This window comes from Mesorhizobium sp. WSM4310 (assembly GCF_007003935.1).
Lineage (GTDB): Bacteria > Pseudomonadota > Alphaproteobacteria > Rhizobiales > Rhizobiaceae > Mesorhizobium.
The window spans coordinates 57,302-114,972 of the sequence record NZ_VFTA01000020.1; the positions used below are offsets into that span (position 1 = coordinate 57,302).

The 57,671-nt window shown below is 63.4% G+C and carries 47 protein-coding genes, 1 tRNA gene and 2 pseudogenes; 13 read left to right on the forward strand and 37 right to left on the reverse strand.

Annotated elements, in window-relative coordinates; translation table 11 throughout:
* The first annotated feature begins 121 nt into the window (after nt 1–121).
* The 6 genes from FJV80_RS21080 (at nt 122) to FJV80_RS21105 (ending at nt 7,135) form a co-directional block, all read left to right on the forward strand.
* Nucleotides 122–1,576, forward strand: a complete 1,455-nt coding sequence (locus tag FJV80_RS21080) for an XRE family transcriptional regulator (RefSeq protein ID WP_142877320.1) — start codon at nt 122–124, stop codon at nt 1,574–1,576.
* Between the two features lie 142 nt (nt 1,577–1,718).
* Nucleotides 1,719–2,672, forward strand: coding sequence for a DMT family transporter (locus tag FJV80_RS21085; RefSeq protein ID WP_142877321.1), 954 nt, complete (start codon nt 1,719–1,721; stop codon nt 2,670–2,672).
* Nucleotides 2,673–3,021: 349 nt separating this feature from the next.
* Complete coding sequence (locus tag FJV80_RS21090) at nt 3,022–4,119, forward strand: polyamine ABC transporter substrate-binding protein (protein ID WP_095775495.1); 1,098 nt, start codon at nt 3,022–3,024, stop codon at nt 4,117–4,119.
* 80 nt (nt 4,120–4,199) lie between these two features.
* On the forward strand, nt 4,200–5,342 hold the full coding sequence (locus FJV80_RS21095; protein WP_142877322.1) for an ABC transporter ATP-binding protein: 1,143 nt from the start codon (nt 4,200–4,202) through the stop codon (nt 5,340–5,342).
* A 9-nt stretch (nt 5,343–5,351) separates the two neighbouring features.
* Nucleotides 5,352–6,320 (forward strand): ABC transporter permease subunit, encoded by a 969-nt coding sequence (locus FJV80_RS21100; RefSeq protein WP_095790162.1) that lies wholly within the window; start codon nt 5,352–5,354, stop codon nt 6,318–6,320.
* Complete coding sequence (locus FJV80_RS21105) at nt 6,317–7,135, forward strand: ABC transporter permease subunit (protein WP_095775498.1); 819 nt, start codon at nt 6,317–6,319, stop codon at nt 7,133–7,135. The genes FJV80_RS21100 and FJV80_RS21105 overlap by 4 nt, the downstream gene beginning before the upstream one ends.
* A 198-nt stretch (nt 7,136–7,333) precedes the next feature.
* On the opposite strand, the gene FJV80_RS21110 is transcribed toward FJV80_RS21105, so the two are convergent.
* Nucleotides 7,334–9,187, reverse strand: a complete 1,854-nt coding sequence (locus FJV80_RS21110; RefSeq protein WP_095775499.1) for an AsmA family protein — start codon at nt 9,185–9,187, stop codon at nt 7,334–7,336.
* Between the two features lie 197 nt (nt 9,188–9,384).
* On the opposite strand from FJV80_RS21110, the gene FJV80_RS21115 reads away from it, so the two are divergent.
* On the forward strand, nt 9,385–11,343 hold the full coding sequence (locus FJV80_RS21115) for an acetoacetate--CoA ligase (RefSeq protein WP_142877323.1): 1,959 nt from the start codon (nt 9,385–9,387) through the stop codon (nt 11,341–11,343).
* 246 nt (nt 11,344–11,589) lie between these two features.
* Here FJV80_RS21115 and FJV80_RS21120 read toward each other — a convergent pair whose 3' ends face one another.
* Nucleotides 11,590–15,582 carry a PAS domain S-box protein gene (locus FJV80_RS21120; RefSeq protein WP_142877324.1) on the reverse strand — a complete coding sequence of 1,331 codons (3,993 nt, stop codon included), beginning with the start codon at nt 15,580–15,582 and terminating at the stop codon, nt 11,590–11,592.
* Nucleotides 15,583–15,832: 250 nt separating this feature from the next.
* On the opposite strand from FJV80_RS21120, the gene FJV80_RS21125 reads away from it, so the two are divergent.
* A complete protein-coding gene (locus FJV80_RS21125; protein ID WP_095775501.1) occupies nt 15,833–16,291 on the forward strand; it encodes a phasin in 459 nt (152 codons plus the stop codon).
* A gap of 355 nt (nt 16,292–16,646) precedes the next feature.
* Nucleotides 16,647–16,723 (forward strand) — tRNA-His (locus tag FJV80_RS21130).
* Nucleotides 16,724–16,786: 63 nt separating this feature from the next.
* Here FJV80_RS21130 and FJV80_RS21135 read toward each other — a convergent pair.
* From FJV80_RS21135 to FJV80_RS21165, 7 genes are all read right to left on the reverse strand, one after another.
* The gene (locus FJV80_RS21135; protein WP_095775502.1) at nt 16,787–17,599 is read right to left on the reverse strand and encodes an SDR family oxidoreductase; all 813 of its coding nucleotides are present in this window, start codon (nt 17,597–17,599) and stop codon (nt 16,787–16,789) included.
* Complete coding sequence (locus tag FJV80_RS21140) at nt 17,599–18,597, reverse strand: sugar phosphate isomerase/epimerase (RefSeq protein WP_142877325.1); 999 nt, start codon at nt 18,595–18,597, stop codon at nt 17,599–17,601. The genes FJV80_RS21135 and FJV80_RS21140 overlap by 1 nt, the downstream gene beginning before the upstream one ends.
* Before the next feature lie 29 nt (nt 18,598–18,626).
* Nucleotides 18,627–19,394 (reverse strand): SDR family oxidoreductase, encoded by a 768-nt coding sequence (locus tag FJV80_RS21145; RefSeq protein WP_142877326.1) that lies wholly within the window; start codon nt 19,392–19,394, stop codon nt 18,627–18,629.
* 14 nt (nt 19,395–19,408) lie between these two features.
* A complete protein-coding gene (gene ugpC, locus FJV80_RS21150; RefSeq protein WP_142877327.1) occupies nt 19,409–20,515 on the reverse strand; it encodes a sn-glycerol-3-phosphate ABC transporter ATP-binding protein UgpC in 1,107 nt (368 codons plus the stop codon).
* Nucleotides 20,516–20,582: 67 nt separating this feature from the next.
* A complete protein-coding gene (locus tag FJV80_RS21155; RefSeq protein ID WP_095790156.1) occupies nt 20,583–21,488 on the reverse strand; it encodes a carbohydrate ABC transporter permease in 906 nt (301 codons plus the stop codon).
* Complete coding sequence (locus FJV80_RS21160; protein WP_142877328.1) at nt 21,481–22,416, reverse strand: sugar ABC transporter permease; 936 nt, start codon at nt 22,414–22,416, stop codon at nt 21,481–21,483. The genes FJV80_RS21155 and FJV80_RS21160 overlap by 8 nt, the downstream gene beginning before the upstream one ends.
* 65 nt (nt 22,417–22,481) lie before the next feature.
* Nucleotides 22,482–23,735: an ABC transporter substrate-binding protein gene (locus FJV80_RS21165; RefSeq protein ID WP_245318340.1), complete on the reverse strand. Its 1,254-nt coding sequence runs from the start codon at nt 23,733–23,735 to the stop codon at nt 22,482–22,484.
* A gap of 217 nt (nt 23,736–23,952) precedes the next feature.
* On the opposite strand from FJV80_RS21165, the gene FJV80_RS21170 reads away from it, so the two are divergent.
* Nucleotides 23,953–25,098, forward strand: a complete 1,146-nt coding sequence (locus FJV80_RS21170) for an ROK family transcriptional regulator (RefSeq protein ID WP_179296117.1) — start codon at nt 23,953–23,955, stop codon at nt 25,096–25,098.
* Between the two features lie 51 nt (nt 25,099–25,149).
* On the opposite strand, the gene FJV80_RS21175 is transcribed toward FJV80_RS21170, so the two are convergent.
* From FJV80_RS21175 to oiaX, 3 genes are all read right to left on the reverse strand, one after another.
* Nucleotides 25,150–25,581, reverse strand: coding sequence for an SgcJ/EcaC family oxidoreductase (locus FJV80_RS21175; RefSeq protein WP_142877329.1), 432 nt, complete (start codon nt 25,579–25,581; stop codon nt 25,150–25,152).
* A 128-nt stretch (nt 25,582–25,709) separates the two neighbouring features.
* Nucleotides 25,710–27,044, reverse strand: coding sequence for a four-carbon acid sugar kinase family protein (locus FJV80_RS21180; protein ID WP_142877330.1), 1,335 nt, complete (start codon nt 27,042–27,044; stop codon nt 25,710–25,712).
* 4 nt (nt 27,045–27,048) lie between these two features.
* Nucleotides 27,049–28,299: a 3-oxo-isoapionate-4-phosphate decarboxylase OiaX gene (oiaX, locus tag FJV80_RS21185; RefSeq protein ID WP_142877331.1), complete on the reverse strand. Its 1,251-nt coding sequence runs from the start codon at nt 28,297–28,299 to the stop codon at nt 27,049–27,051.
* Between the two features lie 187 nt (nt 28,300–28,486).
* Here oiaX and FJV80_RS21190 point away from each other — a divergent pair, with 187 nt between their 5' ends.
* Nucleotides 28,487–29,200 (forward strand): transcriptional regulator NanR, encoded by a 714-nt coding sequence (locus FJV80_RS21190; RefSeq protein ID WP_142877332.1) that lies wholly within the window; start codon nt 28,487–28,489, stop codon nt 29,198–29,200.
* A gap of 6 nt (nt 29,201–29,206) precedes the next feature.
* Here the strand turns inward: FJV80_RS21190 and FJV80_RS21195 are convergent, their stop codons facing one another.
* The 17 genes from FJV80_RS21195 to dgoD form a co-directional block, all read right to left on the reverse strand.
* Nucleotides 29,207–31,045: a hypothetical protein gene (locus FJV80_RS21195; protein ID WP_142877333.1), complete on the reverse strand. Its 1,839-nt coding sequence runs from the start codon at nt 31,043–31,045 to the stop codon at nt 29,207–29,209.
* Complete coding sequence (locus tag FJV80_RS21200) at nt 31,042–32,076, reverse strand: Gfo/Idh/MocA family oxidoreductase (protein WP_095790493.1); 1,035 nt, start codon at nt 32,074–32,076, stop codon at nt 31,042–31,044. Before FJV80_RS21200 ends, FJV80_RS21195 begins: the two co-directional genes overlap by 4 nt.
* A 2-nt stretch (nt 32,077–32,078) precedes the next feature.
* On the reverse strand, nt 32,079–33,143 hold the full coding sequence (locus tag FJV80_RS21205) for an ABC transporter permease (protein ID WP_095790494.1): 1,065 nt from the start codon (nt 33,141–33,143) through the stop codon (nt 32,079–32,081).
* On the reverse strand, nt 33,136–34,707 hold the full coding sequence (locus tag FJV80_RS21210; RefSeq protein ID WP_095775515.1) for a sugar ABC transporter ATP-binding protein: 1,572 nt from the start codon (nt 34,705–34,707) through the stop codon (nt 33,136–33,138). Before FJV80_RS21210 ends, FJV80_RS21205 begins: the two co-directional genes overlap by 8 nt.
* Nucleotides 34,704–35,369, reverse strand: a complete 666-nt coding sequence (locus FJV80_RS21215) for a DUF2291 family protein (RefSeq protein ID WP_095790495.1) — start codon at nt 35,367–35,369, stop codon at nt 34,704–34,706. The genes FJV80_RS21210 and FJV80_RS21215 overlap by 4 nt, the downstream gene beginning before the upstream one ends.
* Before the next feature lie 77 nt (nt 35,370–35,446).
* Nucleotides 35,447–36,388, reverse strand: a complete 942-nt coding sequence (locus tag FJV80_RS21220; RefSeq protein WP_095775517.1) for a D-ribose ABC transporter substrate-binding protein — start codon at nt 36,386–36,388, stop codon at nt 35,447–35,449.
* Between the two features lie 303 nt (nt 36,389–36,691).
* Nucleotides 36,692–37,519, reverse strand: a complete 828-nt coding sequence (locus FJV80_RS21225) for a phosphogluconate dehydrogenase C-terminal domain-containing protein (RefSeq protein ID WP_095790496.1) — start codon at nt 37,517–37,519, stop codon at nt 36,692–36,694.
* Nucleotides 37,520–37,621: 102 nt separating this feature from the next.
* Complete coding sequence (locus FJV80_RS21230) at nt 37,622–38,653, reverse strand: ABC transporter permease (RefSeq protein WP_142877334.1); 1,032 nt, start codon at nt 38,651–38,653, stop codon at nt 37,622–37,624.
* Nucleotides 38,650–41,133 carry an ATP-binding cassette domain-containing protein gene (locus FJV80_RS21235; protein ID WP_142877335.1) on the reverse strand — a complete coding sequence of 828 codons (2,484 nt, stop codon included), beginning with the start codon at nt 41,131–41,133 and terminating at the stop codon, nt 38,650–38,652. The genes FJV80_RS21230 and FJV80_RS21235 overlap by 4 nt, the downstream gene beginning before the upstream one ends.
* A gap of 67 nt (nt 41,134–41,200) precedes the next feature.
* Nucleotides 41,201–42,223 (reverse strand): ABC transporter substrate-binding protein, encoded by a 1,023-nt coding sequence (locus FJV80_RS21240; protein WP_142877336.1) that lies wholly within the window; start codon nt 42,221–42,223, stop codon nt 41,201–41,203.
* Between the two features lie 196 nt (nt 42,224–42,419).
* A complete protein-coding gene (locus tag FJV80_RS21245; RefSeq protein ID WP_142877337.1) occupies nt 42,420–42,605 on the reverse strand; it encodes a hypothetical protein in 186 nt (61 codons plus the stop codon).
* A 2-nt stretch (nt 42,606–42,607) separates the two neighbouring features.
* Nucleotides 42,608–43,408: a FadR/GntR family transcriptional regulator gene (locus tag FJV80_RS21250; RefSeq protein WP_245318342.1), complete on the reverse strand. Its 801-nt coding sequence runs from the start codon at nt 43,406–43,408 to the stop codon at nt 42,608–42,610.
* 2 nt (nt 43,409–43,410) lie between these two features.
* Nucleotides 43,411–44,412: an ABC transporter permease gene (locus FJV80_RS21255; RefSeq protein WP_140892288.1), complete on the reverse strand. Its 1,002-nt coding sequence runs from the start codon at nt 44,410–44,412 to the stop codon at nt 43,411–43,413.
* Entirely contained in the window at nt 44,409–45,932 is a 1,524-nt protein-coding gene (locus tag FJV80_RS21260) for a sugar ABC transporter ATP-binding protein (RefSeq protein WP_142877338.1), read from the reverse strand. The genes FJV80_RS21255 and FJV80_RS21260 overlap by 4 nt, the downstream gene beginning before the upstream one ends.
* A gap of 102 nt (nt 45,933–46,034) precedes the next feature.
* Nucleotides 46,035–47,018: a substrate-binding domain-containing protein gene (locus FJV80_RS21265; protein WP_095790503.1), complete on the reverse strand. Its 984-nt coding sequence runs from the start codon at nt 47,016–47,018 to the stop codon at nt 46,035–46,037.
* 22 nt (nt 47,019–47,040) lie between these two features.
* Nucleotides 47,041–47,817, reverse strand: coding sequence for an SDR family oxidoreductase (locus FJV80_RS21270; RefSeq protein ID WP_142877339.1), 777 nt, complete (start codon nt 47,815–47,817; stop codon nt 47,041–47,043).
* 5 nt (nt 47,818–47,822) lie between these two features.
* Entirely contained in the window at nt 47,823–48,995 is a 1,173-nt protein-coding gene (gene dgoD, locus FJV80_RS21275; protein WP_095775527.1) for a galactonate dehydratase, read from the reverse strand.
* A gap of 85 nt (nt 48,996–49,080) precedes the next feature.
* Here dgoD and FJV80_RS34605 point away from each other — a divergent pair.
* Both FJV80_RS34605 and FJV80_RS21280 read left to right on the forward strand, forming a co-directional pair.
* A pseudogene (locus tag FJV80_RS34605) lies at nt 49,081–49,218 on the forward strand (glycerol-3-phosphate ABC transporter ATP-binding protein); the annotation flags it as partial.
* Complete coding sequence (locus tag FJV80_RS21280; protein ID WP_142877340.1) at nt 49,207–49,545, forward strand: hypothetical protein; 339 nt, start codon at nt 49,207–49,209, stop codon at nt 49,543–49,545. The pseudogene FJV80_RS34605 and the gene FJV80_RS21280, both read left to right, overlap by 12 nt.
* Before the next feature lie 58 nt (nt 49,546–49,603).
* On the opposite strand, the pseudogene ccoS reads toward FJV80_RS21280, so the two are convergent.
* The 8 genes and pseudogenes from ccoS to ccoN form a co-directional block, all read right to left on the reverse strand.
* Nucleotides 49,604–49,744: pseudogene (gene ccoS, locus FJV80_RS21285) on the reverse strand (cbb3-type cytochrome oxidase assembly protein CcoS); the annotation flags it as partial.
* Nucleotides 49,741–52,032: a cation-translocating P-type ATPase gene (locus FJV80_RS21290; protein ID WP_142877341.1), complete on the reverse strand. Its 2,292-nt coding sequence runs from the start codon at nt 52,030–52,032 to the stop codon at nt 49,741–49,743. The pseudogene ccoS and the gene FJV80_RS21290, both read right to left, overlap by 4 nt.
* On the reverse strand, nt 52,029–52,526 hold the full coding sequence (locus FJV80_RS21295; protein ID WP_095775531.1) for a FixH family protein: 498 nt from the start codon (nt 52,524–52,526) through the stop codon (nt 52,029–52,031). Before FJV80_RS21295 ends, FJV80_RS21290 begins: the two co-directional genes overlap by 4 nt.
* Nucleotides 52,523–54,082, reverse strand: coding sequence for a cytochrome c oxidase accessory protein CcoG (gene ccoG, locus FJV80_RS21300; protein WP_142877342.1), 1,560 nt, complete (start codon nt 54,080–54,082; stop codon nt 52,523–52,525). Before ccoG ends, FJV80_RS21295 begins: the two co-directional genes overlap by 4 nt.
* Nucleotides 54,083–54,275: 193 nt before the next feature.
* Nucleotides 54,276–55,139 (reverse strand): cytochrome-c oxidase, cbb3-type subunit III, encoded by an 864-nt coding sequence (ccoP, locus tag FJV80_RS21305; protein WP_142877343.1) that lies wholly within the window; start codon nt 55,137–55,139, stop codon nt 54,276–54,278.
* A 2-nt stretch (nt 55,140–55,141) separates the two neighbouring features.
* Entirely contained in the window at nt 55,142–55,291 is a 150-nt protein-coding gene (locus FJV80_RS21310) for a CcoQ/FixQ family Cbb3-type cytochrome c oxidase assembly chaperone (protein WP_019860163.1), read from the reverse strand.
* A gap of 12 nt (nt 55,292–55,303) precedes the next feature.
* The gene (ccoO, locus tag FJV80_RS21315; protein ID WP_095775534.1) at nt 55,304–56,035 is read right to left on the reverse strand and encodes a cytochrome-c oxidase, cbb3-type subunit II; all 732 of its coding nucleotides are present in this window, start codon (nt 56,033–56,035) and stop codon (nt 55,304–55,306) included.
* 9 nt (nt 56,036–56,044) lie between these two features.
* Nucleotides 56,045–57,655, reverse strand: a complete 1,611-nt coding sequence (gene ccoN / locus FJV80_RS21320) for a cytochrome-c oxidase, cbb3-type subunit I (protein ID WP_095775535.1) — start codon at nt 57,653–57,655, stop codon at nt 56,045–56,047.
* Nucleotides 57,656–57,671: the final 16 nt, after the last annotated feature.

Here is a 57,671-nt window from a genome sequence, read left to right on the forward strand (position 1 = left end):
GAATTAGGGAAAACCTGTGTTGTGTTTGACAGGGGGGTGATGTAAATCTGTCATAATTGTAAAAACTCACCGGCAATGGGATTGCCGCGAACGTCGTGTAAATTCCTGTCAAGGGCAGTCGATGGCTGAGCAGAAGATTTTCGCCGGGCCGCGCATCCGCCGCATCCGCAACGCCAAGGGCGTGACCCAGACGGCGATGGCCGAGGGGCTCGGCATTTCGCCGTCCTACCTCAACCTGATCGAGCGCAACCAGCGGCCGCTGACGGTGCAGCTGATCCTCAAGCTGGCATCCGTCTACAAGGTCGACCCGCATGAGCTGCAGGGCGAGGCGAGGGGATCGGTCGCGGCCTTGAAGGAGGTGTTCACCGATCCGCTGCTGGTCGGCGAATTGCCGGGAGACCAGGAGTTGATCGAACTTGCCGAGGCGGCGCCCAATGCGTCCGCGGCGGTGATAAAACTGTTTCGTGCCTATCGCGAGCAGGCCGATCGGCTGTCAGACCTCAACGAACTCCTGGCGCGCGAGGGGCGGGCGACCGCGCTGTCCGGCGCTCGCCTGCCGATCGACGAGGTGCATGAGACCTTCGAGCGGCGGCCAAACCATTTTACGGCACTTGAGGAAGAAGCCGAGGCGTTCACCGCGGTGCTCGATCCCGGCGACGATCTGTTCGGTGCGTTGAAGGCATGGCTGAAGCGCGAATACGGCATCGTGGTCAAGGTGCTGCCGGTCGCCACCATGCCGAACTGGCGCCGCCGCTATGACCGCCATTCGCAGCGCCTGTTCCTGTCCGAGCGCCTGTCACCGTTCGACCAACTGCGCGAGGTGGCGATGGAGGCCTGCCTGATCCGCATGACGGTCGCGGTCGCCGGCGAGATCCAGGCGCTCAAGCTGACCACGGACGAGGCCCGCCGCCTCGCCCGTTTCGAGCTCGGCCGCTATGCCGCGCATGCGCTGATGATGCCCTACCAGACCTTTCATGCCGCCGCCGTCCGCGCCCGCTACGACATCGACGTCCTGCGTTCGCGCTTCGGCGTCTCCTTCGAGCAGGCGGCGAACCGGCTGACCATGCTGCAGCGGCAGCGCGCACTCGGAGTGCCGTTCTTCATGCTGGAGGTCGACAATGCGGGAAACCGCTTTCGCAGGGCCGGCAGCCAGGGCTTTCCGCACAGCCGCTTCGGTGGCGGTTGCCCCAAGCTGCCCGTCCATGCCGCCTTCACCCAGCCGGGCCAGGTTTTCGTCGAAGCGGTGGAAATGCCTGACGGCGCCGAGTTCCTGTGCATCGCCCGCACGCTTGAGGGGCCGCAGGGCGCGTTCGCGGAGCGTCCGCGCCGCACAGCACTGCTGCTCGGTTGCGAGATCGGCTTTCGCGACGACATCGTCTATGGCGCGGCACTGCCCGGCGCCGCGGTCGGCGCAAGGGCTGGACAAGGCGCCGTCGCGGTCGCGGCGACGCCGGTCGGACCCGCCTGCCGGCTTTGCGAGCGCGTCGGCTGTCTGGCGCGGGCCGAACCGCCGGTGACGCGTCCGCTTGGCCTCGACGAGATGGTGACGGGCCTGAGCGCCTTCGACTTCCAGTAATGCGGCAGCAGCAGTAAAGGTGCCACAATCGTCGCCGGTTTCTGGATCACTCGCGGCGTAGCTCTTTGCGTTACGCGAACAGAGCAGTTTTTTGTCGCCCCTTGCGCATCGCCCCGTCCACAAAAGCTCGACAGTCGCGGCCATGACAGACGCAGCATCATCGCCGGGCCTTGTTGCATCGACTTCCTCGCCGCGCGAGGAACGTGTCGGCATGCTTCTGGTCTTCCTGTCGGCGCTGATGTGGAGTTTCGGCGGCACCATCGCCCGCTTCATCACTGTCGGCGACAGCTGGACGGTTATTTTCTGGCGCTCCGTCTGGGCCGCCGCCTTCCTGCTCTCTTTTATGACCTGGCGTGACGGCTGGCGCGGCATGCTGAAATCGTTTCGCGACATGGGACTGCCTGGCCTTGCCGTCGGGTTCTGTTTCGCCATCGCATCGACCGCCTTCGTCGTGGCACTCGCCTACACCACCGTCGCCAACATCCTCTTGATGCAGGCCGGCGTGCCGCTTCTGGCGGCGCTGTTGGCCTGGGCCTTGTTTCGCGAACGTGTCAGTGCCGTGACCTGGGTGGCGATTGCCGCCGTCATTGCCGGCGTTGCCATCATGGTGTCTGAATCGCTTGATGGCGCCGTCTCGCCCATAGGCGACGGGCTGGCGCTGCTGATCGCTTTGATGTTCTCGGTCGCCACCGTCATCACAAGGCGGTTCGCCAGCGTGCGCATGACGCCGGCGACCTGTCTCGGCACGATCCTGGCCGCGGGCTTTGCCGCCTCGCAGGCGTCTACCTTCACAGTGTCAGCCGCCGACATGGGCTTTCTCTTCGCCTTCGGCGTGGTCAATCTCGGCATTGGTCTTGCCTTCTTTGCCACCGGCGCGCGATTGATCCCGGCGGCCATCGCGGCACTGCTCGGCACCTTCGAGCCGATCCTTGGGCCGATATGGGTCTGGCTCATCCATTCCGAGGTGCCGTCCGGGCGCACCATCATCGGCGGCGCCGTGGTGGTCACCGCGCTGCTCGTCCATATCGGGCTCGAGTTCAAGCGCCAGGCACGGCCCGAGCGCGCGGGGGTCACCGGGGTGCCGTCGCCTAATTGATGCGGCGTGCAGCTTTGCCATTGACAAATTCGCTGCCGCGCGGGCAGGCTGAGACTACGGCAACAACAAGACAGGCGTATCTTGCCAAGTCTCCCTGCCGGTCAGATTGAGACCGGACCACATCGTCGTATCTCTGCCCGCGCCACGGCGAAAGCCTTTGACGGCATCGGCACGCCACCCGGGCCGCTGCAGAGACACAGAGCCATCACCTGCCGCTCATCGAACCGCCTGCATGGTGTCGGCGGTTCGCGCTTGTCGCTTTCTGGAAAGCTCAATAGTCTGAAACAAATGCCCGGTCGCGCGGGTTCGCGACGAGCCGGCGAAGGAACACTCACCAAAGGAGAATAGCATGATCCGCAAAGCGCTCTGGCTTTCGGCGACCTCGGTATTTCTGACATTGTTCACGCCCGCCGGGCATGCCGAGGACCGCGTCGTCAACGTCTTCAACTGGTCCGATTATATCGACCCGACGATCATCGACGACTTCACCAAGAAGACCGGCATCAAGGTCGTCTACGACACGTTCGATTCCAACGAGATCCTGGAAACCAAATTGCTGGCCGGTGGCAGCGGCTATGATGTGGTCGTGCCGAGCGGCAATTTCCTGGCCCGCCAGATCCAGGCCGGCGTTTTCCAGAAGCTCGACAAGTCGAAACTGCCGAACCTCTCCAACATGTGGGATACGGTTTCGCAAAGAACCGCCAAATACGACCCCGGCAATGAGTATTCGATCAACTACATGTGGGGCACGGTCGGCATCGGCTACAACATCAAGAAGGTGCAGGCAGCGCTCGGCACCGACAAGATCGACAGCTGGGACGTGTTCTTCAATCCCGAAAGTCTCGCCAAGCTGAAGGATTGCGGTGTCTATGTGCTGGATTCGCCGGCCGACATCATTCCGGCGGCGCTGAAATATGTCGGCCTCGACCCGAACAGCACCTCGCCCGACGACATCGCCAAGGCCGAGGAAGCCCTGATGAAGGTCCGCCCCTTCATCAGGAAGTTCCACTCGTCGGAGTACATCAATGCGCTCGCCAATGGCGACATCTGCCTGGCGGTCGGCTGGTCGGGTGACGTCTTCCAGGCGCGCAACCGCGCGGTCGAGGCCAAGCAGGGCGTGGAGATCGGCTATTCCGTGCCTAAGGAAGGCGCCCAGATGTGGTTCGACCAGATGGCGATCCCCGCCGATGCGCCGCATGTCGCCGAAGCGCATGAATTCCTCGACTACATGATGACGCCGGAAGTGATCGCCAAATCGTCGAACGCCGTGCTCTACGCGAACGGCAACAAGGCCTCGCAGCAGTTCGTCGACAAGGCACTGCTGAGCGACCCGGCCGTCTATCCCGACGACGCGACCTTGCAGAAGCTCTACACGGTCTCCCCTTATGATCCCAAGACCCAGCGCGTCATCACGCGCACCTGGACCAAGATCGTTACCGGCCAATAAGCATCTGAAGCGGCCTCGGCAGACAACTGCCGGGGTCGCGTTTTTGGGGCACGAAGCAGGAAGCAAAACGGAGTGGGGATATGAAATCGCTTGGCAGCATCCGCAGGGATTTCGCGCCATGGAACGACCCGAACGCCAAGCCATACATCCAGTTCGACAACGTCACCAAGAAGTTCGGTGACTTCACCGCCGTCAACAATTTGTCGCTGACCATTTTCGAGCGCGAGTTCTTCGCCCTGCTCGGCGCCTCGGGTTGCGGAAAGTCGACGCTGCTGCGGATGCTTGCTGGTTTCGAGGAACCGACGGCCGGCCGCATCCTGCTCGATGGCCAGGATCTGCGCGGCATCCCGCCCTATCGCCGGCCGGTCAACATGATGTTCCAGTCCTATGCGCTGTTCCCGCATATGACGGTGGAGAACAACATCGCCTTCGGCCTCAAGCAGGAAGGCATGCCCAAGCCCGATATCGAAAAGCGCGTTGCCGAGATGCTGAAGCTGGTCAAGCTCGAGCAGTTCGCCAAGCGCAAGCCGCACCAGCTCTCCGGTGGTCAGCGCCAGCGCGTCGCTCTCGCCCGCTCGGTCGCCAAGCGGCCGAAGGTGCTGCTGCTCGACGAGCCGCTCGGCGCGCTCGACAAGAAGCTGCGCGAGGAAACCCAGTTCGAACTGATGGACTTGCAGCAGGAGCTCGGTCTCACCTTCGTGGTCGTCACCCACGACCAGGAAGAGGCGATGACCATGGCCGATCGCATCGCCATCATGGACAAGGGCGAGGTCATGCAGGTGGCGACACCCGCGGAAGTCTATGAAGCCCCGGCCTCGCGCTTCGTCGCCCATTTCGTCGGCAATGTGAACATGTTCGAGGGCAAGGTCGCCGAGCGGTCGGCCAACACCACCCGCATCACCGGACTGAGCGGTGCCCAGATCGTCGTCCAGAATGGCGGTGCCGCGGCCGCGGCCAATGCCGATATCGTCTTCGCCATCAGGCCTGAAAAGATCAAGGTCTCGTCGAAGAAGCCGGCCGATGCGGTCAACGCGCTGGAAGGCGAGGTCTATGACGTTGCCTATCTCGGTGACATGACCGTCTACCACATCAGGCTCGACGATGGGCAGATCGTGCGGGCAAGCGCCTTGAACGCGGCGCGCGTGACCGAGGATCCGCTGACCTGGAACGACCGCGCCTGGGTATCCTTCCGGCCCGATGCCGGCGTCGTGCTGGCGCGGTAGGGGGCTGATATGTCCAACATCGCCGTCGCCGATGCCGCCGCGCCACCGGCCGCCGCCAAGCCGTTCCTGACGCGGCTGGGTGCCGGTTTCATCAACCGGCTCGTCATCATCGTCCCCTACCTCTGGCTGCTGTTCTTCTTCCTCATCCCCTTCGTCATCGTCTTCAAGATTTCATTGTCGCAGACGGCGATCGCCATGCCGCCCTACACGCCGGTGCTCGACTTCAGCGACGGCGTCTCCGGCTTCTTCGCCGGGTTCCGCGACCTCAACTTCGACAACTATGTCTGGCTGACGCAGGACGCGCTCTATTTCAAGGCCTACATCACCAGCCTGATCATCGCCGCCATTTCGACCGTGCTGACGCTGCTGGTGGGCTACCCGATAGCCTATGGAATGGCGCGCGCGCCGGCTACCATCCGCCCGACCTTGCTGATGCTGGTCATCCTGCCGTTCTGGACGTCGTTCCTGATCCGCGTCTATGCCTGGATCGGCATTCTGAAGCCCGAGGGCCTGCTCAACCAGCTGCTCTTGTCGCTGCATATCATCAACCAGCCGCTGGTCATCCTCAACACCTATACGGCGATCTTCATCGGCATCGTCTATTCCTACCTGCCCTTCATGGTCCTGCCGCTCTATTCGTCGCTGGAAAAGATGGATTACTCGCTGATCGAGGCGGCCAAGGATCTGGGCTGCCCGCCGACCGCGGCTTTCTGGAAGATCACCTTCCCGCTGTCGCTGCCGGGCGTCATAGCCGGCTGCCTGCTGGTGTTCATCCCGGCCGTCGGCGAATTCGTCATCCCCGACCTGCTCGGCGGATCGCAGACGCTGATGATCGGCAAGACGCTGTGGAACGAGTTCTTCGCCAACCGCGACTGGCCGGTCTCGTCGGCCGTCGCCGTCATCCTGCTTTTGCTGCTCACCGTGCCGATCATGCTTTTCCAGCAGGCACAGGCGCGTGCCCAGGAGCAGGGCAAATGAACACCACCTGGAGCCGCTTCAACGTCACCTCGATCGTGCTTGGCTTTGCCTTCCTGTACCTGCCGATCGTGCTGCTCATCGTCTTCTCCTTCAACGAATCCAAGCTCGTCACCGTCTGGGGCGGCTTCTCGACCAAATGGTACGTCTCGCTGTTCCACAATCAGGGCCTGATGGACGCCACCTGGGTGACGGCGCGTGTCGGCGTCATTTCGGCCACCGTGGCAACCGTGCTCGGCACGCTGGCGGCACTCACCCTGACGCGCTACACACGGTTCAACGGCAGGGTGCTGTTTTCCGGCATGGTCTTCGCCCCGCTCGTCATGCCGGAAGTCATCACCGGCCTGTCGCTGCTGCTGCTCTTCGTTGCCGTCGGGCTTGACCGCGGTTTCTTCACGGTGACGCTCGCCCACATCACGCTGACGATGTGCTTCGTGGCGGTCGTCGTGCAGTCGCGCCTGGTTTCCTTCGACCGGTCGTTGGAGGAGGCGGCGATGGATCTTGGCGCAACGCCGGCCAAGACCTTCTTCCAGATCACGCTGCCGGTGATCCTGCCGGCGATCGTATCCGGCTGGATGCTGGCCTTCACGCTGTCGCTCGACGATCTGGTCATCGCCAGCTTCACCTCTGGACCGGGCGCCACGACGCTGCCGATGAAGATCTACAGCCAGGTCCGTCTCGGCGTGACGCCGGAGATCAATGCCGCCTGCACCATCCTGATCGCCGTCGTCGCGGTCGGCGTCATCATCGCTTCGATCGCCAACAAGCGTCGTGAGGTGCAACGCCAGCTCGACGAACAGGCGGCGCAACGCGGCTGAGCATGATCCCGAAAAGTGGAAGCCGGTTTTCGGGCAAGATCATGCTCAACTGAACGGAAGCATGATCCCGAAAAGTGGAAGCCGGTTTTCGGGCAAGATCATGCTCAACTGAACGGAAACGTGATCGCGAAAAGCATGACCTGGGGCCTGACCCGAGGACGAAGCCGGTTTGATGCTCAACGAAACGTAAGCGCGCTTCTATTCGCCCGAAACCCCACGGCTTATCGGCGAAATGAACGGCGTGCTCCAGGTTCCGCCGACGAAGAAGGACGACTGGTTGGGGCCTTGCTGGCCGGTCTTCTGCGCTGCCGCCTGGTCCGGCTGGATGACGCCGCCGGACAGCGCCAGTCCGCGCCCCGCATAGGATGCGATGCCGGTAAGCCAGATCTTGTATTTCGCCGAATTGGCCTCGGCCTTGTCCAGCCGCGCCACGCCTCGCGAAATGGTCGCCTTCACTTCGGCGCCGTCGATCGGCAGCGTGCCGTCCGAGACGTCGTCGAGCGCGAAGAAGCCGCCCTGTTCGGTATGCTTGAGAAAGGCCGGCAGGTTGAACTTGCTGAGCGCGCCGGGGCCGAAGGTCGCCGAGACCGAACCGTCGGCGTTTTCAAAGATCGAATCCCAGGTCCTGCCCGGTCCCTTGAGGATGACCGAAACGGTGCCCGTGCCGACCGGCACCAGTCGGGTCATGCCCGCCGCCGTGCCGAACGCGCCGCCATCGACATCGGACGCAAGCAGCCGGATCTCGACCTGTGTGCCCTCGGGCTTGCGGTCGAATCGGAGGCTGGTCTGGATATTGCCGCCAAAGGCCGAGGCGTCGGAGATATCGAAGACGGAAAGTCCGTCCTTGACCTGGGCGGTTGCGGCGACATCGGCAAGCTGGATCGTTCCGGCCGTGGCATGCGCCGCCGACAGCCTCAAATCGAGATTGACCCGGTCGGCGAAACTTGCCTCAACGTCACCTGGGCCGGCCCCGCTCGCCGGTCCCAGCGGGGTGAAGGCGGACAGAAACGATCTGAGGTCGAGCGTGTCGAAGGCGAGCGTGCCCGAGATCACGGGTTGGGCGTCGCCAAGCGACAGGTCGAGCGCGCCCATGCCCGGATTGTTGTCCAGCGTCAGCGCGGTGTTCTCGAACTTGACGCGTCCGGCCGACGCCGTGACCTTGCTCGAAATGCTGACCGAGCCGATCGCGGCACTTGGCGCGATACCGGCCTGCGACCATTCCAGCACACGGCGCAATGAGGGTGCCGCGAACTTCACCTGGCCGTCGAAATAGGCGTTGTCGGACATGCTGGCCGTGCCGTCGAAGGAGAAGGTGGCGGGTGCTGCCTTGAAAGACAGAGTGAGCGGCGCCACACCGCCGGCAAACAGCACCAGCGGCTTCTGTGAGGCAGCGTCGAGGGCGACGCTTTCGCCGCGCCAGATTCCGGTTGCCGACAGCGTCGCATTGCTGTTCATCGCCGCCCAGGTCGCCTGACCGCTCAGGCTGCTCAGGATCTCCACGTCCTTTCCGTTGACGGAAGTCACCATGCGGCCGTCCCTGAATTCAACCGTGCCGAAGGCATCTGTCGGCAGCTTGTCGAGGTCGGGCTTGGCTGGATCGGCACTGACCACGCCGCGTGCCGTGTCGATGGAGCGCGCGATACGCCCACCGGTCGGCGCAGTGGGCAGGAACAGGCCGTCCGCCGTGCGCTGGACCCGGATCGTCGGCCGCACCAGCCGCGCCGTGGAAAACGCCACGTCGCCCTGCAACGCCGCCATGGCCGATAGGTCGATTTCGACGCGTTCGGCTTCGACGACCGGCGGCGCGTCGGTGTCCGTCCATTTCGAAAGCGTGACATCGGTCAGGATCGCCCGGAATTTCGGCCAGACCTCGATGCGCGGCGAGCCTTCGATGGCGACCCGGAAGCCGCTCCAGGCGCTCATTTCCCAGGCGATGCGATCGCGCACGATGCGCGTCGAGGCGATCAGCGGCAGGGCTGCGACCACCAGAGCGATGACGATCACGGCAGCGCCGATCGCCCATACTCCGCGGCGGATCAAGGATGATGGCATCTCGCCCTATATGCTTCCGTTCCGATTAATCGCCTGACGCAAAACCCCAGTCGTCACTACGACTTAGGACTGAGGCATTTCAAGTCTTTATGGCCCGGCGATGGCATTTGCGCACACCTGAGCGCTTCGGCCCAACAAAATCTTGCTCTGCCGCGCTGCGATATGCATAAGCGATGACGACCGTGGGAGGACCGATCATGGCTGCCGAAGTACCGCTCTGGACCCCGACGCAAGACCGGATCGACGCTTCGCCACTGACAGCTTTCCAGAAGGTCGCGGAGGCGAAAGCCGGCACCACATTCGCCTCCTATGGCGACCTTCACCGCTGGTCGGTCGAGGATCGCGAGACCTTCTGGAGCCTGGTCTGGGACTTTTCCGGCATTGTCGGCGAAAAGGGCGAGCGCCTGCTGGCCGACGGCGACAAGATGCCCGGTGCCTCCTTCTTTCCCGACGCGACGTTGAATTTCGCCGAGAACCTGTTGAAGAAGACCGGCGCGGGCGAGGCGATCGTCTTTCGCGGCGAGGACAAGGTCGAGCGGCGGCTGTCCTGGAACCAACTGCATGGCCTGGTCTCGCGCCTGCAGCAGCTCTTCCTGTCGCTCAAGGTCAAGAAGGGCGACCGCATCGCGGCGATGATGCCGAACATGCCCGAGACCGTCGCCGCCATGCTGGCTGCGGCCTCCATCGGCGCGGTGTGGTCATCCTGCTCTCCCGATTTCGGCGAACAGGGCGTGCTCGACCGGTTCGGCCAGATCGAGCCTGTCATCTTCATCGCGCCCGACGGTTATTGGTACAATGGCAAGGCGATCGAGGTCGCCGACAAGGTCGCCGTGGTTGCAGCCAAGCTCGGCAGTGTCCGCAAGGTGCTGCTTGTCGACTATCTCGGCACTTCGGCCGATGTGGCGGCAACCATCGACAAGGCGGTGGCGATGGAAGAGGCGCTGTCGCCCTTCGCCGCCAGGCCAGTCAGCTTCGAACCTCTGCCGTTTTCGCATCCGCTCTACATCCTGTTTTCATCAGGAACCACCGGCATCCCCAAATGCATTGTCCACTCGGCCGGTGGGACGCTGATCCAGCATGTCAAGGAACACCGGCTGCATGCCGGCCTCGTCGACGGCGACCGCTTCTTCTATTTCACCACCTGCGGCTGGATGATGTGGAACTGGCTGGTGTCGGGCCTGGCTTCGGGGGCGACGCTGCTGCTCTATGACGGTTCGCCCTTCTACCCCGACGGCAATGTGCTGTTCGACTTCGCCGATGCCGAGAAGATGACCTTCTTCGGCACCTCGGCCAAGTTCATCGATTCCGTGCGCAAGGCCGGCCTCAAGCCGATCCGCAGCCATGATTTGTCGACCGTGCGATCGATATCCTCCACCGGTTCGCCGCTGTCGCCCGAGGATTTCCGCTTCGTCTACGACGGCATCAAGCAGGACGTGCATCTCGCCTCGGTTTCCGGCGGCACCGACATCGTCTCCTGCTTCGTGCTCGGCGTGCCCACCCAGCCGGTATGGACCGGCGAGATCCAGGGACCCGGCCTTGGCCTGGCCGTCGATGTCTGGGACGACGACGGCAGGCCGATCCGGCAGGAAAAGGGCGAACTGGTCTGCACCAAGGCGTTTCCGTCGATGCCGATCGGCTTCTGGAACGACCCTGACGGCAAGAAATACCAGGCGGCCTATTTCGAGCGTTTCGACAATGTCTGGTGCCATGGCGATTTCGCTGAGTGGACGGTGCATGGCGGCATGATCATCCATGGCCGCTCGGATGCTACGCTCAACCCGGGCGGGGTGCGCATCGGCACGGCGGAGATCTACAACCAGGTCGAACAGATGCCGGAAATCCTGGAAGCGCTGTGCATCGGCCAGGATTTCGACAATGACGTGCGTGTCGTGCTGTTCGTGCGGCTGGCCGCGGGCGTCCAACTGGACGAGGATCTGGAAAAACGCATCCGCGCCAAGATACGCAGTGGTGCCAGCCCGCGTCACGTACCGGCCAGGATCGTCGCGGTCACGGATATTCCGCGCACCAAGTCGGGCAAGATCACCGAACTCGCCGTGCGCGACGTCGTGCATGGCCGCGCCATCAAGAACAAGGAAGCGCTCGCCAACCCGGAAGCGCTGGAGCTGTTCAGGAACCTGCCGCAGCTTGCCGAATGATCCCGATCGGGATGGTTAACGAACCATGTCGCGGGAATTTACCTAGATTTCACGAGTGGTACACATTCGTAAATTTTTCGGCGAGCCGGTAAGGACTTGTTAAGGCCCGGCCCCGATAGTCGCATGTAACTTGAGGGAGAAATCCCGTTCCTCTGCCCCGGAGGATCTGAATTCGCTCAAGCCCCCGTTGTGACAGCAATCCCATCTCTTAAGGCGTCCTCCAGGGCGCCTTTTCTTTTGGACTCGCTATTCCGCCAGCACCCGGGTCGAAGGAAACGCGACCTCGACCAGCGTGCCTTCGCCAGGCGTCGAATTGATGGTGAAGCGGGCGCGGTTTGCTTCCACCATCGCCTTGGTCAGCGGCAGGCCAAGGCCGGTGCCGTCGCCGCGGCCGCGCTTCAGCGCGTTGATCTGCTTGAACGGCTTCAGCGCCTGTTCGATCTCGGCCTGGCTCATGCCAATCCCCGTGTCGCGCACCCGCATGACGACGTCGCCTGAAGTCTCATAGGCGGTCGAGACGATCACCTGGCCGCCGGCCTGGGTGTAGCGAATGGCGTTGGACAGGATGTTGAGCGCGATCTGGCGCACGGAGCGCAGGTCGGCCACCACTTCCGGCAGCCGCGAGGCGAAGCTGGAGCGGATGATGACGCGTTCGCGGTTGGCCTGCGGCTGCATCATCGCCACGGTCTCGGCCAGCGTGTCGTTGAGCGAGACCGCCTCATAGGCCATTTCCTGCTGGCCGGCCTCGATCTTCGAGATGTCGAGCAGGTCGTTGACCAGGTCGAGCACATGGTTGCCGGAGCGATTGATGTCGCGCAGATAGTCGCGGTAGCGGTCATTGGCGACCGGCCCGAACTTCTCGTCGACCATCAATTCGGAAAAGCCGATGATGGCATTGAGCGGCGTGCGGATCTCGTGGCTGATGCGGGCAAGGAAATCGGTCTTCTGCGAGGACGCCCGTTCGGCCACCGCGCGCGCCTGGGTGAGATCTTCCTCGGCTCGCTTCCACTGCGTGATGTCGCGCACGACAGCGCAGAACCCGCTGTCATTGGGCAGCCGGCCGATGGTCATGAACAGCGGGATGAAGCGCCCTTGCGCCTCGCGCCCGATCACCTCGCGGCCGTCATTCATGACGCTCGCCACGCCGGGTTCGGAAAGCCCGGTGAGATAGTCGCGCGCCGCGCGCTGGCTTTCGATGGCAAACAGCGAGGCGAAGGGCTTGCCGGTCACCTCGTCGCTGTCGAAACCGAACAGCGCTTCGGCCGGGCGGCTGATCGAGCGGATGGTGCCGTCGCTGCCGATCAGCACGACGCCGTCGGTAGCGGTGTCGATGATGGTGCGCATCTCGGCGATGCGGGCCTTGAGCTCGGAAATGTCAGGTTGTGTCAGCTCTTCGCCGACCAGGTGCAGGGCTGCGGGCGCGTCATCATCGCCGGAACGGCGCACGACCAGCATCAGCGCCTTGCCGTCGCGCCAGGGAACGGAGCGCAGGATCGCGTCGATCGGGAATTCCTGGCCATCGCGCGTTTTCAGCCGCAGTGCCCGGTCGCTGCCGTCGGAGGTGCCGTCATCGGCATAAGGATCGGCGAACAGCGCACCCAGGCCGCCGGCGTCCTCGAGATGCTCGAGCGTGTCATAACCGGTCAGGTCGAGGAACTCCTCATTGGCATAATGCAACTGGTCGCCCGAATGGATGAGCAGCGGCACCGGCAGCTTGCCGAGCAGCGAAGTGTCTGGAGCCTTGCCTTCGTCGCCGACGGAAAAGGCCGACGGCACGATCCCTTCGGTCTTGAGCGGCGGCACTTTCAGGCGTGGCCGTTCGGCCGGGCTCTCGACGCCGCCGCTTGCGCTTGCGGCTTCACCGCCAAATGTCGCGGGCTGCTCGTCAGTGGCAGCGGTTTCCGCGCCGTCGCCCCAGTCCTCACTGTCCTCGGCATCGCGAAAATCGGCCGACGTCATGCTCTCATCGTCGTCGGTCCCGACATGTCCGGCGTCTGCCATTGCCGGTTCATCGTCGATTGCGGCGGGCTCGGCACTTTCCGATTCTGTGGTGACCGGTTCAGAGGCCGTGGGCTCGTCATTGTCCGCGACGGGGCTCGCCTCGGCATAGCTGAGCAGCGAGCCTGTCGCCCCGGCCGGCGTGTCGCTGTCCTCCTGGCGAACCATGTCGTCCGGGTGACCGCCATCAAGCCGTGCGAGATCCGCCTCGTCCTCGGCATCGGTCTCGGATGGTTCGGCCAGCACCGCGTCCTTCTCCGGTTCCGCCACCGGGGTTTCGCCGGTCTCTGCCGGCTCTTGATCCGAGACGGCTTCAGGCGTCGACGCAACATCGGAGACGGCCTCGATCGGAGTTTCCGCCTTGGCCGCCGGGGCCTCCGCTGCAGTTTCAGCCGCTGGCCCAGCCGGTGTGCTGGGCTCCGGTTTCGTCGTGCTTTCGATGCCGGGCTTTTCGGCTTCCGGCGGCACGGTGGATGCACTGTCCTTCTTCAGCCGCTCGCCGATCTCACGGAAGGCGCTGCGTTCCAGTGTCGACAGCCCTTTGTCGTTGGCCGGCTGCCGGTGTTCGGCCAGGCGGATGACCTTGTCGGCAAAGCGCCGCTCTTGTTTCGGCACGATGGTCAGCGCCGGCACCTCGCCCTTGAATGGATCCGCCGCATTTGGTTCCTCGGCCTTCGACTCCTCCGCCTTCGGCTCCTCAGCCGGAGGTTTCACGGTTTCCGGCGTCGCCGGCCGCTCGCCATTGGGCAACAGGGCCATGCCGATCGCTTCCGGATCGACGATCGCATCGCCGGTCCGGGCAACGCCGAAGCCGCGAAAACCTTCGAAGGCGCGGCTGCGGCCATAGACGGGCAAAGCCGCCAGGTCGACGGGGATCTTCAGGTCGGTGCCGACGACAGGCCATAGCACGGAGCGGCCGGACCAGGTATCGCGCCGCTCCAGCAGGCCAGCGATCTCGCCGGACGCGTCAAGGCCGAAGGCCGCCGCGACATCCCTGAAGCGCCGGCCGATCACATCGGCTGCCGGCTTGCCGACAATGTCGGCGAATTCCGGCGACAGCGTGCTGAACTTGCCTTCGGCGTCGGTGCGCCAGACGAAGCGCAGCGGCGCGGCCGAGCGGTCTATTGTCCGAGCTGGGGGCGTGGTTGCCGAGGAGGCGGGTTTGCTCTCCTTCGCGCTGCCCACCGAAGCCTCGGCGCCGGTCGCTTGGACCACATTTTTCGCTTCCGGCGCGGCAGGCGCGGGTCGCGCGCCATCCTCGCCGACATTGAAGTACCAGTGATCGTGCTGTGCCGGCGTGCCGCCCGCTGTCGGCTGATCGTTGTCGGCGGCAACCGGAGTCGGTCCGGTCGGCTCCGAAATCTCTTGCGTGGCCCGTTCCGGCATATCTTCAGGCGCCGGCTTGGAAGGGGCGGGCTCGGGCTCGATCTCGGCAGTACCAGGTGACCGTTCGACGGCCTCCGCCTGCGAAGCATCCGCCGTCGGCTGATTGTCCTGATGAGGATCGGATTGTGCGGCGGTGCTTTCCGTTACTTTAGGAGCGGGTTCTGCCGAAGCTTCTGAGACAGACGCATGGTCCTCGAGCTGATCCTCATCGATCACAACCAGGAGGTGCCGCTCCGGCGTCAGCCGCGCGAGCCCGGCGGGGTAGGAAGTGTTGCCGCCCGGAACGAGACGCTTGACAATGCGTTCGCCCTCGGCGGCCACATCGGCGACCAGGGCGGCAAGCGTCGCGGGCTGGATGCCGAGCTTCAAAAAGCCGTCCGACGCGGCCTCGACATTGCCCCCGGCATCGATGAAGGCGATGAAATGGCCGTCTTCGGTGAAGCCGCTGATCGCCCGGCTGGCGATTTCGGCGGCACCGCGTGAGCCTGTCTGCGCCGCCGGCACCGCCAGCATGATCGCCTTCTCGCCGTCGGGCAGCGTCACGGCACTCGCCTGGAAGCCGACGGTCCTGCTGGTCATGCCGGTCGCCAGCCTGACGGTGATGCCGCGATCGCTGCCGATCTCGGGAAAGCCGCTGGTCGCCATGATCTGGCGGCGGGCAATCAGCGGCAGCTGTGCCGAGGCGCCGATGATCGCTTCGATGTCGGGATAACCGAACACCGCGGCGCCCGGCCCATTGGCCCAGATCACCTGCTCCAGGTCGACCGACAGGATCGCGATCGCGTCGCCGGCGGCAAAGCGCTGGCGCACCGCGTCGAGCACGGCGACGTCGAGGAAGGAATATTCGGACGGCATGCGCTTGGCGAACCCTCACGGAGCGGCGAAATTTGCAGTTAACGCTTTGTTAATAAAAGCCGAAGGCGCGAAGGTCCACAAGCCAGAACGTGCAAAGGCTGGTTTCTGGGCTTTTGGTTAACGGCCGGAAAGAAATTTATGGTGCACTGCAACAAAGATATTGCAATGCACAAAAATTGCCTTTATATTGCCATCATACATGAACGAGACGGCTTTCCGTCAAAGCCGCTGCCGCTGAAAAGGATGGAAAATGTCCAGGACCAAAACTGCCGAGACCATCGAAAACGTTGAATTCCCGAGCTTCGACGCTTCCAAGGCCACCGACCAGATGCGCGCTTTCGCCGAAAAGGGCGTTGAGCAGTCGAAGGAGGCCTATGCCAAGCTCAAGACCGGCGCCGAGGAGACCCAGAAGGCTCTGGAGTCGACCTACGAGACCGCCAAGACTGTTTCCAGCGACCTGTCGCTCAAGACCATCGCGGCGCTGCGCGCCAATGCCGAAGCCGGCTTCTCGCATCTCGAAGCCCTGATCGGCGCCAAGTCGCTGTCGGAAGTCGTCGAACTGCAGACCGCTTTCCTGCGCAAGCGCGTCGAGTTGACGGTCGAGCAGGCCAAGGATTTCCAGGCCGTTGCCTCCAAGGCGGCGGAAGACGTCTCCAAGCCGATCAAGACCGCCTTCGAGAAGGCGATCAAGGACATTAAGGCTGCCTAATATTTGCGCATGATCTGAGGATGCAACAAAAGGTCGCATTTTCTCAAAAACGATCAGGCGTATGGTGGTAGCCATCACGAAATACCCGGCGAGTGGAACCTCCTCCCTCCGCTCCCCGGGGTGACCAGCCAGCTCCTCCTCCCGCTGGCTCGTAACAGGAAAAGGCCGGCACCTCCTCCCGCCGGCCTTTTTCTTTGCCCGGCGAACCGCCACTGTTGCGCCGACATGTGGGGAAGTGGCCTTTGCTTCGCAAAAGCCTTGAATTAAAATCCATAAGCCCGTATGGACGCATCGCCGAACGACAGAGCGGATCGCTTGAGACGAGTTCCCGAAGAGATTCTGCTCAGGCAAATGTGCCGTTGTAGCTCAGCTGGTTAGAGCGCCGGATTGTGGATCCGGAGGTCGCTGGTTCGATCCCAGCCAACGGTACCATCTACTTATCCCATAAGTGGCGACCTCCACCTGAGGGCGGCTGCCACTGTAGTCGGCGCGTATTCAACCTGGAAAGATGGTGAAACCACCATCGACGCGGATGACCTGGCCGTTGATGAAGCGCGCGCGTGGACCGGCGAGAAAGGCCACCGCCTCGGCGATCTCCTCCGGCTCCGCATAGCGGTTTAGCGATTTCTTGCTCGAATCCATGCGCGTCGGATCGACCACTCGGGTTGCCTGGAACCGGGCCGTCTTGGTGGCGCCAGGGCTGACCGCATTGATGCGCACGCCGTCGTCGATCAACTCCTTGGCGAGGCAGCGCGTGTAATGCACGACCGCGGCCTTCAACGTCGAGTAGACGACCTCGGGCGAGACGCCGAGATGTGCTGCCGCCGACGCGATGTTGATGACGGAGCCGCCGCCGCGCTGCTTCATGGGCGGTACGAAGGCCTGGCAGACCAGCATCGTACCGATCAGATTGTTTTCGGTGAGCACACGGATGTCGTCTAGCTCGATGTCGAGGGCGTTGTTCGGGTTCGGCTTGCCGCCCTTGGCGCCGATGTCGCCGCCGGCGCAATTGACCAGCACATGCACGTCGCCGAGATCGGCCTCTATCTTGCGCTTCATCTCGGCCACCGCCTTCTGGTCGCCAATGTTGCCGGTCACCGACGTGACCTTCGTGCCATGACGCTTCAGGCGCTCGGCCACCTCTGCGAGATTGGCGAACTCGCCGTATTTGGCCGGCGCTGTTTCGTCCATGTCATGGATCGCGACATTGGCGCCGAGTTCCGCCAGGCGCTCGGCCATCACGCGACCGAGGCCACGGCCGGAGCCGGTTACGAAGGCGGTCAATCCATCGAGTTCACGTGCCGTCATCAGATCTTCTCCACTTTCATCAAACCAAGGTTGCGCATGTTGGCGGCGCTGCGCCTGATCATGTCGAGCTCATAGGAAACGAGGGAAACGTCGTCTTCGCGCTCCCAAGGGGTGCGGTAGTCGGCATCATCGGGCAGCCGATTGCGCTGCGCGGCCCGCAGGCAGGCGGCAAATTCGCGCGCCGTCTTCGGCGGATAGCCGTACCACCAGTCGTCGCTGAGAAAGCGGACATGCCGCGCCTCCAATGCACCCGGTTCGAGAACGGCGGTCATGCGATCGTGGTGTTCGGCAAGAACTGCGAACAGTTCGGCAAACGGCACTGCACCATCGCCGATGGCACAGCGGATCAGCCTGTAGCCTTCGGTCGTGAACTGCACGCGGTAGTCCTTGAGGTGGACATGGCGGACGTAAGGTGCGATCCGACGCGTAAAATCGAGCGGCGCTTCGCCGACCGGGAATGTGTTGCCGGTGTCGAAGGTGACGCCGACGCCTTCGCCGCCGAGTGCGCAGAAATCGGCGAGTTCCTGGCTGGTGAAGTCCTGGTGGTTTTCGATCGCCAGGACATGGCCTTCGGCAATCGCGCGCGGACCCCATTCCTGCAATCTCGCGCGAATGATGCCGGCGAACTCGCTCCATTTCTCGCCGGCAGCGTTGCGGTCGCCACACAGAACCGGCGTCAGTGCCGTTCGGATGATTTTGGCCTTGAGCAGGCGCGCGGCCCGAAAGGCATCATCGAGCGGTTCACCGACCAAAAGGCCGCCGCTGACGATCGGGGTGATGCCGAGGCCGGCGAGCCTTTCGCGCAGCGCGATGACCGCATCGTCGGAAAGCTCCGTCAGCCATGGCACCCAGATCTCCAGCACCTTGGCGCCGAGCTCGGTCGCAAGCGCGATGAAACCCTCCAGCCCCGCCGGCTTGGGATTGGCGCGTGGCGTGCCGCGGGCCTGCAGGCCGAGATGATAGGTCAGACCGTAGGGGTTCAGGCCCACCTGGAGCATGGAGCGATCCTTGGATTCTGGTTTCGCCGTCATCGCAGGCCGGCATCCACGGTGATCGACTGCTTGGTGATCATGCGGCTGTCGTCGGCGGCGAGGAACAGCACCGTGCGCGCGATCTCCTCGCCCAGCAGAACCCGGCGGATCATCTGGCGCTGCACGACCTGGTCGACCGTGCCCTGTGTCTTGTACCAAAGCCGTCGTTGCCGGTCGGTGATGACTGCGCCCGGCTCAATGGCGTTGACGCGGATGTTGTCGGGGCCAAACGCCCGAGCCAGCGCGAATGTCAACCCGACCACCGCAGCCTTGGCCGTCGCATAGGGCGCCATCTCCGCCGCGCCGAAGCGCCAGGCGATCGAGGAAAAATTGACGATCGAACCAAAGCCCAGTTCCTTCATGTGCGGATGCACGGCCTGGGCGGCAAAGAAGTGGTGCCTGAGGTTCACGTCCTGGGCGTGGTCCCAGTACTCTTGCGTCACCTCGGCAACCGGGTGGCGATTGTCGTCGGCGGCGTTGTTGACCAGCACCGCGACAGGTCCGAGGCGGTCGCGCACCGTGCCGATCGCAGCCCGGAGGGCGGCAATATCGGTCACGTCGCAGCGCATGAAGAGGGGCGGGTGCGCTGCCGTGGCGGCGAGTTCCCGCGCGAGCTCTTCGCCGGCCTCCTGCTGCAGATCGAGAAACGCGACGCGTGCGCCATTGGCGGCGAAGGCGCGAACCGTGTCGGCGCCGATGCCAGACGCGCCGCCGGTAATCAGCACGACACGGTCGGCCAGGCTCGGATAGGTGGCAAAGGACAAAAGCGGAACTCTCTTCAGATCAGGCGTTGGGTCGTCGGGTCGAACAAGCAGGCACGCGCCATGTCGATGCCGAGCGCCACCGTCTCACCCATGCGAGGCGTGCCGTCGGGGTCGAAACGACCGGTGATCTCCTTGCCGCCCAGGCGCAGAACGGCCATGGTCTCCGCACCCGTCGGCTCGACCAGTTCGACCACGGCATCGATTTGCGCGATGCTTGGCTTGCGACGGGCAAGATCGGGATCAAATCGGTAGATGTGCTCCGGCCGGATGCCGAGCAAGAGCTGTCGCGGCGTATCGGACGGCAGGGCCTGGACGATCGGCAGGCTGGCCGTGTTGCCGTCGGCGGTCGGCAAGACAACAGTCGGGCGGCCGCCTTCCTGGCTCAGTTCGGCCGGCAAAAAATTCATCGCCGGCGAACCCATGAAGCCCGCAACGAACATGTTGGCGGGACGGTTGTAGATCGTGGCCGGCTCATCGAATTGCTGGACCGAGCCCTGATGCATCACGGCGATGCGCGAGGCCAGCGTCATCGCCTCGACCTGATCATGCGTGACGTAAACCGTCGTCTTGCCGACACGGTGATGCAGCTTCTTGATTTCGGTACGCATGTCGACGCGCAGCTTGGCGTCGAGATTGGAGAGCGGCTCGTCGAACAGGAACAGTTTCGGATCACGCACCAGCGCCCGGCCCATCGCGACACGCTGGCGCTGGCCGCCCGAAAGCTGTCCGGGCTTGCGCCCAAGCAGCGGTTCGATCTGCAGGAACGCTGCAACCCGCTTGACGGCCTCGTCCTGCTGCGGCTTCGGTACGCGGCGGCTTTCCATGCCGAAGGTGATGTTCTCGCGCACCGTCATCGTCGGGTAAAGCGCGTAGGACTGGAACACCATGGCGATGTCGCGGTCCTTAGGCGCAACCGAATTGACCAGCCGGCCGTCGATGCGGATCTCGCCGGAGGTTACGGTTTCCAGACCGGCGATCATCGCGAGCAAGGTGGACTTGCCGCAGCCGGACGGTCCGACCAGCGCGATGAACTCACCGTTCTGCGCCTCGAGATCGATGCCCTTCAGCACCTCGACCGAGCCGTAGTTCTTGCGCAGGGATCGGATGGTCAATGTCGACATGCGATGCCTTTCTTGGCGGTCGAGGCGATCGGCGACATCAGATAGGCTACGCTCACTTGATCGCGCCTCACTTGATCGCGCCCTGGGTCAGGCCGCGGACGAAATACTTGCCGCCGAAGAGATAGATCAGCAGCGGCGGCAGCGCGCCGATTAGCACGGCGGCGCTCATGACATCGTAGGCGCGTACATTGGTGCCGCTTGCCGTCAGCGCGACGAGTGCGGCCGTGATCGGCTGTTGCTGCCCGGAGGTGAAGACGACACCGAACAGATATTCGTTCCAGATGCCGGTGAACTGCCAGATCACCGTGACGATCAGGATCGGTGAGGAGAGCGGGAGAATGATCTTGCGGAAGATGCGCCAGAAGCCTGCGCCGTCGATGCGTGCCGCCTTGATCAGATCGTCGGGGATGCTGACGTAGTAGTTGCGGCAGAACAGCGTGGTGAACGAAATGCCCTGGATGACGTGGATGACGATGAGCCCGTAGGTGGAATTGCTGAGGCCCAGATTGCCGAGGATGAACGCCCAGGGCATCAACGAAATCTGGCCCGGAATGAAGACGCCGAGCAGCATGCAGGTGAACAGCGCTTCCGAACCCTTGAAGCGCCATTTCGACAAGATGTAACCGTTCATCGCGCCGACCACCGTCGAGATGATTGTCGCCGGGATCGTCATTTTCAGAGAGTTGTAGAAGTTGCGCTGCATGCCCTCGCAGGTGCCGCCGATGCAATATGTGCTCCAGGCCTGGCCCCAGGCTTCGAGGCGGAAACTGCGTGGCAGCGAGATCAACCCGTTGCGCGCGATCTCTTGCTGATCGCGGAATGAATTCAGCACCACAACCAGCAATGGCACCAGGTAGATCGCCGCGAAGATAACCAGCAGCCCATAGATGACGAAGCGGGTGAGGAAATGCCTGCGCGCCGCAACTGTGGCAGCGTGATGATCCTGCGTCTGGTCCAGCGGGACGTCAGCCATGGCCGGCTTCCTTGCGCCGGCGCCAAACCACCCAGAAGGAATACGGCACCAGCACCACGGCAAGAGCGGCCAGCATCATGATGGCCGCCGCGGCGCCTTCGCCGATCTGGCCGCGTTGGAACATCAGGTCATAGACGTAAATGGCAGGGAACGTGGTCGAGATTCCAGGGCCCCCTTTCGTGAGGGCCGCCACGAGGTCGAAGGTCTTGATGGCGAATTGGATCTGGATGACGGCGACCGCCAGGAAGATCGGCGCAATCGTTGGCAGAAGCACTTTGCGATAGATGCGGAAGGTCGATGCGCCGTCGATCTGCGCGGCCTTGACGAGGTCCGCATCCACCGAGCGCAGACCCGCCAGGAAGAGCGCCATGGCAAAGCCTGAGGACTGCCAGACACCGGTGATGATCACCGCATAGATCGCATAGTGTCGGTCGCTGGCGAGTGCGAAACTGAAATTTGTCCAGCCCAATCCGCGCACCATCGCCTGGATACCGTCGGTCGGGTTGTAGAGCCAACTCCAGACCGTGCCGGTGACGATGAAGGAGACGGCCAGCGGATAGAGGAAGATCGTGCGCCAGACCGCTTCTCCGCGCACGCGCTGGTCGATCAGGATCGCCAGCAGCAGTCCCACCGCCATCGAGCCGACGATGTAGAAGCCGCTGAAGAGAAAGAGGTTGTCGTAGGCGATGTTCCAGCGCCGGTTCGCCCAGAGTGACGCATAGTTGTCCAGACCGACGAAGCCGTAGGTCGGGAGCAGGGAGGAGTTCGAGAGCGAGATGTAGAGCGTCCAGCCGGTGAACACGAAGACGTAGACGAAGCTCGCCACAAGCGAGGGGCCGAGCACCAGCAAGGGCATCGCGGAGCCCAGCCGCTCGCGCCAGGGGCGGGCGGGCGCCGGGGTCGATAGGATCAGGTCGTGATTTGACATTTGCGGCGCGGAACTGGATGGAGGATGGCCGGATGCGGATAGAAATTGCGCCCGGCCGTTCCTGTCTACTTCTGTGCTTCGGCCGCGTCGGCCATCGCATTGGCGCCGTCCTCGGGTGACATGTCGGGCGTCGCGACGAACTCGGTAATGGCGTCCATGATCGCGCCGCGCATCTTCTGTGGGATGGTCATGTTGTGCGCCATCGAGCGGACCAGCGTGCCGTCCTTGATCGAAGCCTGCAGATCCTTCTGTGAGAGCTGCTGGCACGGATTGAAGCCCTTCGACAGATCGATATCGAGACGCGCGGGGATCGAGCCCTTGGCCTGGTTGAAGACCGTCTGGAAGTCGGGCGACAGGATCAGGCTGGCAAGCAGCTTCTGGCCGTCGATGTAATCCTGATCCTTTTGCTTGAAGAACACGACCGAGTCCGAGTTGAGGATGAAGCCGGGTTTGCCCCAATCGGTCGGTGCCTGGGCGCAGACATAGTCGGTGCCTTCCTTAAAGCCGGCGGCGGTCAGCAGGCCGATCGTCCAGTCGCCCATGATGTGGAAAGCTGCGTCGCCCTTGCCCACGAGCGCCGACATCGAATCCCAGTCGCGGCCAACCATGCCCGGATCCATGTACTTGCTTGTCATCAGGCGCATCTGCTGGAAGGCCTTCACCATCCCCGGGCTGCGCATGGATTCGACATCGCCCTCGACGAAGGCCTTGCGATAGAGATCGATGTCCTGGCCGTAGAGCACGACCTCGAACACCGTCGAATCCGTCCAGTCGGCCGTCGAATGCGAGATGCAGATCTTGCCAGAGGCGACGATCTTGTCGCAGGCTGCATTGAACTCGGCCCAGGTCTTGGGCATTTCCGTCACGCCGGCGGCCTGCATGACCTTCGGCGAGGCCCACAACCAGTTGATGCGGTGGATGTTCATGGGGGCGGCGACCCATTTGCCGGTCGGCTTCATCACCGGAAGCAATTCCGGCGCGACCACTTTTTCCCATCCTTCCGAGGCCGCCAGCTCGTCGAGGTCAGCGGTCATGCCGGTCTTGTTCCACTCGGCGATTTCCGGACCTTTCAGCTGCACGGCGGGCGGGGCATTGCCGGCGATCACGTCGGCACGCAGCTTGGCCAGCGTGTTGGCCGTGTGACCGGCGATCGAGGTCTGTTCCCATTTGCCGCCCTTGGCGGTGAACATCTCGCCGAGCTTGGCGATCGCCTGGGCGTCCGAGCCAGTCGCCCACTGGTGCAGCAGGTTCGTCTTGGGCTCGGCTAAGGCTGCTCCGGCGACAAAGGTGCACGCAACGGCTGCCGCGAGGGCGGTCATGACGCATTTCATAGTTTCACTCCCATATGGTGTTGCACGGTTCGTATCGACCGCTTATGGCCGCGGTTTGAAGCCGCCGCCGGCGAGATGCGTTAATCTCAAGTTCTTTCCAAGATGACATATTGGAGCTATCAGTCAACGATGTTTATGTTGGTCCATGACAAAACCTTCGCTTAGAACCTGGCTGATCGACAGGCCGTCCGCATCGCCGGAGAGCATGATTGTGCGCTGCCTGAGTGAACGCGGCGCCCTCTCGGCGTCGCAGATCGCACGCGTCACCGGCCTGGCGCGCTCGACGGTCTCAACCGCGCTCAATGGCTTGAGAAAATCGGGCATGGTGATCGAAGCCCCGACCAGTCGCGAGGGAATCAGAGCTATTGGCAGGCCAGCCGCGGCCGTGACGCTCAATCCGACAGCCGGTACCTGCGTCGGAATTCACCTCGGACTTCAGCAGATACGACTGATCGTTGCCGATGTCTCGCATTCCGTCATTGCCGAACAAACTATCCCCATGGCACTGGACTACCAACCGCAGCAGGCGGCCCAGATGGCCAAATCGGCAATTGCCCAATCTTACGAGGAAAATGGTCTGCCGATGGCGGGGCTCCTGGGGGTTGGGATTTCCGTCTCTGGTCCTGTCAGCCGCGATGGAGTGGTCCTGCGCGCCAGCATCGTTCCAACATGGGCCGGCGTCAACATACGAGATGTGTTCGGACCCGTGCTGGAGCGGCCGATCTTCGCCGACAACGAGAGCAACTGCTCGGCCATTGCGGAGCTGATGTGGGGCGCGGCAATCGGCCACGACGATTTCGTCCTGTTCAAGATCGATCTGGGGGTCGGTGGCGCCATTGTCCAGCATGGCCGGCTGGTGACGGGCATCGCCGGCGGCGCCGGCGAATTCGGGCACATCAGCATCGATCCCGGCGGCGATCTTTGTCGGTGCGGCAATCGCGGATGCCTGGAGCTCTATGCGAGTTTTGCCCGACCACTGGAACAGATTTCGCGTGTCATGCGGCGGCAGGTCACCATGGACGATGTCATCATGATGGCCAAGGAGGGCGACGTCAGGGCGTTGCGGATGATTGAGGATACCGCCGAGATCGCCGGCCGGGGTCTCGGCTTGATCGGCTCGGTGCTCAATCCGCCGCTCATCATCATCGGCGGCCAGATGGCGTTGGCGGGCGACATTCTGTTGACGCCGCTGATCGCGTCCTACGAACGCCACACGCTCATCAAGTCCCGCGATATCGCTCCGGCCCTGCGCACGCGAATAATCGTTGGCAAGCACACCGAGAACGACGCATTGCTGGGTGCGGTCGGACTCGTGCTGAGGCATCAGACGAAGGAACTGTCGCTCGGCTGATCAATCCAACAAACTGCCCCGCTACCCCATGCTGCGGGGAGGTGAGGAGGATCAACTCCTCGCGCTCGAAGGGGGAGCAGCTGCCCCTGGAACAATGTCGGTGTTTTGGGCCACCTTTATCCGCCAGCCCGACTGTCCTTCCTTCACAACCAAAAGCAGAATGCCTTTGCGTGTACCGGCCGGTGAGCCATCCGGAGCAAATGCACCGGTCAGGGTCCACGCATAATGTACCGATGCAAGGCCGGGAGCTAATCCAACAACCGACGAGACAAAACCCTCCAATCGGCTGTCACGAAACATCGTTTCATGCGTTGCGCGGTGCGCCCCCTCGATCTCGGCGCGATTCTTCCACCACATTCCCACGACATTGACGAAATTGGCCTCCTCGGAGAACAGCGCTGCGAAATCGTCCATATCGTGCCTGTTCCACGCATCGGCAAAGGCCGTCGCGATATCTTCAGGTTTGCTGACCACCAGTGCCATGGCGAAAATCTCCTTGCATTTCTGCTGGCTTGCGGTTTCAAGCATAGCACGGTCGCTATCAATTACAGGTCCCGCCGCACGCTTCTTCCTTGGCTGCGAGACAGAACAGCCATGGGACCTCCGCACAGTCAACTGCGAAGACCGTCACGGATGGACGAGAAATAGCGGTCGGTTCCTACCTGCCCGCCCTTCAGCGCAACCTCCAGCCCGTCAATCGCTTTGACGTGCGAATGAGCAACGCAAAGTGGGGAACCAGGCGAGGCGGGCAGAGGCATCCTGACGGTCAGCGCGTCGACGCCCATTTGTCCAAGCGCATGGCTTGACGTGTCACCGCCGGCAATGACCACGCGCCGCAAGCTCTGCTCGTCAGTCAATTGGCGCAGCAGCGCACCAAGGCCGCGGCCAAGCTTGTGGCGGGCGCCTTCCTGCCGGTCGATTTCGGCGCCCCTGTCGGCTGCAGGGCCAAGCGCGGTGTAGAGGATGACGCTTCGTCCGGCTTGCAGGCTGGCGCCGCCGCTTGCCGCCGTACGCGTGATCGCCTGCTGCGAAGCCTCCGAAACCAGTTCGACAGGATCGACCTCGATGCCGTCGAAGCCGTCGCTCAGGGCATGCCGGATCTGTCGTTCGGTGGTCGGCGAGCAACTGCCCGACACGACGGCGATCCGGTCGGCGGCACCCGGCGGCGTGAAGCCTGGTCCGGCGCCGACGATGTCATTCGACGCCCATTCGGCCAACAACGCATACTCGACGCCGGACGAGCCGGCGACAAAAGAGCCGCCCGGCTTGCGCATGCGCCAGATCTCTTTGCCCGCAAGGGCCTGGGTCTCCCGACTGTCGACGTCGACAAGCACGATGGCCGCGCCACGGTCCACGAAGCGATCGAATGCCTGCGACCGCTGCTCCGACTGCAGTGTCGCAAGGTCAATCAACCCCGACGTGAGATCCGTCTGCCGCGACAGATGGATCAGCAGGTCCGATTCATCCATCGGCGTCGTCGGGTGGCGGCTCATCACCGGATGGCGGTCGATGCGGAAATACTGGTCGCGATAGGCCGCGAACAGATGGCCGAAGGCGGTGTAGCGCTTGAGCTGCGGCGCGCCGACCAGCAGCGGCACGCTATCCTGTTTGAAGACCTCGCGGCCGATCTCGATCGCCCGGCCGATGCTGCCGATCGTCGGGCTGGAATCGAAGGTCGAACAGACCTTGTAGTGGCAGATTTCGGCTTTCAGCGTCTTCAGCCAGGCGAAGGCGTCGCGCAGATGCGTGTCCATCCAGTGCGGCGTCTCGCTGCGGCTGGTGCCGGCCAGCCCGACCGCCTGGCAATGCTTGAATTGGGCAAATAGAGCCTCGTCCGGCTGCCTCATGAACAGCACCGTCGGCACGCCGCCGAGCTCCAGCGCTTCCATGACGTCGGTCGAGCCGGTGAGGTCGTCGCCATAATAGCTGAGCAGCAGGTTATGCATGACCTCAGGCCGCCTTGCCGTCGCCGAACTTTTCGATCGACCGTGCCAGTTCGCGATGCTTCAGGGCGAAGTTCGCCAGCGGGACGCCCTCGACCGCCGCTTGCCAGGCTTGCTGGACGGCGCGCACGCCGGCGCCTGGCCCGTCCGGATGGCTGACGATGCCGCCGCCGCAGAGATAGAGCAGGTCGACCGTGCGGCCGGTTCGTTCGTAGGTCTCGGGCGCCTGCCCGCCCCACTGGCCGGAACCTGCGACCGGCAGCGAGCAATCATCAGGCGAAAAGATCGGCGTCGTCACTGCCTTGAAGGATTCGATGAAGGATGCATCCCGCTCCCAATATTTTGAAGCGATGCCGTTGATCTGGAACTGGTCGACGCCGAGCAATCGCCAGAACTGCTGCCAGACCTTGAAATCCATGCCGAGGCCGGGGTGGCGGGTGAGGATGTCCCAGCCGTTGCGATGGGCGTGCAGCACCAGGCTGGAGCGTTTTCTTAAGTAGGCCATGCCGCCGAAGCCGATGGAGTTGATGTTGATCACCGCGCAATTGCCGCCTGCCTTCGCCACCAGATCGTGGTTGCGCATCATCTCGTCCGGGTCGGCATGCGAGATGCCGAAGGCATACATCACCTTCTTGCCGGTCTTCTGCTCGTGGTCGAGGATCAGCGGCATGATCGCCTTCACCCGTTCCGCCAGCGGCGAATAGCTCGGGCTCATCAGCTTTTCGTCGTCCTTGATGAAATCGACGCCGGCCTCGATCAGCTCGCCCACCATCTCGGCAGTCTCATGCGGCCGCAGCCCCAGCGCCGGCTTGACGATGGTGCCGATGATGGGGCGTCCCGCCACGCCGGTCAGCTTGCGGCTGCCGGCGACGCCGAACTGCGGGCCGGGATGGGCGCCGCGATAGTCATCAGGCAGCTGCATGTCGACGATGCGGATGCCCGACAGGCCCTTGATCGAATAGGTGCCACCGATGGCGATGGTCATCAGGGCCGAAAGGTCGGTGCCGATCGCGTCGAACGGGAATGCGATATCGACATCGGCGCGCTTGAAAGGCCCTCCACCGGCCTCGGGAATGGACGGTTGCTGCGCATCGGGCAGATGCCGGATCGCCAGCACTCGCGCCGCCACGCGGGCCTTCAGTTCCTCGGTCTCGCCGGGCAGAGCGACGAAGGTGCCGGTCGACTGGTCGCTGGCGATCTTGGCCGCCAGCGCCTCGATGTTGCCTGACGTTTCGATGCGATAGGTGAAGGTGATCATGGGAGCCGGCCGGTCGAAAAAAGGGTCCGAAAAAAGTTTCGTCACGTCTGAAATCTGGTATAATGAGTACATAAGTATTGCAAGCAATATCCCGCTTCGCGCAACGAGGGCGGGCAAAGGTGCAGGCATTCCGGGAATCGCACCGGCAGTGCTAAACAGGAACCGGGCCAGGGAGTGATTCGTCACGATGAACCGTTCGGAGCCGATCGTCCGGCGCAAACTTTCCGACGAAGTCTTTGCAAGGCTGAAGCGGCTGATCACCAGCGGCGAGTTGCAGCCGGGCGACGACATGCCGTCGGAGCGCGAATTGATGGAGCGCTTCGAGGTTGGCCGTCCGGCCATCCGCGAGGCGATGCAGGCGCTGAGCAATATGGGCCTCGTCGCCATCTCGCATGGCGAGCGGGCCAAGGTGCTGCAGCTCACCGCCAAGTCGATCATCAAACAGGTCGACGGCGCGGCCAAGATCATCCTGTCGTCGTCGAAGGACACGCTCGAGCACCTCAAGACCGCGCGCATTTTCTTCGAGCGTGGCATGGTCAGGGAAGCCGCCGAGAAGGCCACCGTCGAGGATGTGCAGCGGCTCAAGGCAACCGTCGCCGAGCAGCGTGCCGCGCGAGGTGATTCCGAAGCCTTCATTTCCGCCGACATGAAATTCCACACCCAGATCGCGACGATATCGGGCAACCCGATCTATGTCGCCGTCAGCGAGGCGATGCTCGGCTGGCTGAAGGAATATCACACCGAAATGCTGATCTGGACCGGCAAGGAACAGTTCACGCTGACCGAGCATGAAGAGATCATCGGCCGCATCGAGAAGAAGGATGCCAATGGCGCCGAGAAGGCGATGATCAAGCATCTGGAGCGCTCGCGCGCCCTCTATGTGATGAATTCTGAAAAGTAATCTGATTCAGCCGATCCGCGTGATCGCGTAGGGTGTCATCACAAGATGGCCTCGGTCAAACTCCGAAAGGTCGACCGCCACGTCGCTTGCCGTCAGGTTCGTCAGCCACACGACCGTCTTGCCCGAGGGTGAACGCCCGCCCAACGCCATTACCCGGGTCTCATCGCTCGTTTTGGCCGTGACATGTTTAAGGCCAGCCAGTTCGCAAAGCCCCTTGATGGCCTGGAAGATCGGCCGGGGTGACCCTTCCGCAACGGGTTCCCCAGATCCCGCCAGCACGCCGAATGGCCCGGTGAAGCCGGACAGCGTCAGCATCTCCAGGCCGGCCGGCGCGACCCGCGCGGCATAGCCGATCGTCCAGGCGGCGGCGAACTGGCCATTGTGGCGCGGATCGCGGTTCGCCATGGCGATGCGCTCTCCCCGCGGATTGTCCTTGGTGGCGCCGCCATAGGGGTTCTGCCGCATGGCAATGGTCGAGGGCCCGATCCGGTAGGGCCTGTCGCCGAAGATCGCCCGCGCCGACCGGGTGATGAACGGCAACGCCTCCAGCGACTGCATGACGCTGAGATCGTCGGCGGCATGCACGATCGGGCACGTGCAATGGCTGACGAAATCGAGCAGCCCGGCCGGGACGCGCTTGCGGTTGAGCTCGGTGAAATAACTGAACATGCCGCCGCCAAGACGGATATCCGGAAGGGCCCGGCGCGCGGCGGCGTAGACATCTTCCAGCGGCGGGCAGGGCGGCCAGGCGCTGCCTGGTGGTGTCGATTGCCGATCGACCGAAGGCGAGACCGCTATGGCATCGAGCCGCAGGCCCGCCCGGCGCACCAGGTCGATGATATCGGAGAGTTCGGCATCGAGATCGCCGCTGCAGGCGACCACGCATTCGAGCGTTGTGCGGGCGGGATAAGCCGCGGCGAGCCGGGCGAAAGAGCGCAAGGCATCGAGCCCATGGCCGCCCGTCGGATCGTAATGAAGCAGCAGTTGCTGCGGGCCGAGCGCCGACAGTGCTGGGAGGTTCGCCAGCGCTGTCTCGACATCGCCGGGATAGAGGATCACGCCGACATCCGGAAGCGCCGGACCGGGCTCGCCGAGCGTAACGCGGATCGGGCCAGATGGCTCGGTGGTGGCCGGCGTCTTGTCGTCGCCGGCAATGCGTAGGCTGATCGTCTGGCGGTTGGTTTCGCCGGCCGGCAATACATAGGGCCAGGGCAGCGCCAACGGCCGTACATAGGTCTTGTAGGAAGCATCGGACCAGTTGCGCTGGTCCTCCATTTCGAAGACGTCGCCTTCCATACGGCATTGCGCGGTGACGCCGGGCCGCACTTCATGCGTGATGGCGCGCAAATCCTTGAAAGGCTGCCAGGGATCGATCAGATCAGGCAGTCTCGTCGCCGCCACGCTGCCATCCGTGTGCTCGACCATTACGGGGCTGCCGGCGAGGCCGGCGATTGGATGCAGGATGCAGAAGCCGCAGCGGTTGGTCTCGAAATCACTTTCGGGCAGCGCGTTGACGTCGAAGACCAGCTGCCCATCAGAGGAGCCTTTGATGGTGGCGTGGAAGGCGAGCCGGCTTCCGCCAGGCCCGGTGCAGCTTGCCGCGTAGCTGACGGAGAAAGCATCGGCACCCTGATCGATAGTCAAGTCCGTCAGCGCTGGCTCATAGGTTCCCCAGTCGCGGTCACGAACGACATAGGCGATGGCACGCAGCACCTCCGCGCCGCCATGGCGTATTGTGCGCAGATTGCCGTTGACGAAATCGGCACTGAGCGGGCCGGCGATCAACCGGACCGGTTCGGTCTCCGCCGCGTGCGTGCCGCAAAGGAGGAAGCGATCCGTGGTCATTCCAGCAGGTCGTCGATCCGCACCGGTTGCCGGCTTGCGGCGCCGGTATAGGCAGCCTCGACCAGCGCGAATGTCTTGAGGTTGTCGGCGCCGGAAGTCGCCGGCCCCTTGCCTGATGCAATGCAGTCGACCCAGTGCCGCTGGATCGCCAGCACGCTTTCCTGAATGTTGTGCCATGGCCGCGAGGCCCAGGGCAGCAGCGGCGGCGAGACGTCTGTGACAGTGGTTCCGCTCTTGCCGGTGACGGTCAGCTGGTATCCCTGCGCCAGCCGGAGCGTGCCGTCGCTGCCGTCGATCTCGATCAACGTTTCGGGAAACGGCTCGACGGCAAGCCTGGTCGCATAGCTGCAATCGACCACCGAAATGGCGCCGTTCTTGTGATCCATCAGCATCGTGGCGACATCCTCGCCGGCGATGGCGGGATTGATGCGCGCGGTGCGCGCGGTGAGGCTCTTTACGTCGCCCAGCAGGAAACGGGCGATGTCGAGGATATGGATGCCGAGATCCTCGACGATGAAGCGCTTTCCCGTCGCCAGGTAGGGCTGGCCGGAAAACACGTCATAGGCCGAGCGGAAGGAGATACGCCCGAAGAAGGGCGTGCCAATTTCACGGCTGTCGAGCATGGCGCGCACAGCCTGGACCGGCGACTGCCAGCGGAAATTCTCATGCACCATCAGCGGCACGCCGGCCTCGGCGCAGGCCGCGACCATTGCCTTGGCGTCGGCCAGCGTCGGCGCGAAGGGCTTCTGGCAGATCACCGGGACGCGGTTGGCGGCCGCCATCTCGACCAGCGGCCGATGGCTGGCCACGGTGGTGGCAATGTCGACGAAGTCGAGCGTCTCGGCCGCGAACAGCGCGGCTGCATCGGTGTAGCGCCTTGCCACACCGAACTGGTCGCCGACGATCCTGAGCCGCTCCGGATCGCGGTCGCAAATGGCTACGATCGCGGCGCCCTCTATGTCATGCCAGGCATGCATCTGGTTGACGGCGAAGAAGCCGCAGCCGATCAGCGCTCCGCTCAAAGTCGCCATGATCAACCCGCCTTTGCCATCTGCATCAGGGTGACACGCTGCTGAAGCCGGCGCTGCGCCTGGTCGACGACGACGGCGACGATGATGACGAGGCCCTTGATCACCATCTGCCAGAACGAGCTCACCCCCATCATCACCAGCCCGTCCGACAGGATGCCGATGACGAAGGCGCCGACGATAGTACCGCCGATCGTGCCGCGACCGCCCGACATCGAGGTGCCGCCAAGCACCGCCGCGGCGATGGCATTCAGTTCGAAGCTCTCGCCTGTCGCCGGGTGCGAGGCCATCAGCTCCGACGAGATGATCAGGCCGACGATCGCCGCGCAGAAGCCGGAGAACATGTAGACGAACATCTTGACCATGTTGACGCGCACGCCCGAAATGCGCGCCGCGCGCTCGTTGCCGCCGACGGCGAAGATGTGGCGGCCGAGCGGCGTGTACCGGGCGAGATAGGCAGCACCCAGCGCCACCACGATCAGGATCCAGATCGAGACGGGCAAGCCGACGAGCCGACCCGCGCCGAGGAAGCCGAAGCCGGTGGTGCCGAGCTCCGGCTTGCCGACCAGATTGGGGAAGGTGCGGCCGTCGGACGACAGCAGGGCCAGGCCGCGCGCCACATAGAGCACGCCGAGCGTGGCGATGAACGGCGCGACATTGAGCCGGGTGATCAGCAGTCCGTTGACGGCGCCGATCAAAATGCCGACCGCCAGGGTGATCAATGCGATCTCCACCACGTTGAAATAGATGGTGTAGCCGATCTGCAGGTCGATGCCGTTGAGCACGAGATAGCCGGCCACCATGCCGCACAGGCCGACGATCGAACCGACCGAAAGATCGATGCCGCCGGTGATGATGACGAAGGTCATTCCCATGGCAAGGAAGGCGTTGAGCGCCACATGCTTGGCCATCAGGATCAGATTGGCGGCCGAGAGGAAGTTCGGCGCCGCGATGGAGAAGAACACCAGCACGGCAATCAGCGCGATGAAGGTCCTGAGCTTCATCAGCGTCAGCAGCGCGGAGCCGCTGGAGGCCGAGGAGTGAGTCGCCCTGGCCGGAATGTCAGTCATTAGCGTTGCTCTCCAAATTCTGGGGCAAGATGTGCGGGGCGGGTCCATGGCCGAGCGCCGATGCGGCGACAATCGCGGCTTCGCTCGCCTCGGCGCGATCGAACATGCCGGTCAGTTTGCCATTGCTCATCACCGCGATCCGGTCGGACAGCGCCATCACCTCGTCGAGATCGGAAGTGGCGAAGAGGATGCCGAGCCCATCGCGCGACAACTTGCGCATGGTGCGGAAGACATCCGCCTTGGCGCCGACATCGATGCCGCGGCTCGGCTCGTCCATCAACAGCACCTTCGGTTCAGTAAGGAGCGCCTTGCCGATCACCACCTTCTGCTGGTTGCCGCCTGAAAGCGACGAGACTTCCTGCGCCGGATCGCCGACCTTGATCGAAAGCTCGCGCACCATCTGCCTGACTCCCTGCCGCTCTGCGCCGCCTCGGATATGGAACAAGCGCACGAAACGCGACAGGCTGGCCAGCGTCAGGTTGCTGGCAACGGATAAGATCGACACCAATCCCTCGCGTTGGCGATCTTCCGGAATCAGCGCCAGCCCGCGCCGTATGCGCCGCGTCGTGTCGCGTTCCCTGATATGTTTTCCGTCGATGAAGATCTCGCCGCTGGCATGGCCGTGGCGGCCCATGATGCAGTCGAACAGCTCGCTGCGCCCCGCGCCCATCAGGCCGTAAATGCCCAAAATCTCGCCGGCGCGCAGCGACAGCGAGACATGGTCGACCGCCAGTCCGCCGGTGACGCGCGGCAGGCAGATGTCCTCGGCTCGGAAGATCTCCTCTCCGGGAACATGGCCGTCGGCCTTGGCGAAATCCTTGGCGTCCGAGCCGATCATCTGCCGCACGATCCACTGCGTGTCGACGTTCTTCACCTCTTCCTGGCCGGTGATGCGGCCATCACGCAGCACGGTGATGTAATCGCCGATGCGGATCAGCTCCTCCAGCCGGTGCGAGATGTAGACGATCGCCACGCCGCGCGCCTTGAGGTCGGCGATCACCTTGAACAGGATCTCGACTTCCGCCGCACTGAGCGCCGAGGTCGGCTCGTCCATGATCAGGATGCGTGCGTCGAGCGAAACAGCCTTGGCGATCTCGACCAGCTGCTGCTGGCCGATGCGCAGATCCTCAACCAGCATGTCCGGCCGGATACCGGCTTCGAGCCGATCGAGGAATTCGCCGGCCCGCCGCTCCTGCGTCTTGCGGTCGATCTTGCGAAACCGGTTGGTGATCTCGCGCGTGGCGAAAATGTTCTCGGCGACCGTCATGTTGCCGAACAGGTTCAGCTCCTGGAACACCATGCCGATGCCGCGGGCCACGGCATCGCCGGAGGAGGAGAAGGAAACCTCGTTGCCGTCGAGCATGATGCGCCCGGCCGTCGGCTGCTCGACGCCTGCGATGATCTTCATCAGTGTCGATTTGCCGGCGCCGTTTTCGCCGACGAGCACATTGACCGCGCCCTTGCGCACCTCGAAATTGGCCTGTTTGACCGCGACGGTGCCGGCATAGACTTTCGAGACGTCTTCCAGCTTCAGGATGACGTCATGACCAAGCGCCGCGCTCATGGCTTGGGCCCGATCTCGGCCTCCGCCGGGGTCACCAACGGCAGGTCCTGGCCGCCTTCGATCGTGTAGGCGCCGAGCACCTTGGCGGTGCGGCCCTCCAGCGCTTCGCGCGGCAGCTTGGACAGCGCGGTCTTGTCGGCATAGGCATTGAACGCCTTGCCGAACTGGGCGAAGTCGATCTGGTTGGTGAAATCGTTGAACTGAACGAAATCGAGGCTGTCGCGCAGTGCGGTTCCGCGCATCGCCGGCCCGATCTGGACGCGCGCATCCGCCTTGCCGTCGCCGTCGACGTCGATATCCATCGTCGCCGCGCGCGACTGCGTGTTGGCGGCGACGATCTTGCCCTCGACGCGGACCGCGAAGGTCCATGGCGCATTCGCCTGCTTCTTGGGATTGCCGTATTTGGCGCCCGCCGCCGCCGGATCGGTCTTCGCCAGAGCATGGACCTCGGCAAATGCCCCGGCCTTCCCTTGCAAATAGGGGATGACCTTCGAAGTCCAGATATCCTCGACCATCTTGTCCGGGTTAAAGCCGGACGCGTTGCCTGCAACCCCTTGCGCCGATGGCGTCGGCAGGACCTTGCAGGCGCTGAGGCCGACGCCGGCGACCAGCGCGAGGATCGGCCAAGTTGCCTTAATCGGCCGGATCGGCTTACTGAGCATGGCGGTCAAAGCTTCCCATTGAAATGGAGGCGAGGGACGAACCAAGGTTCGCCCCTCGCTGTTTGCGTTGCGCCGGCTTAGTTCTTCAGCGCGAAGGTTTCCAGCTTGGCGGCATTGTCGCCATTGATGAGCACGCAGTCCATCAGCTGCTTTTCCTTCTCGGGCGACTTCTTGTTCTTGATGAAGTCGTTGGCCTGCTCGACCGCCATCTGCGCTTGGGCGTAGGCCGGCTGCAGCACCGTCGCCTTGATGCCGCCTGACGTGATGGAGTCGCGCACGTCGTTGGAGCCGTCGAAGCCGACGACGATGACATCCTTGCGGTTCGCCGCAGCGAGCGCCGCATTGGCGCCCATCGCCATCGTGTCGTTGCCGGAGATCACGCCCTTGATATCGGGATTGGCCTGGAGGATCGATTCCATCTTGGAATAGGCCTCGGTCTGGCTCCAGTTGGCCGACTGCTGCGCCACCATCTTGAGGTCCGGATAGTCGTCGATGACGTCGTGATAGCCCTTGGAGCGGATGCCGGCATTGGTGTCGGATTCCTTGCCCACCAATTCGACGAAGTTACCCTTCTCGCCCATCAGCTTGACGAATTCCTGCGCGCCCAGTTGGGCTCCCTGGTAGTTGTTCGAGACGATCTGCGCCACGGCGACGCCGGTGGCATTGATCTCGCGGTCGATCAGGAAGGAGGGGATGCCGGCGTCCTTGGCCTTCTGCACCGCAGCGACGGTGGCGTCGGCGCCGGCATTGTCGAGGATGATGGCCTTGGCGCCGCGTCCGATCGCGGTGTCGATCAGCTCGGACTGCTTGTTGGCGTCATCGTCATGCACCAGCACCAGCGCTTCGTAGCCGAGTTCCTTGGCCTTTGCCTCGGCGCCGACGGCTTCCGCCTTGAAGAACGGATTGTCGTGCGAGGGGGTGATGATCGCGATCAGGTCGGCCGCGAAGGCCGGCGCAGCCGTGCCCAGTGCCAGTACGCCGGCGAAAGCCGCAAGTGTCATTCTGCGAGTAAGTTTCACTAAGTCCTCCCGTTAAGAACATGGGCCTCGACCAGTCGAGGCCACTGTCTTCATTTGAAATCGTCAGACAGGGCGGGGCAAAACGCCGCCTGGATCGGCAAAGCCATTTGCCGGCTTTTCGACCGAACCGATTTTCGCGCCCGTCCCCGCCATCCTCCGCTCGTTCCGATGCCTCCTCCCAGCGGAGAAGGATCAGTCCCGAGTGCGTCAGCAGCTTAGCCAACTGGTATAATGAGTCAACCACTAATTCAGATGATCTGTATCTAACCGCGCACCTTGCTGCGGCGAAGGGAAATGCGCGCCTCAGGTGATGCGCTGGATGCTGGCGGCGATTTCCTCCGGCTCGAAGACGCGCTTCCAGTCATCGCGCATCAGCACCGGCTTGCCGAACTCGATGGCCTTGTTGCAGGCATCGGAGAACACGCCCTTGGTCTCGCCGAAGATGACGGCGCCGAGCACATTCATGTGGCCGAGCAGGAAATCGAGCGCGGCCTGCCGGTCGACGCCGCGCGCCACGACCTCGTCGAGCGCTTCCTTCATGACGACGAGCAGCGAAGCGCAAACTGTCTCCGAAAGGCCGGGCTCCAGCAGCGCCATCTGCTCGACCGTGACCCGGTGCGAGCGCATCACCGGCGCCCAGATGATCTGCGCGATCTTCTCACCCTTGGCGTAGTCTTCCTCTGGCCCCTGCATCAGGGCGCTGACGAAGTGCTGCTTGGCCTTGACGCCGCCGAAGAAGTCCTTCTTGGCGGCCATGTCGGTCTCGTCGTTGAAGATCGGCGGATGGCAGGGATGGGTCACGAAATAGGTAAGGTCGGGACGATCAGGCAGATGGCCGGCGAAAGGGGCCGCCGCATCGAGCACGATCACCATCGTGCCGGACGAAAGCTTGCTTTCGATGCTGGCGGCGACCTTGCCTATATGCGTGTCCGGCACCGCCAGGATCACGACTTCGGCGTCCTTAAGCGCCTCGTCGGCGTCGACCGCATCGAAGCCCAGACCGGTTTTCAGCCGCTCCTTGCCGGCCTCGCTGATCTCGACATGGCGGATCGTGTAGTCCGATCCGCGAAAATTGGTCGACAGGCGGTAGCCCATTTTCCCGCCCGCACCAAACAGCGCAATCGTTGTCATCTGGCCTTGCTCCTTGAATTCTGGACGATCATCGCGCGATCGTCATCTTATATACTGGTATGATCACTCTACCATATTTTGGCAAGCGGAATTGTCGGCCTGTCACTCCGGCAACGACGCGGCCGCCTTTGCCTGCGTCTTCGGCGTCGCTCCATCTGCAGGCTCGGCAGTGGTGCGCCGCGCCAATGCCTGTCGGCCGGCAAGCGCCAGGACAAAGATGACGACGATGCCCTGGACGATGTCCTGGGCGCCAGGCGGCAGCCCGATAATCTGCATGGTCGTCACGATCAGGATGAGCAGGATGCTGGCCCACAGGGTGCCGAGCGCGGTCGCCGAGCCGCCAAAGATCAGCGTGCCGCCGAGCACCACGGCGGCGATCGACTGCAACAGATAGGGCTGGCCCATTTCGAGGAAGGCGCCGCCGATATAGGCGCCGAGCAGCAGGCCGTCGAGCGAGGCCAGCACCGACGAGATGATGAAGGCCGCTGCGATCACCCGGCCATTGCTGATGGCGGCGAGCCGGGCGGCCGCGCGGTTCTGGCCGACCGCCGACAGGAGCTGCCCGAACACGGTGTAGCGCAGCACGAAGGAAGCCGCCGCTACGCCGAGGATGGCGATGATGGCCATGATCGGGACGCCCGAGATGCGGCCCGTCGCCAGATCCTTGAGCGCCGGGCTGACGGCAAAGCCGGGGATTGCCTTGTTCGACAGCAGCGTCGCGGTCGCCAGTACATAGCCGGTGGCGAGCGTCGCGATGATCGCCGGAATGCCGAGGCCGACGACCAGCAGCGAATTGAGCAACCCGACCGCGAGGCCGAGCAGGACGGCAGCCGTGACGCCAATAGCAAGGTTGGCATCCTGGCCCTTGATGGTGAGCAGCGCGACGAAGGCGCTGAGCGTGATGACCGAGGCGACGGAAAGATCGATATTGCTGCGCCCGGTGGTGACGACGAACATCTGGCCGATGCCGACGACGGTCAGGAACGAGGCCGACAGCACGATGCCCGACAGGCTGGACAGGCTGAACCGGTTGGTGACCACGGAGAGCACGAGCCAGAGCAGGAGCACGCCGATCGCTGCCCAGATCCAGCGGTTTTTCTGGGCCCAAACAGTGAAGGCGGACAGCGCGTTCATTGTTCGCTCCTGCGGTCCGCGGTCAGGCCGCGCAACGTCAGGAGCGCGATCAGGATCAGCCCTTGCGTCGCGGCGTTGAAGTCGCTGCTGACATTGAGCGTGCCGAGCAGTGCGCCGATCAGCGACAGCGTCACCGCGCCGGCGATGGCGCCAACCGGCGAGACGATGCCGCCGAGCAGCGAGCAGCCGCCCATCACCACGGCGGCGACGCTGAGCAGCGTGAACGAATTGCCGGAGTTAATGTCGCTCGCCGTGTTGATCGCCGTCAGCGACAGGCCGGCGGCCGCCGCGAACAGCCCGGCGATGAGATAGCGCACCAGCGCGTAACGTGTTGGCGACCAGCCCGAGCGGATCATTGCCGTCGGATTGTTGCCGAAGCCTCGCAGCACCACGCCGAGTGGCAACCGGTCGATCGTCAAGACCACCAGGGCAACAGCCGCGATGAGGATGATCGATGTCGGCAGGAAGTCGAGCGACCAGCCGAACAGCGCCGTAAGCCATTCAGGGCTGGCGCCGCCTGGCGTCGGCTGCAGCGCATAGCCCAGCCCCACCCAGATGAAGGAGGCGCCGAGCGTGACGACGATAGCTGGGATCTTGCGTGCCTGGATCAACCCGCCGAGCCCGGCATACACGGCCACCGCCGCCAAAACAGCCAGCGCACCGAGCCATGGCTGGTCGTAGAGCAGCGTCGCGCTGAGCACGCTGATCAGCCCGGCGAACGCGCCGACGCCGAGATCGATTTCGCTGCCGCCGACGATGAACATCTGTGCCGCCGTCACCAGCACCAGCGACAGCGCTGGCATCAGCAGCAGATCGAGGCCGAAGATCGAGGCGACCGCCGGATTGGCCGAGATCATCACCGCCAGCACGGCGGCGAGGCCGATGAAGGGGGCTGCGTTCACCAGCCTGCGGACAAGCCCGGCGGCGCCGGCCTTGGCCTGCGCGGCGTCGATGCGCTTGTCCGCCTGTTGGACGAAAGACGCCCCGACGATCGCCGCTTCGGTGATCGCCTCACCGGTCAGTTCCTTGACGATCCGGCCGCCGGCAAAGATCAGCACGCGGTCGCAGGCCAGCAATTCGGCGTCCTCGGTCGTGTGCCAGACGAGCGTCCGCCCGCCGCGTGCGATGTCGTTGCAGAGCCGGTAGAAATCTTGCTTGGTGGCGATGTCGACGCCGCGCGTCGGATCGTCGAGCAGGATGATCGGCGTATCGGCGACGAGCGCGCGGGCAACCAGCGCCTTCTGCTGATTGCCGCCGCTCAGCTCCAATATGTTGGACCCGAAGCGATTTTCGTCGAGCCGCAGCCGACCTGCGGCGTCGGCCGCGGCCTCGCGGTTGTGGCGATCCGAGACCAGGCCCAAGGACGGGCGGCGCGCAAGGCTGCCGATGGAGATGTTGCCGAGCACGCTCCACAGCGGGAACACGCCTTCCTTCTGTCGGTCGCCGGCAATGAAGCCGGCCTCGCCGGTTCTCGTGACGGCGGCATCCTTTGCTGGATTGGGCTTGAAGATGGCATGCAGCAGCTCCTTCTGGCCGCTGCCCTCGAGCCCCGCCAGCCCGACGATCTCACCGCGCGCGATCTCGATGTCGCGGCCGAGTTCGGATGTCAGCGACCCGGACAGCCGCACCAATGCGCCCCCGGTGCTGGCGACGATGGCGCCATGCTGGTGGATCGAGTTGGCGTCGCCGCCCATCAACTGCACCAGCTTGCTGAACGACGTATCCGCCACGTCGCCGCGCCAGGCCGTGCGTCCGTTGCGCAGCACGACAACCTGCGCGGCGATGTCGATGATTTCCTGCAGCTTGTGGCTGATGAAGATGAAGGCGAGGCCAGCCTTGGCTCGCTCGCGGATGAAGGCCCTTAACTGCCTGGAGCGATCGAGATCAAGCGAGGAGGTCGGCTCGTCGAGAACGATGAGCCTGACGCCGGGCGTGGCGGCGGCGCGTGCGATCTCGACCATCTGCCGTTCGGCGATGGAGAGTTGGCCGACTTCCGCGTCCACATCGATGCCATTGCCGGGGAATACGGCATCCAGCGCCGCGCGTGCACGGCCCAGGTAAAGCTTCCGCCAGCCGGGCCGGCTTGTCGCGTCCTGTGGCGTCTCCAGAAAGAAGTTCTCGGCCACGGAGAGGTTGGCACACAGCGACAGTTCCTGATGCACCATGCGGATGCCGCGCCCTTGCGCTTCCGCCGTGTCGTAGTCGGCGAAGCTCAGCGTCTGGCCGGCGAACGAGATCGAGCCGAGGGTCGGCCGCATCGTGCCGCAAAGAATGCGCATCAGCGTCGATTTGCCGGCGCCGTTGCCGCCGACGAGTCCGATGATCTCGCCGGCCGAAACGGCGAGGTCGATCTCGGCGTTCGCCAGCGTCGGCCCGAAGCTCTTGGTGATCTGTGAAAGCGAGACGATTTCCCGCCGGATCGAAGCGGCGGGTGCCATGGCGGCTGCACGCTTCTGATCGGCAACGGCAAGGTGGGACATTCGTCCTCCGTTTCTTCACGGCCAGGGATCGGGCGCTTTCGGCGTCCGATCCCTTATTCTGGTCGGGTTACTTGCTCAGCAGGTTCTGCTTGACCCAGTCGAGCGAATAGCTGGGGCTGATGATCTGGCCGGCCGGCAGCTTGGCGTATTCCTTGAGGTTGCTGGCATCGACGATTGCGACGGGCATGATCATCATCTTGGGCGCCTTGGCGCCCTTGAGCAGGGAGAGGCCGAGCCAGAAAGCGGCGCCGCCAATGCCAGGCGTGGTGTTCATCGAGACGGTCTGGTAGCCGTTCTTGGCGTTCTCGTCGGCCCACCATTTGACGAAGTCCGTACCGCCGCCGCCCTCGATGATCGGCATCTTGTCCTTGTACTCGCCGCCATACTGGACGAAGGCCTGAGCGATGCCGACATCGTCACTGCCGCCCTGGCCGAGCACCGCATCGACATGCGGCAGCGAGGGCAGCACATTGGCGATCGCCGCTTGCGCCACCGAGGCCGTCGCCTGGCCATAGACGGTCGCGGCAACCTTGATGTCCGGATATTTCGCCAGGACCGACTGCTGCGCGTTGAACATGTCATTGTCGGGCGCCGAGCCCTTCACGCCACGAACCTGGATGACGTTGCCCTTGCCACCGAGCATCTTGAACACGGCTTCGGCCTGGGTCGCCTTGTAGCCCTTGAAGTCGAAATTGAGCTGGTAGTTGCAGGGTGCCGAGGCGACTGAATCGAAGGAGACGACGATGATGCCGGCCTTGCAGGCTTTTTCGATGATGCCGTTGACCGCGGTTTCCGAGGCGGCGTCGACGGCGAGCACGTCGACCTTCTTGAGGATCAGTTCGGCGATCTGACTGTTTTGCTGCGCCACCGAGCCGTCGCCGTTCATGACGATGTAGTCGGCGATCTGTCCGGCGGCCTTGGCTTCCTTGGCCGAAGCCTCGAACGCTTCCACCATCTGGTGGCGCCAGGTGTTGCCGTAATAGGCATTGGTCAGCGCGATGACCGGCTTGTCCGACGACGCCATTGCCGGCAGCGTCACAACACTGATCAGCGCGGCGCTGGCCAGCGCCGCCACGATTGAACGTTTCATTGTATCTCCTCCCAGAAAGACCATAGGACGCAGCGCATCTGCTGAGGATCACGCTATGTCAGGTACATATTATACCAGCATACCAAATAGACAAGCGCTTTGCTGCCTGCTGGGGTTCGGAGGCTGAAAAGCGTAAGGCCCACCAATTTCGTCGAATTGGCATGTCGTCTGGTCAGACAATCCCGGATCCCGAGGGTCAGGTTGGAACTTCCTCCCATGCGAAACGTCCGCTTTCGCCATCCCGAAGTTCGGCTTGCGTCGTCAGGCCATGGCTTGAACAGCGGCTGCGGCCATGATCGAACCGCGCCAGACCGGCGCCAAGCGACGGAACCATTTCGGCGGACAGGTCGCCATTTCGAATTTCAATGGTGCGGATCGTCAACCTCAGATGGGATCGGCATTGGCGGTGGGGACGCGCTGTTGGTGGCGGCCCTTGCGGGCGATAGCGAGAAGGTCGTTCGAGGCGATGCCGATCAGCGCTTTCATCTGGTCGTGAGCGTCGTCGACCCTACGCATGCGGATTGCTTCCAGCACATCGCCATGGGCGCTGAGCGTCTGCTGATAATTGGCGGTGGCCGATGTGGTCAGTCGGAAAGAGAAGCTGAGTGCGGCTGCCAGCATATTGCCGAGATTGGCGAAAACCGGGTTGCGGCTGGCGCGCAGGATAGCGGTATGAAAGCGGACATCGGCATCGAGACAGGCCGCGAGGTCGTCCTCCGGCGCAATGCGCATGGCCTCGTAGGCGGCTTCGATCACCGCGAGATCGCCCGAGGTCGCCATCCTGGCCGCAAGCTGGGCGGCAGCCGGCTCGATGACCAGCCGCGCCTCGATCAAGCCGCGGACGAAATCGAGATCAGGCTCGATATCGCGCATCCATTCGAGGACCTGCGCGTCAAGCCTGTTCCATTCGCTCGACGCGCGCACACGCGTGCCAGCCCGCTTGCGCGCCTCGATCAGTCCCTTGGCCGAAAGTGTCAGCAGCGCATCGCGTAGCGCCGTGCGGCTGGCGCCGTAGATGACGCACAGTTCAGCCTCCGTCGGCAGGACCGCGTGCTGCGCGTAGGTGCCGGCGAGAATGCGCTGTCCGAGATCGCGCGCGATGCGATCCTTCAGGGACAAATTGGCGCCATCCCCGGCAGGAAGGTCCTGCTTGCCTTGATCGCTTGCAGCGGTCGCCGCGTCCATCGTCATGTCCTGTTCAAGTGGTACTCGGCAATGACCACAGCAAGGATCAGCAGTGAGCCTTTTGCAAGCAATTGATAGAAGGTCGGCACGGACGTCAGTATCATTCCATTGTTGAGCACGCCAATGATGGCGACGCCGAGCAGCGCGCCGACAATCGTGCCCTTGCCGCCCTGCAAGGCACAGCCACCCAGCACGGCCGCGGTGATAGCCTCGAGTTCCAGGCCCTGTGATCCGGATACGGGCTGACCCGAACCGGTACGGGCAGCCAGCAGGATCCCGGCCAATCCGGCGGCGACACCGCTCATGATGTAGATGCCGACGCGGTAGCGGTTGATGTTGATGCCGGAGAAGCGGGCGACAACGGGATTGCCGCCGAGCGCATAGATGTTGCGGCCGACAATCGAACGCGCGAGGAAGAGGTGGAATGCGATCGCCGTCAGCACCAGAATCCAGACCAGCAACGGCAGGCCGAGGATGCGTCCAATGCCTATGAACCGGAACGTGTCACTGAAGATGGCGATCGACTGGCCGTCGGACATGATGAAGGCAATGCCGCGAAAGATCGCCATGGTGCCGAGCGTGGCAATGACCGCGTTGACTCGCCCATAGGTGATGATGATGCCGTTGACCAGACCGGCAAGACCACCAAGCACGAGGCCGGCAACGATGCCGGCCGCCGGCGACCCGGTTGCCTGTATGGCCATTGCCGTCGAGACCGTGGTCAAACCGACGGTGGCGCCGACGGCGATATCGAGACCGCCGCCGACGATGACTACGGTCTGGCTCATTGCCAGCACGCCGAGAATGGTGATGCCGAGACCGATGTTGAGCAGGTTCCGGCTGGAGAAGAACACATCACCGCGTAGCGAACCGAAGATGACAACGAGAATGGCGAGCGCCACCAGAAGGCTGATGTTGTGAACGCCAAGGCGCTCCACAAGGCGCGCGGAAGCGCCCCTGGCATCGGTCTGCGCTTTCGATGCGCGAAGCTCGAGGCTGTTCATTGAATGTGGTCTCCGGGCGCTGGTGCGGATTGCGGCATGGCGTGTTTGAGGATCGTCGCTTCGTCGATGTCGGGGCGGGACAATTCGGCCGTGATGCGGCCGCCTGCCATGACAAGAACCCTGTCGGCGAGACCGATCAGTTCCGGCATTTCCGAGGAAATCAGGATGATGCCAATGCCGCTTGCCGCGAGTTCATCGATCAGCCGATAGATTTCCGCCTTGGCGCCGATATCGATGCCGCGCGTCGGTTCGTCGAGAATGAGCAGCATCGGCTGCCGGGCAAGCCAGCGCGCCAGAACGACCTTCTGCTGATTGCCGCCCGACAGTTTCGAAACCTGCTCGTCGAGGTTGGGTGCCTTGATCGACATCTTGGCTGCCAGCGGCGAGACAATCTCCAGTGCCTTGCGCCGGTTGAAGAAGCCGAAGCTCGACGTCTTGTCGGGCACGCAAAGCGAAGCGTTGTAGAGAATGCTTCTGAACAGGAGCAACGCCTCGTGCTTGCGGTCTTCGGGAGCAAAACCGATGCCCGCGACGATTGCCGCATGCGGACTGTTGGGGAGAACGGGCACGCCATTCATGGCTATGGTGCCGGCGATGCGCTGGTCATAGCCGACAATCGCCTTTGCCAGTTCGGAGCGGCCCGCACCCATGAGGCCGGCGATGCCAAGCACTTCGCCGCGACGAACCCTGAGGCTGACATCGCTGACGCGGTCGGTGGTCAATCCCGCCACGTCCAGCAATTGTTCGCCGGACCGCCAGGTCTCGCGGGTGAACAGATCGGCGATGTTGCGGCCGACCATGAGCTTGGCGATGGTCTGCTCGCTGGCGCCGGCCGCCGGCGAATCGTCGACCAGCCTGCCGTCACGTAAAACGACAATGCGGTCGGCAAGGTCGATGATCTCGTTCAGCCGGTGCGAGATGTATATGATCGACGTGCCTTCCTCGCGCAGCCGGCGGATGACGGAAAACAGGCGACGCGCTTCGTCATCGGTCAGTGACGAGGTCGGCTCATCGAAGGCGATCAGCCGGCCGCCGGCACGGATGGCGCGCATGATCTCGATCATCTGGCGTTGTGCCGGGCCGAGCGTGCCGCAGAGTTGGCGTGGCCGCATGTCCTGCTGCATGCCGAAGGTCGCAAGCACCCGGTCGGTCTGCTCCTCCAGTTTGCGCCAGTCGAGCAGGACGCCTGCCAGGCGCGGCAATTCGCCGACGAAAATATTCTCGGCCACCGTCAGGTTCGGCACGATCTCCGGCTCCTGATGGATGACGCGGATTCCGGCCCGGTGGCTGTCGCGCGGTTCGCCGAAAACGATCGGCGTCGCGCCGTGCCGCACAGTGCCGTTGTCGGGCCCGAAGACGCCCTCGAGAATGCGCATCATCGTCGATTTGCCTGCCCCGTTCTCGCCGACCAGAGCGAGCACCTCGCCTGGTCGGAAGGCAATCGACACGTTGTCGAGCGCCTGCACGACGCCGAAGCGTTTCGATATGCCATCGAGCGAGAAGAAGTCCGATTGCGTCAAAGCTCACTCCCGAGGATCGATCCGTGTTCGGTGGCATCGCAGCCAGCGAACCTGCCAACTGGAAGCGTCATGCGCCCTGGGGACGCATGACGCAGGTTCGGCTCAGTGGCAGAGCTTGGCCTTGTAGTCCGATGCAAAATTACCGGCGGTGATGTATTCCGGGTCGGTGAAGGACTGAACGGGCAGCTTCGTTCCGTCCTTGATCGAGGCCAGCAGGATCTTCACCGCCAGCGCGCCATGGTTTGCCGAATTGAGCCACATCGTACCACGGAATGCCGAAGGCTTTCCCGATCCGAAGGCTTCGCAGGCGCGGCTGCCGTCAATGCCGATGCCCATGCCCTGGTCCGGGGCATAGCCGGCGTTTTCCAGCGCTCGCGCCGCTCCCAGCACGCCGTCATCATTGCAGGAATAGAAGATCCAGTTGGTGACGCCGGGATTGGCCGTCAAAGTGGTGGTCATGACGTCGATGGCGTTGACCATCGTGTTGTCATAGGGGACGCGAAGGATATTTGCCGGCTTGAAATCGGGCACCGCCTTCAGGAACGCTTCCTCGGCACCCTTGTTGCGCTGCATGCAGGTGTCGGCCTTGCGGTCCTCGATCGAGGCGATACGCACCTCCTTGCCGGCCCAGCCATCGGCCTTGTAGAGCTTGGCCAGTTCCTCGCCCACCCGCGCACCGATATTGTAGGCATTCATGCCGACATAGGGGACCTGGGTGCCGTCCTGGTAGTAGATATCGTCATCGACCGCCACCAGGGGGATCTTCGCCGCCTTCGCCTTCTCGGCGATGACCGGTCCCAGCGCCTTGTCGGGAACGACGATGGCGATGCCCTTGACGCCGTCGCCGACCATTGTGTCGAAGGTGGTGATCGTCAGATTGGAGTCGAACTGGACGTCCTGCGACACGAAGGCGGCGCCGGCCGCTTCAGCCGCTTTCTTGGCGCCGCCGACTTCGGCGACGAACCATGGATGCTCGCCCATCTTGTTGATGTAGCCGATCTTGATGTCGTCGGCGCTTGCCGCGCCGGCCATCAGTCCGGCAGCCAGTAGCGCCAATGTTGCCAGAGCCTTTGTCGTCGTTTTCATGTGGATCCTCCCTGCTTGGTTGTCAGTCGTGGTAGAGAACCGAGCGTCCACCATCGATGATGATCGTCTCGGCATTGATGAACGGCGCCTCGTCCGAAGCGAGGAAAACCGCCGTCATCGCAACTTCGTCCGGCCGGCCAATGCGCTTGGGCGGATGAAGGTCGTAGGCCCGCCGCTTCTCCTCGGCCGGGTCTGGAAACGTGTTCCAATAGGCTTCCGCGATCGGCGTCTCGATGTAGCCGGGGGCGATCGCATTCACGCGAATGCCGCGCGCCGCATATTCGATGGCGAGCGAGCGGGTCAGGCCGACAAGCGCATGCTTGGCGACCGGATAGGGAAATGTGTGGGGAATGATCTTGAAGGCGTGGCAGCTGGCTATGTTGACGATCGACCCCGAACCGTTTGCCAACATCGTCGGCAACACCGCCTTGGCACAGAACCACGCGGCCTCAAGATCCAGCCTGAGACAGCGGTCCCATTCTTGGTCCGGCATCGACAAGGGTTCGTAAAAGACGTTGGCGCCGGCATTGTTGACGAGCACGTTGACGCTGCCATAGGTCGCGATCGTCTTCGCCACCATGTCGGCCACTGCCGCTGTGTCGGTGACATTGGTTTCGACGAAAAGGGCGTCGGCGCCCTTGGCACGCAATTCGTCGGCGATCGCCTTGCCGGTTGCCGCATTCAGCTCGGCAATCACGGTCTTTGCTCCCTGCATCGCAAAGGCCCGCGCGGTGGCGGTGCCAATGCCCTGGCCGGCGCCGGTGACGATTGCAATCTTTCCCTGAAGCCTGCCTGTCATGGCGCTCACCAATCGACCACGGTGCCGTCGGGCATGACGGCGTTGCGCGCATGCAGCACTTCCTGCTTGAAGGGGTGTCGCGCAATGACATCTTCATTCACGGTGACGCCAAGGCCCGGCAGATCGGGCACGTCCCAGCGGCCGGGTTTGCGATCGATCGGCCAGGTGACGACGTCGTCGTACCAGGCGACCGCGCCCGACATCTCCTCCTGGATGATGACGTTGGGCGTCGATATGCCGAAGTGAAGTGCTGCGACGCCGGCGATCGGGCCGAGCGGGTTGTGCGGCGCAAGGCCGATGCCGGCGGTTTCGGCCAGCGCCGCGATCTTCTTGGTCTCGAGCAGACCGCCAGTATGGCAGATATCGGGCTGGGCAATGTTGAACGCACGCGCCGCGATCGATTGCGTGAACTCGCGGCGCCCGATCAGCCGCTCACCGGATGCGATGGGGACCGCCGATCGCGCGGTGATATGCGCCAGGCCGGCGACATCTTCGGGCGGCACCGGCTCTTCGGCGAACATGATGCGGGCCGGTTCGATCGCCTTGAGATAGTCCATCGCCGCGTTGACGGAGGCCGGGCGCCCGTGAAAGTCGACCATGATGTCGATGTCGGGACCGACGGCCTCGCGCAGCGCGCCAACCATGTCGGCAACGGAATCGACCGCCTTCGCCGGCGAGACATAGTGGGTGTAGGGAATGCAGACGACCTTGACCGCGTCGTAGCCGGCCTGCGTGACGATGCGTCCGCGCTCGACGATCGTGTCCGCCGACCCGCTCTCATAGACCGCCTTCATGTCGCCGAGGCCGAGATGCGTATAGGTGCGCAGATAGTCGCGGACCTGGCCGCCGAGAAGCCGCCAGACCGGAACGCCCAGCGACTTGCCCAGAATGTCCCAGAGCGCGATCTCGATGCCGCTCACGGCCGACATTCCCTCGACGCCAAGACGCCAGAAACCGTGGCGCGTCAGGATCTGGTAGCACTGCTCCACATTGCGCGGATCCTGCCCGATGAGCAGTGCCTCGAGATCCTGAAGCGCGCCAACGACGGCACGCGTCTTCCATTCCAGCGTTGCCTCGCCCCAGCCAAACAGACCGGGCTCATCGGTTTCGACCCGAACGAAAACCCAGTTGCGCATTTCCGCATTGCAGACGAGCGCCTTGATGGCCGTAATTTTCATGGATGCTCCCAGGTGCGTCGTCTTTTTAAAAGTTATTATGTATGATTTATTATGAATCATATGAGCAAGTCAAGCGCGGCATCGGGCGATGACGCTCGCCGACCGCTTCGTGGTGCCGAACAAAGGCCGCATCGAACAGATCGGAACGCCCTCCGAACTCTAAGAGAACCCGGCCAATCTGTTCGTTGCGAGCTTCATAGGATCGCCGGAAATGAACATCATCAGGGCCATGTCGAGAGTGGCGTGTTCATCGCCGGACAAGGCCTGCGCGTTGCCACTGCCGAAGGAGGCAGGGATAGGGAACAGGCAAGGCGTGGTTTACGGGATTCGCCCCCAGCACATCGCTGTCGGTGGCAGTCACGCAAAGGCGAGGGTCCAAGTGGTCGAGCCACCGGAAGCCCAGGAAATCACCCTAACTGCTGATGGCGTCGACCTGATGGCCGAAATCCGGGAACAGCCACTGTTCAGACCGGATCAAGAGGTGAATCTGGAGATTGTCGTGCACAAGGTGCATCTGTTCGACGCCCAGAGCGGCATCAGGATAAACTAGGGGCGCTTGTTCTCTCGATACTGTCCACCTTCGCCAAGGCGATGCGCCCGCTCGGCGGCTCATCCCCATCGATGAGAATGCGCTCCGCCGCTCCATCAAGATCCTCATACTGGCCGCTTCTCAGGGCCCACAGAAAGCCGCTCAGTCCAAGCGCTCCGAGGAAGAGCGCCACGGGGATGAGATAGACGAGCGTCGTCATGGCTGTTGGACCAACATGCCTGGGCGTCCGCGCCGGTCGCGCGAAGCGCGTTCAGGCGATGCGCTTTTCGTGAAACCTTGCAGCCGCATGGCGTTTCCGATCACCAGCAGCGACGAGGCGGACATGGCGATCGCTGCGATGAGCGGCGTCACGTGCCCCGATATGGCGATCGGCACCGCGAACGCGTTGTAGACAATGGCAATGGCGATGTTCTGTCGAATGAGCCGGCCTGCCTTTCGCGAGATATCCAAGGCCAAGGGCACCGCCAGAAGGCTTTCGCGCAGGAAGACGAAATCGGCGGCATTGCGACCGACATCGGCCGCTGTGGCCGGGGCCATCGAGACATGCGCCGCGCCGAGCGCCGGCGTATCGTTCAGTCCGTCGCCTACCATCAGCACCTTGTGGCCTTCCCTGGACAGCGCCTCGATCCACTCGACCTTGCCGGACGGGAGCAGGGCCGGAACGAAGTCCTCGATCCCCAAGGTCTTGGCGACGTCGCGACAGGCGTTGGCGGTGTCGCCGGACAACATCTGGACCGACATGCCGGCATCCTGCAATTGCCCGACCGCCGCCTTTGCGTCGGCGCGCGCGGCGTCTTCGAAGGCAAAGGTGGCGACGATGATCCCGTTCTTCGAAAGCACTGTCCCGCCATAGCCGCCATATTTGCCTTCGCCGCCGGTCCGCGCCTTCCATCCAGCCCATCCGCGCCGGCCGAGGCGCCAGGTGTTGCCTTCGGTGACGGCTTCCATGCCGAAGCCTGGGTGTTCGCCGACGGACTGGAGCCCGGGTTGGCTGGAAGAGCCCGCGAAACCGGCTATGGCCTTCGAGAATGGATGGCGCGACTGCGCGGCCATGTCGGCCGCGATCGCCAGCATGGCCGGGTCGATGGACGGCCCATTGATCAGCCTTGGCTGTCCGAGCGTGAGGGTCCCGGTCTTGTCGAACAGCACCGTATCGATCGCCGCCAGTCGTTCCATGGCCGAACCGTCCTTGACCATGACGCCGGCCTCGAAAAGACGCCGCGCCGCGACGACCTGCACGATCGGCACGGCCAGGCCGAGCGCGCATGGGCAGGTGATGATGAGAACGGCAATCGCGATCGTCGTTGCCAGATGCCAGTCGCCCGAAGCGACCATCCATCCGAGGAACGTCAGCAAGGCAGCGAGATGGACCACCGGAGCGTAGAGCGCCGACACACGGTCGGCGATCCTGCGGTAGTGCGAGCGGCCGCCCTCCGCGGCTTCCATGAGCCGGACCATTTCGGCCAGGAAAGAATCCTTCGCCGCGGCCGTCGCCTGCATGGTCAGCGGGCCGGTGAGATTGAGCGTGCCTGCCTGAACCTGGGCTCCCGCTCCCACGGTCCGGGGCGTGCTTTCCCCGGATACCAGTGAACAATCGAGATCCGAAATACCGCTGAGGATATTGCCGTCGACCGGAATTCGCTCACCGGCGGCGATGTGCAGCGCCATGCCCGGCTCGATCTCGCCGACCGGCAGGTAATCGCGCACGCCATCGCCGCGCAGGACGATGGCGCCGCGCGCCGCCAGCCGCGACAGGCCATTCACGGCGGTGCGGGCCCGTTCGCGCATGACGTGGTCCAGCGTGCGGCCGATCAGGAGGAAGAACAGCAGCGAAACGGAGGCGTCGAAATAGGCGTGGTCGCCATGATTGATGGTTTCGTAGAGGCTCATGGCGTAGGCAAGCGACACGCCGACCGCAATCGGGACGTCCATGTTCATGCGCCCGTGGCGCAAGGCATTCCAGGCCGAGCGGAAATAGATGCCGCCGGCAAAGGCCAGGGCGGGGATGGCGATCAGCGCCGAGACCCAGTGGAACAGGTCGCGGGTCGCGCCTTCGGCGCCGGACCAGACCGAGACCGACAGCAGCATGATGTTGCCGGCGGCAAAACCCGCGACCGCGACCGCCCGGATCAGTTCCGAAAGCGTCTTGTCCTTGTTGCCGGTCTCCGGATCGAAGAGATGCGCTTGGTAGCCCAGCCGCCCAAGCGTTGCGAAAAATGGCGGAGCCTCGTCGCCACGCCACTGGACCGAAACTCGTCTGGTCGACAGGTTGACGCGAGCGCTCTCGACGCGATTGAGCTTTCCCAATGCCGTCTCGATCGTCTGGATGCAGGCCGCGCAGTGGACTGTCGGTACCGACAGATCGGTCTGGCAAAGGTTGTCGCCGATCGATCGGCTTACCAGCCTGATCTCCTGGCTGGACGGCAGGACCGATGGGGCGCCGGCCAGATCCAGCGTCATTTCAGCGCCAGGTGCACAACAGCTCATTTCATCGCCCCATGGGAAATCATGATCCTGCGGACGTCACGATAGGCTTTGTCCAGACCGGCATCGGCGTCGACTTCGACGATCCAGACCCCGTCCTTCGGCGTATGCTGCGCGGCGAAGTCCTGGCCCGAGGCGAGGGCGAGCGTGATGGCCTTATCCTCCTTCTCATAGGCGGGGTGGCGAAACAGCACCTTGACGCCATGCAAGGCGACCGGCTTGCCGCCGGCATCGGTAAGGCTATAGCGAACCTCACCCGCCGCGATGGTCAGTTTGCCGGTCCAGCCGAGGGCCGCCTGCGCGCGCCCCTCTTCGGCTTTCTTGTTGAATTGCTGGCTCGCCACATAGGTGTTCTCGACCACCAGGCCGGTCCAGCTTGTGCTGGCGAGCGTCGCCATGGTCAGATTGACCGCGATGACCACGCCGAAAAAGGCAAGGACGGTGGCCAGCATGTGCCTGCCGGTGAATTCGCGGGATTTTTGCGCCTTGGCGGTCATCTGGCGATCTCCGGTGCGTTGAAGGTGGCGGTGTATTCGTCGGACTCGAAGCTCGCTCTGTCCTCGGCCCGGAACTTGAAGGTCTGTGCCGTACCCTGGATCTGGCCCGCCGGCTGGCGTACGAAGACCTTGAGCATCTTCAGCCGGTCGGGTTCGACCGAGATGGGAACGGAGCGACCTGCCGGCTGATCGATGCCGACCACGCTCATCTCTGCTCCTTCCAAGCCCTGAAGGGTGACGACGATGGTCCTGGGCTCGGGGATCATGTTGAGCAGCTTGACGGTGTAGCCGTTGCGGATGGAGCCGTCGGACAGGGTGACGAACTGCGGATTGCGGTCGTGCAGCACGTTCACTTCGAGCCGGTCGCGCGTCAGCAGCGAATACAGCAGGCCCAGGCCGATCAGCGACCACAGGCCCATGTAGACATAGGTGCGTGGCCGAAAGATCTTGCGAATGTGGAAATGGGCCACCTTGTCGGAGAACAGGCCGTCAGCGGTTCGGACCAGCGAAGGATTGACTGAACCCGAGCCCCCGGCGGTCGCCAGCATCATGTTGGCGTTGTAGTCGGAGAGCGTCGCGTAGGAGATCAACCCATGGTCCCTGCCGAGTTTGTCCATGACGCTGTCGCAAGCGTCGATGCAGAGCGCGCAGGTGATGCATTCGAGCTGCTGGCCGTCGCGGATGTCGATCCCCATCGGGCAGACCGCGACGCAGGCATTGCAGTCGACGCAGTCGCCGACAGGCTGCCCCGCGGCGAGCACCTTCTTGGCGTGGCGCGAGCGCGGTTCGCCGCGCCAGTCATTGTAGGTGACGGTGAGGGAGGTCTCGTCGAGCATGGCCGCCTGTATGCGCGGCCACGGGCACATATAGGTGCAGACCTGCTCGCGCATCAGCCCGCCGAACGTATAGGTCGTCGCCGTCAGTACGGCGACGGTGATGTAGGCGATGGGAGCCGCCGCGCCGGTGAAGAGTTCGCCGGCTAGCGTCGGCGCATCGGCGAAATAGAAGATCCAGGCGCCGCCGGTGGCCGCGCCTATGACCAGCCAGATGGCGTGTTTCGAGACCCGCAGCACGAGCTTGCGTGCGGTCCAGGGTCCGGCATCGAGCTTCATGCGAGCGTTGCGGTCGCCCTCGATGGCGCGCTCGACGACCAGAAACAGATCGACCCAAACGGTCTGCGGGCACGTATAGCCGCACCAGGCGCGCCCGACCGTCGACGTGATCAGGAAGAGGCCGACGCCGGCCATGACCAGCAGGCCGGCCACATAGTAGAATTCCTGCGGCCATATTTCGATGAAGAAGAAGTAGAAGCGCCGATTGGCGACATCGAGCAGTACGGCCTGGTCCGGGGCAAACGGGCCGCGATCCCATCGCAACCACGGCGTCAGGTAGTAAATGCCGAGCGTGATCGCCATCACGAGCCATTTGAACTGGCGAAAGCTGCCCGATGCACGCTTGGGGAAAACCTTCTTGCGCGCAGCATACAATGGCTGGCGCACTTTGGCGGAGTTGACCGCCTCAGCTTCGAGCCGTTCTACCTGCGTATTGTCCAGCACCGGTCTCTCCCGTCATGCAGCTTGTAATTTCGCCCTGTGGCGGCGCGAAATGCAGCGTCGACCGGGACCTTGCCTCCGACTGGATCGCGCCGCGTTGATGCAGGTCAATCGTCGGCACCGCAAATCAGTCGAGGCCCGGCAGGGCCGGGCCTCGTCGCCTGGACGGAGAGGGCAGGAGAATAGGCCCCCGTTGCTATTCTCCACCGCCAAGCGAATGCACGTAGACTGCGAGCTCCTTGACCTTGGTCTCGCCGAGACGGTCAATCCAGGCTGGCATCACGCCGTGTTTCGGCGTGCGGACCTGGGCGGCGATGGCTGCCTCGCCAGACCCGTAGAGCCAGATGGCATCGGTCAGATCGGGAGCGCCGAACTCCCTGTTGCCTTTCGCGTTGGCGCCATGACAGGCCACGCAGTTTTCCGCGAAGACCTTGGCGCCGGGCTCGATCAGACTTGCGTCCTGGACCTTGCCGGAGAGGCTCGCCACGTAGGCGCTGACCTGCATGATCTGCTCGGACGTGATGATGTCGCCAAAGGCCGGCATCTCGGAGATGCGCGTATCCGGGTCGGACGCGAACCGGATGCCGTGCGTGATCGTCTGCTGGACCTGGTCGGCCTTGCCGCCCCACAGCCAGTCGTCGTCATTCAGGTTGGGAAAGCCCTTGGACCCCTGTGCGCCCGAGCCATGACACTGAACGCAATTGACCTTGAATGTGGCTCCGCCGGCCGCGACCGCGAATTCACGCAGAGCATCGTCGGCGGCAATCTCGGATACGGTCTTCGATTGAATTGCCGCGACATACTTGCCCTTCGCAAGTTCGGCCGCCGCCAGCTCGCTCTTGACGTCATTTCGGCTCGAATAGCCGAGCAGCCCACTCGTCGCGGAGGACAGCATCGGCCATGCCGGATAGGCGATGGTGTAGCCGATCGCCCAGGCGATGGTGATGTAGAAGGTTATCACCCACCACCGGGGAAGAGGGTTGTTGAGTTCCCTGATGCCGTCCCACTCATGGCCGGTCGTCGAGATGCCCGACACGTCGTCGATATGCTCTGTGCTCATGATCAGTCATCCTTGAGGGGAATGCGGGCGGCTTCATCGGCCTGGCTGCGGCCGCCCGGCCGAAGTGCGAAGGCAATGCACCCGACAAAAAAGAGCGCCATGGCCAGCAAGCCCCAGCTGTCGGCGAATTCCCGCATCAGATTGTAGTCCATGGGTCGTGCTCCTCAGCGGTAACCGGCGGCTTCGTCGTAGTGTTTGAAATCGACCAGCGTGCCGAGCATCTGCAGATAGGCGACAAGCGCGTCCATCTCGGTGACCTGCTGCGGATTGCCGTCGAGATCTCCGACCTTCGCTTTCGGATAGCGGGCCAGGAGGCCGGACGTGTCGGCGTTGGGATCGGCCTGCGCCATCAAGTCGGCGTTGGCGTGCGCGATCATGTCGTCGGAGTAGGGGACGCCAACACGCCTGTTCGCAACAAGATGCGTCGAGAAGTCCTTCACCTGGATTGGCGTGTCCTTCAGGAACGCGTATTTCGGCATGATCGATTCCGGCACCACCGAGCGCGGATCGCTGAGATGCTGGACGTGCCAATCGTTCGAGTAGCGGTCGCCGACCCGGGCAAGGTCGGGGCCGGTGCGTTTCGAGCCCCACTGGAAGGGGTGATCGTACATCGACTCGGCAGCCAGGCTGTAGTGACCATAGCGCTCGACCTCGTCCCGGAATGGCCTGATCATCTGGCTGTGGCAGAGGTAGCAGCCCTCACGCACATAGATGTTGCGGCCGGCGAGTTCGAGCGGCGAATAAGGCCGCATGCCTTCGACCTTCTCGATCGTATTGTCGAGATAGAAGAGCGGGGCGATCTCGACGATGCCGCCGACCGTCACCACCAGAAGGGAACCAACGAGAAGAAGCGTGGCGTTCTTCTCGATGATCGCGTGTCTGTCCATCAAGCCCATTTCTGGCTCCTATTGTGCAGGCTGGAGGGCGGGAACAGAGCCCGGTAACGGTTGCTCCTGGCGCTGGTGGCCGAGGATCGTCATGGTGATGTTCCAGGCCATGATCAGCGCGCCGGACAGGTACATGGCTCCGCCGACGGCGCGCATGATGTAGTAGGGATGCATGGCGGCGACGGTCTCGGCGAAGGAGTAGACCAGGAAGCCCTGCTCGTCGTATTCGCGCCACATCAGGCCCTGCATGATGCCGGACACCCACATGACCGCGGCGTAGACGACGATGCCGAGCGTCGCCAGCCAGAAGTGCCAGGTGACCAGCCGCAGCGAATAGAGGCGTTCGCGGTTCCACAGCTTCGGCACCATGTAGTAGATCGCGCCGAACGAGATCATGCCGACCCAGCCGAGGGCGCCGGAATGGACGTGGCCGATGGTCCAGTCGGTGTAGTGGCTGAGCGAATTGACCGACTTGATCGACATCATCGGGCCTTCGAAGGTCGACATGCCGTAGAAGGCGATGGCGATCACCATCATGCGGATGATCGGGTCGGTGCGGATCTTGTCCCATGCACCGGACAGCGTCATCAGGCCGTTGATCATCCCGCCCCAGGACGGCATCCAGAGCATGATCGAGAACACCATGCCGAGCGTCTGCGCCCAATCGGGCAGGGCGGTATAGTGGAGATGGTGGGGGCCAGCCCAGATATAGAGGAAGATCAGGGCCCAGAAGTGGATGATCGAAAGGCGATAGGAGTAGACCGGGCGGTTGGCCTGCTTGGGCACGAAGTAATACATCATACCGAGGAAGCCGGCCGTCAGGAAGAAGCCGACCGCATTGTGGCCGTACCACCATTGCGTCAGCGCATCCTGGACACCGGAAAATGCGGAGTAGCTCTTCGAGCCCAGGAAGGAGGCCGGCATCGACAGGTTGTTGACCACGTGCAGCATCGCGATGGTCACGATGAACGAGAGGTAGAACCAGTTGGCGACGTAGATATGCGGCTCCTTGCGCTTCAGGATAGTGCCGAGGAACAGGAGGAGATAGGCGACCCAGACGATGGTCAGCCAGATGTCGACATACCATTCAGGCTCGGCATATTCACGGGATTCGGTGATGCCGAGCAGATAGCCGGTGGCCGCCATGACGATGAAAAGCTGATACCCCCAGAACACGAACCAGGCGAGATTGCCGCCGAAAAGTCGGGCGCGGCAGGTGCGCTGCACCACATACAGGGACGTGCAAAGCAGAGCGTTGCCGCCGAAGGCAAAAACGACGCCGGATGTGTGCAGCGGCCGCAAACGCCCGAAATTGAACCAGGGCTGGATGTTGAGATCCGGGTAGGCAAGCTGCAGCGCGATGATCACGCCGACAAGCATGCCGACCACGCCCCAGAACATGGTGGCGATGGCGCCGTAGCGGATCGGCCCGTCCATATAGGCGGACGGATCGATCGGAGCCGCCGGCGCGAAACTGGTCTTGCGCAGAAGAACAGCGACAAAGCCCAGCAGCACGATGAACAGCACCCACATATGCTGGCGGAAAGGCTCATCCACGCCAAAGCCGGCGGCCACCAGGGCCGCGAATGCAAACAGGCTTAGAGCCACAGTTTCAGTGCCGAATTTCATGACATGTCCCCGACCT

What these genes read in the sequence shown, in the direction of transcription:
- FJV80_RS21080 (WP_142877320.1), top strand. Translation starts at nt 122, where the DNA reads ATGGCTGAGCAGAAGATTTTCGCCGGGCCGCGCATCCGCCGCATCCGC.
- FJV80_RS21085 (WP_142877321.1), top strand. Translation starts at nt 1,719, where the DNA reads ATGACAGACGCAGCATCATCGCCGGGCCTTGTTGCATCGACTTCCTCG.
- FJV80_RS21090 (WP_095775495.1), top strand. Translation starts at nt 3,022, where the DNA reads ATGATCCGCAAAGCGCTCTGGCTTTCGGCGACCTCGGTATTTCTGACA.
- FJV80_RS21095 (WP_142877322.1), top strand. Translation starts at nt 4,200, where the DNA reads ATGAAATCGCTTGGCAGCATCCGCAGGGATTTCGCGCCATGGAACGAC.
- FJV80_RS21100 (WP_095790162.1), top strand. Translation starts at nt 5,352, where the DNA reads ATGTCCAACATCGCCGTCGCCGATGCCGCCGCGCCACCGGCCGCCGCC.
- FJV80_RS21105 (WP_095775498.1), top strand. Translation starts at nt 6,317, where the DNA reads ATGAACACCACCTGGAGCCGCTTCAACGTCACCTCGATCGTGCTTGGC.
- FJV80_RS21110 (WP_095775499.1), bottom strand. Translation starts at nt 9,187, where the DNA reads ATGCCATCATCCTTGATCCGCCGCGGAGTATGGGCGATCGGCGCTGCC.
- FJV80_RS21115 (WP_142877323.1), top strand. Translation starts at nt 9,385, where the DNA reads ATGGCTGCCGAAGTACCGCTCTGGACCCCGACGCAAGACCGGATCGAC.
- FJV80_RS21120 (WP_142877324.1), bottom strand. Translation starts at nt 15,582, where the DNA reads ATGCCGTCCGAATATTCCTTCCTCGACGTCGCCGTGCTCGACGCGGTG.
- FJV80_RS21125 (WP_095775501.1), top strand. Translation starts at nt 15,833, where the DNA reads ATGTCCAGGACCAAAACTGCCGAGACCATCGAAAACGTTGAATTCCCG.
- FJV80_RS21135 (WP_095775502.1), bottom strand. Translation starts at nt 17,599, where the DNA reads ATGACGGCACGTGAACTCGATGGATTGACCGCCTTCGTAACCGGCTCC.
- FJV80_RS21140 (WP_142877325.1), bottom strand. Translation starts at nt 18,597, where the DNA reads ATGCTCCAGGTGGGCCTGAACCCCTACGGTCTGACCTATCATCTCGGC.
- ugpC (WP_142877327.1), bottom strand. Translation starts at nt 20,515, where the DNA reads ATGTCGACATTGACCATCCGATCCCTGCGCAAGAACTACGGCTCGGTC.
- FJV80_RS21155 (WP_095790156.1), bottom strand. Translation starts at nt 21,488, where the DNA reads ATGGCTGACGTCCCGCTGGACCAGACGCAGGATCATCACGCTGCCACA.
- FJV80_RS21160 (WP_142877328.1), bottom strand. Translation starts at nt 22,416, where the DNA reads ATGTCAAATCACGACCTGATCCTATCGACCCCGGCGCCCGCCCGCCCC.
- FJV80_RS21165 (WP_245318340.1), bottom strand. Translation starts at nt 23,735, where the DNA reads ATGACCGCCCTCGCGGCAGCCGTTGCGTGCACCTTTGTCGCCGGAGCA.
- FJV80_RS21170 (WP_179296117.1), top strand. Translation starts at nt 23,953, where the DNA reads ATGATTGTGCGCTGCCTGAGTGAACGCGGCGCCCTCTCGGCGTCGCAG.
- FJV80_RS21175 (WP_142877329.1), bottom strand. Translation starts at nt 25,581, where the DNA reads ATGGCACTGGTGGTCAGCAAACCTGAAGATATCGCGACGGCCTTTGCC.
- FJV80_RS21180 (WP_142877330.1), bottom strand. Translation starts at nt 27,044, where the DNA reads ATGCATAACCTGCTGCTCAGCTATTATGGCGACGACCTCACCGGCTCG.
- oiaX (WP_142877331.1), bottom strand. Translation starts at nt 28,299, where the DNA reads ATGATCACCTTCACCTATCGCATCGAAACGTCAGGCAACATCGAGGCG.
- FJV80_RS21190 (WP_142877332.1), top strand. Translation starts at nt 28,487, where the DNA reads ATGAACCGTTCGGAGCCGATCGTCCGGCGCAAACTTTCCGACGAAGTC.
- FJV80_RS21195 (WP_142877333.1), bottom strand. Translation starts at nt 31,045, where the DNA reads ATGACCACGGATCGCTTCCTCCTTTGCGGCACGCACGCGGCGGAGACC.
- FJV80_RS21200 (WP_095790493.1), bottom strand. Translation starts at nt 32,076, where the DNA reads ATGGCGACTTTGAGCGGAGCGCTGATCGGCTGCGGCTTCTTCGCCGTC.
- FJV80_RS21205 (WP_095790494.1), bottom strand. Translation starts at nt 33,143, where the DNA reads ATGACTGACATTCCGGCCAGGGCGACTCACTCCTCGGCCTCCAGCGGC.
- FJV80_RS21210 (WP_095775515.1), bottom strand. Translation starts at nt 34,707, where the DNA reads ATGAGCGCGGCGCTTGGTCATGACGTCATCCTGAAGCTGGAAGACGTC.
- FJV80_RS21215 (WP_095790495.1), bottom strand. Translation starts at nt 35,369, where the DNA reads ATGCTCAGTAAGCCGATCCGGCCGATTAAGGCAACTTGGCCGATCCTC.
- FJV80_RS21225 (WP_095790496.1), bottom strand. Translation starts at nt 37,519, where the DNA reads ATGACAACGATTGCGCTGTTTGGTGCGGGCGGGAAAATGGGCTACCGC.
- FJV80_RS21230 (WP_142877334.1), bottom strand. Translation starts at nt 38,653, where the DNA reads ATGAACGCGCTGTCCGCCTTCACTGTTTGGGCCCAGAAAAACCGCTGG.
- FJV80_RS21235 (WP_142877335.1), bottom strand. Translation starts at nt 41,133, where the DNA reads ATGTCCCACCTTGCCGTTGCCGATCAGAAGCGTGCAGCCGCCATGGCA.
- FJV80_RS21240 (WP_142877336.1), bottom strand. Translation starts at nt 42,223, where the DNA reads ATGAAACGTTCAATCGTGGCGGCGCTGGCCAGCGCCGCGCTGATCAGT.
- FJV80_RS21250 (WP_245318342.1), bottom strand. Translation starts at nt 43,408, where the DNA reads ATGGACGCGGCGACCGCTGCAAGCGATCAAGGCAAGCAGGACCTTCCT.
- FJV80_RS21255 (WP_140892288.1), bottom strand. Translation starts at nt 44,412, where the DNA reads ATGAACAGCCTCGAGCTTCGCGCATCGAAAGCGCAGACCGATGCCAGG.
- FJV80_RS21265 (WP_095790503.1), bottom strand. Translation starts at nt 47,018, where the DNA reads ATGAAAACGACGACAAAGGCTCTGGCAACATTGGCGCTACTGGCTGCC.
- FJV80_RS21270 (WP_142877339.1), bottom strand. Translation starts at nt 47,817, where the DNA reads ATGACAGGCAGGCTTCAGGGAAAGATTGCAATCGTCACCGGCGCCGGC.
- dgoD (WP_095775527.1), bottom strand. Translation starts at nt 48,995, where the DNA reads ATGAAAATTACGGCCATCAAGGCGCTCGTCTGCAATGCGGAAATGCGC.
- FJV80_RS21280 (WP_142877340.1), top strand. Translation starts at nt 49,207, where the DNA reads ATGAACATCATCAGGGCCATGTCGAGAGTGGCGTGTTCATCGCCGGAC.
- FJV80_RS21290 (WP_142877341.1), bottom strand. Translation starts at nt 52,032, where the DNA reads ATGAGCTGTTGTGCACCTGGCGCTGAAATGACGCTGGATCTGGCCGGC.
- FJV80_RS21295 (WP_095775531.1), bottom strand. Translation starts at nt 52,526, where the DNA reads ATGACCGCCAAGGCGCAAAAATCCCGCGAATTCACCGGCAGGCACATG.
- ccoP (WP_142877343.1), bottom strand. Translation starts at nt 55,139, where the DNA reads ATGAGCACAGAGCATATCGACGACGTGTCGGGCATCTCGACGACCGGC.
- FJV80_RS21310 (WP_019860163.1), bottom strand. Translation starts at nt 55,291, where the DNA reads ATGGACTACAATCTGATGCGGGAATTCGCCGACAGCTGGGGCTTGCTG.
- ccoO (WP_095775534.1), bottom strand. Translation starts at nt 56,035, where the DNA reads ATGGGCTTGATGGACAGACACGCGATCATCGAGAAGAACGCCACGCTT.
- ccoN (WP_095775535.1), bottom strand. Translation starts at nt 57,655, where the DNA reads ATGAAATTCGGCACTGAAACTGTGGCTCTAAGCCTGTTTGCATTCGCG.